The organism is Streptomyces sp. NPDC001231 (assembly GCF_042896885.1).
In the GTDB taxonomy this organism is placed as follows: Bacteria; Actinomycetota; Actinomycetes; order Streptomycetales; family Streptomycetaceae; genus Streptomyces.
On the sequence record NZ_JBIAXS010000007.1, the window covers coordinates 109,958 to 165,519 of the forward strand.

The 55,562-nt window shown below is 72.9% G+C and carries 54 protein-coding genes and 1 riboswitch (2 of these 55 running past the window's edge); of the genes, 29 read left to right on the plus strand and 25 right to left on the minus strand.

Features of this window, described 5'->3' with window-relative positions; translation table 11 throughout:
* A protein-coding gene (locus ACFY3J_RS10940; RefSeq protein ID WP_390840737.1) for a flavin reductase family protein crosses the window boundary here: on the minus strand, window positions 1-377 show its 5' portion. It extends 142 nt beyond the left edge of the window; only the first 377 of its 519 coding nucleotides appear in the window; its start codon is at window positions 375-377; its stop codon lies beyond the left edge, outside the window.
* A 417-nt stretch (window positions 378-794) separates the two neighbouring features.
* Between ACFY3J_RS10940 and cdgB the strand changes: the two genes are divergently transcribed.
* Together cdgB and ACFY3J_RS10950 are read left to right on the plus strand one after the other, a co-directional pair.
* Entirely contained in the window at window positions 795-2,453 is a 1,659-nt protein-coding gene (gene cdgB, locus ACFY3J_RS10945) for a diguanylate cyclase CdgB (protein ID WP_390840738.1), read from the plus strand.
* Window positions 2,454-2,570: 117 nt separating this feature from the next.
* Window positions 2,571-3,479 carry a carbohydrate-binding protein gene (locus tag ACFY3J_RS10950; RefSeq protein ID WP_390840739.1) on the plus strand — a complete coding sequence of 303 codons (909 nt, stop codon included), beginning with the start codon at window positions 2,571-2,573 and terminating at the stop codon, window positions 3,477-3,479.
* Window positions 3,480-3,482: 3 nt separating this feature from the next.
* On the opposite strand, the gene ACFY3J_RS10955 is transcribed toward ACFY3J_RS10950, so the two are convergent.
* The 3 genes from ACFY3J_RS10955 to ACFY3J_RS10965 all read right to left on the minus strand — a co-directional run bounded on the left by ACFY3J_RS10955 (window position 3,483) and on the right by ACFY3J_RS10965 (window position 6,622).
* Window positions 3,483-4,415: a 1-phosphofructokinase family hexose kinase gene (locus tag ACFY3J_RS10955; RefSeq protein WP_384177908.1), complete on the minus strand. Its 933-nt coding sequence runs from the start codon at window positions 4,413-4,415 to the stop codon at window positions 3,483-3,485.
* Window positions 4,416-4,535: 120 nt separating this feature from the next.
* Entirely contained in the window at window positions 4,536-5,678 is a 1,143-nt protein-coding gene (gene nagA, locus ACFY3J_RS10960) for an N-acetylglucosamine-6-phosphate deacetylase (RefSeq protein ID WP_384177604.1), read from the minus strand.
* Window positions 5,678-6,622 (minus strand): ROK family protein, encoded by a 945-nt coding sequence (locus tag ACFY3J_RS10965; RefSeq protein ID WP_390840740.1) that lies wholly within the window; start codon window positions 6,620-6,622, stop codon window positions 5,678-5,680. The genes nagA and ACFY3J_RS10965 overlap by 1 nt, the downstream gene beginning before the upstream one ends.
* Before the next feature lie 175 nt (window positions 6,623-6,797).
* Between ACFY3J_RS10965 and ACFY3J_RS10970 the strand changes: the two genes are divergently transcribed.
* Both ACFY3J_RS10970 and otsB read left to right on the plus strand, forming a co-directional pair.
* Window positions 6,798-7,040 (plus strand): DUF3263 domain-containing protein, encoded by a 243-nt coding sequence (locus ACFY3J_RS10970; protein WP_384177608.1) that lies wholly within the window; start codon window positions 6,798-6,800, stop codon window positions 7,038-7,040.
* A gap of 53 nt (window positions 7,041-7,093) precedes the next feature.
* Window positions 7,094-7,969: a trehalose-phosphatase gene (gene otsB, locus ACFY3J_RS10975; protein ID WP_384177610.1), complete on the plus strand. Its 876-nt coding sequence runs from the start codon at window positions 7,094-7,096 to the stop codon at window positions 7,967-7,969.
* Between the two features lie 126 nt (window positions 7,970-8,095).
* Here otsB and ACFY3J_RS10980 read toward each other — a convergent pair whose 3' ends face one another.
* A complete protein-coding gene (locus ACFY3J_RS10980; RefSeq protein ID WP_390840741.1) occupies window positions 8,096-9,526 on the minus strand; it encodes a trehalose-6-phosphate synthase in 1,431 nt (476 codons plus the stop codon).
* A gap of 83 nt (window positions 9,527-9,609) precedes the next feature.
* On the minus strand, window positions 9,610-10,581 hold the full coding sequence (locus tag ACFY3J_RS10985; protein ID WP_384177614.1) for a glucosyl-3-phosphoglycerate synthase: 972 nt from the start codon (window positions 10,579-10,581) through the stop codon (window positions 9,610-9,612).
* A gap of 130 nt (window positions 10,582-10,711) precedes the next feature.
* A riboswitch (SAM riboswitch) is annotated at window positions 10,712-10,881 on the plus strand.
* Window positions 10,882-10,899: 18 nt separating this feature from the next.
* Here ACFY3J_RS10985 and thrC point away from each other — a divergent pair.
* The 6 genes from thrC (at window position 10,900) to ACFY3J_RS11015 (ending at window position 18,179) form a co-directional block, all read left to right on the plus strand.
* Complete coding sequence (thrC, locus tag ACFY3J_RS10990; RefSeq protein ID WP_390840742.1) at window positions 10,900-12,183, plus strand: threonine synthase; 1,284 nt, start codon at window positions 10,900-10,902, stop codon at window positions 12,181-12,183.
* Window positions 12,180-12,455 carry a MoaD/ThiS family protein gene (locus ACFY3J_RS10995; protein WP_384177618.1) on the plus strand — a complete coding sequence of 92 codons (276 nt, stop codon included), beginning with the start codon at window positions 12,180-12,182 and terminating at the stop codon, window positions 12,453-12,455. The genes thrC and ACFY3J_RS10995 overlap by 4 nt, the downstream gene beginning before the upstream one ends.
* 430 nt (window positions 12,456-12,885) lie before the next feature.
* On the plus strand, window positions 12,886-13,089 hold the full coding sequence (locus ACFY3J_RS11000; protein WP_009189266.1) for a cold-shock protein: 204 nt from the start codon (window positions 12,886-12,888) through the stop codon (window positions 13,087-13,089).
* 381 nt (window positions 13,090-13,470) lie between these two features.
* The gene (gene groL / locus ACFY3J_RS11005; protein ID WP_365436971.1) at window positions 13,471-15,093 is read left to right on the plus strand and encodes a chaperonin GroEL; all 1,623 of its coding nucleotides are present in this window, start codon (window positions 13,471-13,473) and stop codon (window positions 15,091-15,093) included.
* A gap of 200 nt (window positions 15,094-15,293) precedes the next feature.
* Window positions 15,294-16,436: an NADH:flavin oxidoreductase gene (locus ACFY3J_RS11010; RefSeq protein ID WP_384177621.1), complete on the plus strand. Its 1,143-nt coding sequence runs from the start codon at window positions 15,294-15,296 to the stop codon at window positions 16,434-16,436.
* A 267-nt stretch (window positions 16,437-16,703) separates the two neighbouring features.
* Window positions 16,704-18,179, plus strand: a complete 1,476-nt coding sequence (locus ACFY3J_RS11015; RefSeq protein WP_390840743.1) for an MFS transporter — start codon at window positions 16,704-16,706, stop codon at window positions 18,177-18,179.
* 3 nt (window positions 18,180-18,182) lie between these two features.
* Here ACFY3J_RS11015 and ACFY3J_RS11020 read toward each other — a convergent pair whose 3' ends face one another.
* The 7 genes from ACFY3J_RS11020 to ACFY3J_RS11050 form a co-directional block, all read right to left on the minus strand.
* Window positions 18,183-18,767, minus strand: coding sequence for a hypothetical protein (locus ACFY3J_RS11020; RefSeq protein WP_390840744.1), 585 nt, complete (start codon window positions 18,765-18,767; stop codon window positions 18,183-18,185).
* A gap of 88 nt (window positions 18,768-18,855) precedes the next feature.
* Window positions 18,856-19,791, minus strand: coding sequence for an N-acetylmuramic acid 6-phosphate etherase (murQ, locus tag ACFY3J_RS11025; protein WP_384177627.1), 936 nt, complete (start codon window positions 19,789-19,791; stop codon window positions 18,856-18,858).
* Window positions 19,792-19,878: 87 nt separating this feature from the next.
* On the minus strand, window positions 19,879-20,823 hold the full coding sequence (locus tag ACFY3J_RS11030) for a MurR/RpiR family transcriptional regulator (RefSeq protein WP_365416784.1): 945 nt from the start codon (window positions 20,821-20,823) through the stop codon (window positions 19,879-19,881).
* 135 nt (window positions 20,824-20,958) lie between these two features.
* Window positions 20,959-21,726, minus strand: a complete 768-nt coding sequence (locus ACFY3J_RS11035) for a hypothetical protein (protein ID WP_384177629.1) — start codon at window positions 21,724-21,726, stop codon at window positions 20,959-20,961.
* Window positions 21,723-22,736, minus strand: coding sequence for an ABC transporter ATP-binding protein (locus ACFY3J_RS11040; RefSeq protein WP_384177631.1), 1,014 nt, complete (start codon window positions 22,734-22,736; stop codon window positions 21,723-21,725). Before ACFY3J_RS11040 ends, ACFY3J_RS11035 begins: the two co-directional genes overlap by 4 nt.
* Entirely contained in the window at window positions 22,733-22,951 is a 219-nt protein-coding gene (locus ACFY3J_RS11045) for a PLD nuclease N-terminal domain-containing protein (protein ID WP_384177633.1), read from the minus strand. The genes ACFY3J_RS11040 and ACFY3J_RS11045 overlap by 4 nt, the downstream gene beginning before the upstream one ends.
* 37 nt (window positions 22,952-22,988) lie before the next feature.
* Complete coding sequence (locus tag ACFY3J_RS11050; protein WP_384177635.1) at window positions 22,989-23,615, minus strand: DUF3887 domain-containing protein; 627 nt, start codon at window positions 23,613-23,615, stop codon at window positions 22,989-22,991.
* A 195-nt stretch (window positions 23,616-23,810) separates the two neighbouring features.
* On the opposite strand from ACFY3J_RS11050, the gene ACFY3J_RS11055 reads away from it, so the two are divergent.
* Window positions 23,811-24,194, plus strand: coding sequence for a hypothetical protein (locus ACFY3J_RS11055; protein WP_141360150.1), 384 nt, complete (start codon window positions 23,811-23,813; stop codon window positions 24,192-24,194).
* 25 nt (window positions 24,195-24,219) lie between these two features.
* Complete coding sequence (locus ACFY3J_RS11060; RefSeq protein WP_225074587.1) at window positions 24,220-24,498, plus strand: DUF4031 domain-containing protein; 279 nt, start codon at window positions 24,220-24,222, stop codon at window positions 24,496-24,498.
* Here ACFY3J_RS11060 and ACFY3J_RS11065 read toward each other — a convergent pair.
* Together ACFY3J_RS11065 and ACFY3J_RS11070 are read right to left on the minus strand one after the other, a co-directional pair.
* Window positions 24,480-25,547, minus strand: a complete 1,068-nt coding sequence (locus ACFY3J_RS11065) for a GNAT family N-acetyltransferase (protein ID WP_390840745.1) — start codon at window positions 25,545-25,547, stop codon at window positions 24,480-24,482. The two genes, ACFY3J_RS11060 and ACFY3J_RS11065, sit on opposite strands and share 19 nt — an antisense overlap.
* 27 nt (window positions 25,548-25,574) lie before the next feature.
* Complete coding sequence (locus ACFY3J_RS11070) at window positions 25,575-26,219, minus strand: hypothetical protein (RefSeq protein WP_384177640.1); 645 nt, start codon at window positions 26,217-26,219, stop codon at window positions 25,575-25,577.
* Window positions 26,220-26,310: 91 nt separating this feature from the next.
* Between ACFY3J_RS11070 and ACFY3J_RS11075 the strand changes: the two genes are divergently transcribed.
* The 3 genes from ACFY3J_RS11075 to ACFY3J_RS11085 all read left to right on the plus strand — a co-directional run bounded on the left by ACFY3J_RS11075 (window position 26,311) and on the right by ACFY3J_RS11085 (window position 29,616).
* Window positions 26,311-26,991 (plus strand): maleylpyruvate isomerase family mycothiol-dependent enzyme, encoded by a 681-nt coding sequence (locus ACFY3J_RS11075; RefSeq protein ID WP_384177642.1) that lies wholly within the window; start codon window positions 26,311-26,313, stop codon window positions 26,989-26,991.
* An 88-nt stretch (window positions 26,992-27,079) separates the two neighbouring features.
* The gene (locus ACFY3J_RS11080) at window positions 27,080-27,802 is read left to right on the plus strand and encodes a copper homeostasis protein CutC (protein WP_384177644.1); all 723 of its coding nucleotides are present in this window, start codon (window positions 27,080-27,082) and stop codon (window positions 27,800-27,802) included.
* 86 nt (window positions 27,803-27,888) lie between these two features.
* Window positions 27,889-29,616 (plus strand): type II CAAX prenyl endopeptidase Rce1 family protein, encoded by a 1,728-nt coding sequence (locus ACFY3J_RS11085; RefSeq protein WP_390840746.1) that lies wholly within the window; start codon window positions 27,889-27,891, stop codon window positions 29,614-29,616.
* Here the strand turns inward: ACFY3J_RS11085 and ACFY3J_RS11090 are convergent.
* Window positions 29,604-31,643 carry a HelD family protein gene (locus tag ACFY3J_RS11090; protein WP_390840747.1) on the minus strand — a complete coding sequence of 680 codons (2,040 nt, stop codon included), beginning with the start codon at window positions 31,641-31,643 and terminating at the stop codon, window positions 29,604-29,606. The two genes, ACFY3J_RS11085 and ACFY3J_RS11090, sit on opposite strands and share 13 nt — an antisense overlap.
* Here ACFY3J_RS11090 and ACFY3J_RS11095 point away from each other — a divergent pair.
* The 3 genes from ACFY3J_RS11095 to ACFY3J_RS11105 all read left to right on the plus strand — a co-directional run bounded on the left by ACFY3J_RS11095 (window position 31,642) and on the right by ACFY3J_RS11105 (window position 33,451).
* Window positions 31,642-31,866 carry a hypothetical protein gene (locus ACFY3J_RS11095; RefSeq protein ID WP_390840748.1) on the plus strand — a complete coding sequence of 75 codons (225 nt, stop codon included), beginning with the start codon at window positions 31,642-31,644 and terminating at the stop codon, window positions 31,864-31,866. The genes ACFY3J_RS11090 and ACFY3J_RS11095 overlap by 2 nt on opposite strands.
* A gap of 191 nt (window positions 31,867-32,057) precedes the next feature.
* Window positions 32,058-32,243 carry a hypothetical protein gene (locus ACFY3J_RS11100; protein WP_225074592.1) on the plus strand — a complete coding sequence of 62 codons (186 nt, stop codon included), beginning with the start codon at window positions 32,058-32,060 and terminating at the stop codon, window positions 32,241-32,243.
* A gap of 17 nt (window positions 32,244-32,260) precedes the next feature.
* Window positions 32,261-33,451 carry a glycosyltransferase 87 family protein gene (locus ACFY3J_RS11105; RefSeq protein WP_390840749.1) on the plus strand — a complete coding sequence of 397 codons (1,191 nt, stop codon included), beginning with the start codon at window positions 32,261-32,263 and terminating at the stop codon, window positions 33,449-33,451.
* Here the strand turns inward: ACFY3J_RS11105 and ACFY3J_RS11110 are convergent.
* Both ACFY3J_RS11110 and ACFY3J_RS11115 read right to left on the minus strand, forming a co-directional pair.
* Window positions 33,406-35,052: a DNA repair helicase XPB gene (locus ACFY3J_RS11110; RefSeq protein WP_384177652.1), complete on the minus strand. Its 1,647-nt coding sequence runs from the start codon at window positions 35,050-35,052 to the stop codon at window positions 33,406-33,408. The two genes, ACFY3J_RS11105 and ACFY3J_RS11110, sit on opposite strands and share 46 nt — an antisense overlap.
* A 54-nt stretch (window positions 35,053-35,106) precedes the next feature.
* Window positions 35,107-37,770, minus strand: a complete 2,664-nt coding sequence (locus ACFY3J_RS11115) for a helicase-associated domain-containing protein (RefSeq protein ID WP_390840750.1) — start codon at window positions 37,768-37,770, stop codon at window positions 35,107-35,109.
* A 118-nt stretch (window positions 37,771-37,888) separates the two neighbouring features.
* Between ACFY3J_RS11115 and ACFY3J_RS11120 the strand changes: the two genes are divergently transcribed.
* Both ACFY3J_RS11120 and ACFY3J_RS11125 read left to right on the plus strand, forming a co-directional pair.
* Window positions 37,889-38,878 (plus strand): hypothetical protein, encoded by a 990-nt coding sequence (locus ACFY3J_RS11120; RefSeq protein ID WP_384177656.1) that lies wholly within the window; start codon window positions 37,889-37,891, stop codon window positions 38,876-38,878.
* 89 nt (window positions 38,879-38,967) lie between these two features.
* On the plus strand, window positions 38,968-39,615 hold the full coding sequence (locus ACFY3J_RS11125; RefSeq protein ID WP_390840751.1) for an HAD family hydrolase: 648 nt from the start codon (window positions 38,968-38,970) through the stop codon (window positions 39,613-39,615).
* Here ACFY3J_RS11125 and ACFY3J_RS11130 read toward each other — a convergent pair.
* The gene (locus ACFY3J_RS11130) at window positions 39,591-39,842 is read right to left on the minus strand and encodes a hypothetical protein (protein WP_361412653.1); all 252 of its coding nucleotides are present in this window, start codon (window positions 39,840-39,842) and stop codon (window positions 39,591-39,593) included. The genes ACFY3J_RS11125 and ACFY3J_RS11130 overlap by 25 nt on opposite strands.
* Window positions 39,843-40,481: 639 nt before the next feature.
* Between ACFY3J_RS11130 and ACFY3J_RS11135 the strand changes: the two genes are divergently transcribed.
* Together ACFY3J_RS11135 and ACFY3J_RS11140 are read left to right on the plus strand one after the other, a co-directional pair.
* Complete coding sequence (locus ACFY3J_RS11135; protein ID WP_384177660.1) at window positions 40,482-41,270, plus strand: BTAD domain-containing putative transcriptional regulator; 789 nt, start codon at window positions 40,482-40,484, stop codon at window positions 41,268-41,270.
* Between the two features lie 516 nt (window positions 41,271-41,786).
* Window positions 41,787-42,170 carry a cold-shock protein gene (locus ACFY3J_RS11140; RefSeq protein ID WP_384177662.1) on the plus strand — a complete coding sequence of 128 codons (384 nt, stop codon included), beginning with the start codon at window positions 41,787-41,789 and terminating at the stop codon, window positions 42,168-42,170.
* A gap of 83 nt (window positions 42,171-42,253) precedes the next feature.
* On the opposite strand, the gene ACFY3J_RS11145 is transcribed toward ACFY3J_RS11140, so the two are convergent.
* The 4 genes from ACFY3J_RS11145 to ACFY3J_RS11160 all read right to left on the minus strand — a co-directional run bounded on the left by ACFY3J_RS11145 (window position 42,254) and on the right by ACFY3J_RS11160 (window position 45,819).
* Window positions 42,254-43,108: a 1,4-dihydroxy-6-naphthoate synthase gene (locus tag ACFY3J_RS11145; protein WP_384177664.1), complete on the minus strand. Its 855-nt coding sequence runs from the start codon at window positions 43,106-43,108 to the stop codon at window positions 42,254-42,256.
* Window positions 43,105-43,863, minus strand: coding sequence for a futalosine hydrolase (locus tag ACFY3J_RS11150; protein ID WP_390840752.1), 759 nt, complete (start codon window positions 43,861-43,863; stop codon window positions 43,105-43,107). The genes ACFY3J_RS11145 and ACFY3J_RS11150 overlap by 4 nt, the downstream gene beginning before the upstream one ends.
* On the minus strand, window positions 43,833-44,306 hold the full coding sequence (locus ACFY3J_RS11155; protein WP_384177668.1) for a DUF2771 domain-containing protein: 474 nt from the start codon (window positions 44,304-44,306) through the stop codon (window positions 43,833-43,835). The genes ACFY3J_RS11150 and ACFY3J_RS11155 overlap by 31 nt, the downstream gene beginning before the upstream one ends.
* 79 nt (window positions 44,307-44,385) lie before the next feature.
* On the minus strand, window positions 44,386-45,819 hold the full coding sequence (locus ACFY3J_RS11160) for an MFS transporter (RefSeq protein WP_384177670.1): 1,434 nt from the start codon (window positions 45,817-45,819) through the stop codon (window positions 44,386-44,388).
* A gap of 1,021 nt (window positions 45,820-46,840) precedes the next feature.
* On the opposite strand from ACFY3J_RS11160, the gene ACFY3J_RS11165 reads away from it, so the two are divergent.
* The 4 genes from ACFY3J_RS11165 to ACFY3J_RS11180 all read left to right on the plus strand — a co-directional run bounded on the left by ACFY3J_RS11165 (window position 46,841) and on the right by ACFY3J_RS11180 (window position 52,998).
* Complete coding sequence (locus ACFY3J_RS11165) at window positions 46,841-47,767, plus strand: DUF3027 domain-containing protein (protein ID WP_384177672.1); 927 nt, start codon at window positions 46,841-46,843, stop codon at window positions 47,765-47,767.
* A gap of 102 nt (window positions 47,768-47,869) precedes the next feature.
* Window positions 47,870-50,998 (plus strand): sacsin N-terminal ATP-binding-like domain-containing protein, encoded by a 3,129-nt coding sequence (locus tag ACFY3J_RS11170; protein WP_390840753.1) that lies wholly within the window; start codon window positions 47,870-47,872, stop codon window positions 50,996-50,998.
* A gap of 119 nt (window positions 50,999-51,117) precedes the next feature.
* Window positions 51,118-51,753: a GntR family transcriptional regulator gene (locus ACFY3J_RS11175; RefSeq protein ID WP_390840754.1), complete on the plus strand. Its 636-nt coding sequence runs from the start codon at window positions 51,118-51,120 to the stop codon at window positions 51,751-51,753.
* A 57-nt stretch (window positions 51,754-51,810) separates the two neighbouring features.
* Entirely contained in the window at window positions 51,811-52,998 is a 1,188-nt protein-coding gene (locus tag ACFY3J_RS11180) for an amidohydrolase (RefSeq protein ID WP_384177676.1), read from the plus strand.
* A 65-nt stretch (window positions 52,999-53,063) separates the two neighbouring features.
* Here the strand turns inward: ACFY3J_RS11180 and ACFY3J_RS11185 are convergent, their stop codons facing one another.
* Window positions 53,064-53,426 (minus strand): ABC transporter permease, encoded by a 363-nt coding sequence (locus ACFY3J_RS11185; protein ID WP_390840789.1) that lies wholly within the window; start codon window positions 53,424-53,426, stop codon window positions 53,064-53,066.
* 42 nt (window positions 53,427-53,468) lie between these two features.
* Window positions 53,469-53,720 carry a hypothetical protein gene (locus ACFY3J_RS11190; RefSeq protein ID WP_390840755.1) on the minus strand — a complete coding sequence of 84 codons (252 nt, stop codon included), beginning with the start codon at window positions 53,718-53,720 and terminating at the stop codon, window positions 53,469-53,471.
* 7 nt (window positions 53,721-53,727) lie between these two features.
* Here ACFY3J_RS11190 and ACFY3J_RS11195 point away from each other — a divergent pair, with 7 nt between their 5' ends.
* The 3 genes from ACFY3J_RS11195 to ACFY3J_RS11205 all read left to right on the plus strand — a co-directional run.
* A complete protein-coding gene (locus ACFY3J_RS11195) occupies window positions 53,728-54,210 on the plus strand; it encodes a hypothetical protein (RefSeq protein ID WP_390840756.1) in 483 nt (160 codons plus the stop codon).
* Window positions 54,114-54,740: an amidohydrolase family protein gene (locus ACFY3J_RS11200; protein ID WP_390840757.1), complete on the plus strand. Its 627-nt coding sequence runs from the start codon at window positions 54,114-54,116 to the stop codon at window positions 54,738-54,740. Before ACFY3J_RS11195 ends, ACFY3J_RS11200 begins: the two co-directional genes overlap by 97 nt.
* A gap of 183 nt (window positions 54,741-54,923) precedes the next feature.
* Window positions 54,924-55,562, plus strand: partial view of a calcium-binding protein gene (locus ACFY3J_RS11205; RefSeq protein ID WP_384177682.1) — the 5' portion only. 120 nt of this gene lie beyond the right edge of the window; the window shows 639 of its 759 coding nt (coding positions 1-639); it begins with the start codon at window positions 54,924-54,926; the stop codon falls past the right edge of the window.

Below are 55,562 nucleotides of genomic sequence, written 5' to 3' on the forward strand. Positions count from 1 at the left end.
GCCAGGGCGTCGGTCAGCAGGGGGGCGCCGGAGACCTCGCCGCGGGTGTGGGGGAGGTCCCTGAACAGCAGGCGGTCGCTGACCCGGCCCTTCATGGCGAAGCGGCCGGCGACCGCGTGCTGGCTGTCGGCGAGGACCGAGACCGCCCACAAGGGCTGTTCGGCGAGCAGATCGTCCATGCGGGAGCCCTCGCGCAGGCTGACCAGGGCCAGCGGCGGGTCCAGGGACACCGACATGAACGCCGTCGCCGTCATGCCCGCGTCCTCGCCGGCCGGAGCCCGCGGGTCGTCCGGGTCGAGCGGCGGCTCCTGCGCGGTCACCAGGACCACACCGGCGGCCAGCCTGGACATCGCGGCACGGAACTCCTCGTTGGTCACCCCCTCAGCATGCCCGGGTCGGGGTTCCCCCTGCCCGAGCGGAGCCCGGAGCTCGGCGGAGGCGGTGGGGGAGGAGGGCGGCACGGAGGAAGTCTTCAACACACACGGAACGCTAACCACCGGTCCGCGGCCGCCGCATCGGGCCTCCGCCCGAACCCGGACCTAGGACCAGCGGACGAGCATGTCGTGCATCATGTCCCCACGGCCGCGTGGCCCGCGTTCATCAAACGCACAGGGGAAAGACAGAAACCGCACTCAATTGTTCACGTTCATCTGTGACTTGAGTCACAAGAGCGGTGAATTGTTGACCCTGTGTACCGAGTGGGCTTCGCGCTGTGATTCAGTGGCGGAGAATGCGCAGACGAACGCCGAACAGCACCCTTGATTCGCTGGCGAGGTCTCGGGGGGAGGGCGAGCATGGAAACCGACTCGGAGCCGTACGTCCGCCTGGCGTCCCTGCGGCAACTGCACCAGGTCATGGCGGACATGAACACCGCGAGGAGCCTGGCGGACACACTGCAGACCGTCGCCGACGGCGTGGTGAAGGGCCTCGGCTACGAGCTGGCCTGCGTCAACCTCGTGCGTGCCGACGGCGACCTCGTGGTCGCCGCCTTCGCCGGGAACTCCGCCGCCGAGGCGCTGGTCACCGGCCGCGTCGGCTCCCGGGAGTCCTGGGACCGCCGGCTGGCCATGGGTGAGCAGTGGGGCGGCCTGGTCTTCATACCCCACACCGAGGGCTGGGTCCTCGACGACGACGACGTCCCGACGTGGTACACCGACGGGCCCGCGCCGCGCTTCGAGGACGAGTGGCACCCCGCCGACCGGCTCTTCGCGCCCATGGACGTCCCCGGCGGGTCCGGCGGCTCCTCCGGCGAACTGCTCGGCGTGATCTCCGTGGACCGCCCGCGCAACGGCCGCCGGCCCGGCGCCTGGGGCCGTGAGGCCCTCCAGATGTACGCCTTCCAGGCAGCCATCGCGATCAGCAACGCCCGGCTGCGCTCCAACATGCAGCGCGCCCTCATACGCCTGGAGCGCGAGCAGCAGGCCCTGCGGGCCAGCGAGGAGAGTTTCCGCCAGGCCTTCGAGTACGCACCCTCCGGCATGGCCATCGCCGAGATGGGCGGCGACCAGCACGGCCGGATCCTGCGTACCAACGACGCCCTGTGCCGCCTGCTGGGCCGCCCCGCCTCCGCCATGCGCCGCTACTCCTTCTCCGACCTCGTCCACCCCGAGGACATAGGCACCCTGCTGCGGACCTCGGCCGAGGGCGGCCGGGCGGAGCTGCGCCTGGGCCGCCGCGACGGCTCGTACGTGTGGGTGTCGCTGCGCAACTCCGTCGTCGCGGACGCCGCCGACGGGCCCCGCTTCCTGCTCACCCACGTCGAGGACATAGAGGAGCGCAAGCGCCGCGAGCTCCAGCTCGCCCACCGCGCCTCCCACGACTCCCTCACCGGACTGCCGAACTCCGCCGAGCTGCGCGCCCGCCTGTCCGCCCGGCTGTGCCGGCGGCCCCAGGCCGGGCACGCGGGCGACGCCGAGTCGCAGGACACCGCCTACGGCCACCCCGGCTACGACGTCGGCGACGACGGCTTCGACTTCCGGCCGGGCACCCGGGCCTACGACGCCTACGACCACCACGTGCACACCGTCGCCCTCGAGGGCGACCACGACGACGGCACCAAGGGGCTCGCGGTCCTCTTCTGCGACCTCGACGGCTTCAAGTCGATCAACGACCGGTTCGGGCACAACGCGGGCGACGCGGTGCTCATCGAGGTGGCCCGGCGGCTGAGCAACGGCGTGCGCGACGGCGACACCGTGGCCCGGCTCGGCGGCGACGAGTTCGTGATCCTCGCCGACGGACTCGGCCGGGCCGACGCCCAGGACCTCGCCGTACGGCTGCGCAACGAGATCATCCAGCCGATCCGCGCCGAGGGCCGGGCCGTCCGGGTCGGGGCGAGTTTCGGCATCGGGTGGGCCCACTGCGGCATGACGGCGGACGAAGTGCTGAAATCAGCCGACGAACGGATGTACGTCGAGAAACGATCTCGTCCCAAACAGCATCGCCGTGCCGGATGATCCGCAGGTCAGCCAGCCTATGCGGCAGGAGTCACCCGTTTGGGCCCCGCGAAGCGGGTAGGCTCGCCTTTCCCACGACGTACCGCACCACCCGCACCTGTTGAGGAGTACCAAGGGATGACGCCCGGCAACAGCGGCGCGAGCACGCCCGAGGACGACGACCCGTTCGGCTACCTGTACGCCGACGGCCAGGCCAACGGAGCCCAGCCGCCCTCCGGCGGTTACGGCTACCCGAACTCGGTCAACCGTGTCCGCGCGGTCGGTCAGCGGCAGTACGGCCAGGTCCCGCAGCAGCAAGGCGCGTACGGCCAGCCGAGCGCCCATTACGCCGCACCCGAGTCCCTCCCCGGCGGCGCCCCGACTCGCCAGCAGCCACAGGGGGGTGGCGGCCGTGGCCGCGGCCCGAACACCAAGGGCCTGCTGATCGGCGCCATCGCGGTGGTCGCCGCGGTCGTCATCGGCATCGGCGTGGCGATGATCGGCGACGACTCGGGCAAGAAGGACGACAACCAGGCCGGCGGTACGCCCCCGACGGCCACGCAGAGCACCGAGCCGAGCCCGTCGGCGAGCAGCAGCGCACCGAGCGACGGCGAGTTGCCGAAGACCGACGCCGAGGCGCTGCAGCTGGGAGGCGGCGCCACCAAAGCCTCGGACATCAAGGGCGCCCAGGCGACGGGCGGCGTCTATGTGACGAACTTCAATAACGTCGGCGCCTCGGCCACCTGGACCGTCGACGGCATCCCCGAGGACGGCAAGTACACCGTGTTCATCGGTTACGGCGTCCCGGGCAAGGACGGCACCGCCACTCTGACGGTCAACGGCGCCGTGTCCAGCAGGCCGATCAACCTGAACAACTGGGCGCAAGCAGCTGAGGGCGACTACGAGAAGGGCTGGACGAAGACCTACAACTGGATCCAGCTCAACAAGGGCACGAACACCATCAAGATCTCGTGCGAGCAGGGTAACCAGTGTGATGCGAACCTTGACCAGCTGTGGCTGGCCAAGGGCTGGGTCAAGTCGGGCTGACGCTCACGCCGCGGTGGCCTCTCCGGTCACCGACACCCGCCCCAGCAGTTCCTCGTAGGCCGCGCGGTCGAACTCGCCGGCCACGGGGCACAGGACCGTCGCCGCCGACAGGGCGACCGCGCGGCTCAGGCGGTCCGGCCAGGGGAGTTGCTCCACCAGACCCGCCAGCAGGCCCGCGACCGCGGAGTCGCCGGCGCCGGTCGGGTTGCCCCGGACGCGGGACGGCGGGGCGGCCCGCCACAGGCCGTCGGAGGTGTGCGCGAGCAGGCCCTCCGCGCCCAGCGAGGCGACCACCGCGCGGGCGCCGCGGCGGCGGGCGTCCTGGGTGGCGCGCAGTGGCTCGTGGGATCCGGTGAGTTCGGCCAGCTCGTCGGCGTTCGGCTTGACGATGTCGGGGCGGGCGGCCACGGCCCGGCGCAGCGCCTCGCCACTGGTGTCCAGCAGCACCGGCACGTTCGCGGCGCGCGCGGCGCGCACCAGACCGGCGTACGCGCCCACCGGCAGCCCGCGCGGCAGGCTGCCGCACAGCGCCACCGCCGACACCGAGCCGAGCAGGTCCCCGTAGACGTCCTGGAAGGCGGACCACTCGGCCGGGGTGACGACCGGGCCGGGCTCGTTGAGCTGGGTGGTGTCGCCGCTGCGCTCGTCCACCACGGCTATCGTGCGCCGGGTCGCGCCGGCGACCGGGACCAGCGCGTCCACCACGCCCGGCGCCTCCGACGCGAGCCGGTCGCGCACCTCGCGCCCGGTGGCCCCGCCCGCGAAGCCGGTGACCGTCACCTCGTGACCGAGGGCCGCCAGCACGCGGGCCACGTTGACGCCCTTGCCGCCGGGCCGCTCGGTCACCTCGGACACCCGGTGGGAGGCGTGCTGCCGCAGGGACGACACCCGATAGGTGAGGTCGAGAGCGGTGTTCAGCGTGACCGTGAGGATCACCGGGCCGACCTCCCCCGAGTAAGCGCGTCCGCCGCGAAGTTCCGGAGACTCGATCATGCCAAAGACCAGGCCCACCGCCCACCCCTCGGACCGGCCACCGCGGCCGGACGGGCGGACGGATCAGCCCAGTTGGGGCTCAACCACCCATGCGCCGCGGCGCATCACGCCCTTCAGGGCGAAGTCCTCGTCGAGCAGGACGAGATCGGCGTCCTTGCCGGGTTCCAGGGAGCCCACCCGGTCGTCCATCCCGAGCAGCCGGGCCGGGTTGGCGGACAGCGCGGCGACCACGTCCGTGACCGGCAGCCGGTCGACCGTGACCGCCCGCCGGAACGCCCGGTCCAGGGTCAGGGTCGAGCCCGCGATCGAGCCGCCCTCCACCAGCCGCGCCACCCCGCCCTCGACCTCGACCTGGAGCGGGCCGAGCAGGTAGCGGCCGTCGCCGATCCCGGCGGCGTCCATGGCGTCGGTGATGAACGCGACCCGCCCGGCGCCCGCGTGGTGGAACGCCATCTCCAGGGCGGCGGGGTGCAGATGGACGCCGTCGTTGATCAGCTCGACCGTGATCCGCTCGTCCTCCAGCAGGGCCGCGATCGGACCGGGGGCGCGGTGGCCGAGCGGCGGCATCGCGTTGAACAGGTGGGTGGCGACGGTGGCTCCGGCGTCGATCGCCTCCACCGTCTGCTCGTACGTCGCGTCCGTGTGCCCGATCGCCGCGATCACGCCGTGCTCCGCGAGCAGCCGTACGGAGTCGATGCCGCCGGGCAGTTCGGTGGCCAGGGTCATCATTGTGGCGCGGCCGCGGGCGGCGTCGATCAGCTTGCGCACCTCGGCGGGGTCCGGGTCGCGCAACAGCTCCTCGGAGTGCGCTCCCTTGCGGCACGGCGAGATGAACGGCCCCTCGAAGTGGACGCCCGCGATCTCGCCCTGCTCGGCGAGTTCCGACAGCAGCCCCGCCTGCTTGACGAGGAGGTCCATGTCGTCGGTGACGGTCGAGGCGACCAGGGTGGTGGTGCCGTGCTCCCGGTGGGTGCGGACGGCGGTCAGCACGTCGTCGGCGGTGCCGGAGAAGGAGGCGCCGCCTCCGCCGTGGTTGTGGATGTCGACGAAGCCGGGGACCAGCCAGTGCCCGCGTACGTCGAGGGTCTCGGCGTCCTCCCGGGCGGTGTCGGCGATCCGCGTGCCGTCGACGATCACACGGCCGCCGTCCACGATCCCGGTGGGCAACACCACCCGGGCTCCGGTCAGAACCTTGCTGGGGGCCATCAGGTGGCTACCTCCGGAAAAGTCGTAGAAGTGTTGAGCAGGTCCCAGGCCAGGAGCCCCGCGCCCAGGCATCCGGCGGTGTCCCCGAGGGCCGCGGGGACGATCGACGGCAGCTTCTGGAAGGTGACGCGCCGCTGGACCGCCTCCCGCAGCGGCGCGAACAGCGTCTCGCCCGCCTCGGCGAGCCCGCCGCCGATGATCAGCGTGCGCGGGTCCAGCAGGGTGAGCGCGGTGACCAGCCCGTCGGCGAGCGCGTCCACCGCCTCCTGCCAGACCGCCCGCGCCCGCGCGTCCCCGGACTCCACGGCCTTGGCGCAGTCCGCCGCGTCCGCGTCCGGGTCCCCGCACGCCTCGGCCCACGCCTGGCTGACCGCCGACGCGGAGGCGAACCGCTCCAGACAGCCGCGCTGCCCGCACGGACAGGCCAGGCCGCCGGGGCGTACGACGATGTGGCCGATCTCGCCCGCGAAGCCGTGCGCGCCCGCCTCCACCCGGCCGTCGATGCCGATGGCGCCCGCGATCCCGGTGCCCAACGGCACGAAGAGGAACCGGTCGGCGCCCTTGCCCGCCCCGATCCGGCCCTCGGCCAGCCCGCCGGTGCGCACGTCGTGGCCCAGGGCCACGGGGGCGCCGAGCCGCTCGGCGAGCAGATCGCGCAGGGGTACGTCACGCCAGCCGAGGTTGGCCGCGTAGGCGGCGACGCCTCGCGCCTCGTCGACGATTCCGGGGACGGCGACACCGGCCGCGGCCGCCTCCTCCCCGAGGTGCCGGACGCCGTGCGCCCGCAGCTCGGCGGCGAAGCCGAGGATGCCCTCGACGACGGCGTCCGGTCCGCGCTCACGGCCGGTCGCCCTGCGGGCCCGGTGCAGCAGGGAGCCGTCGGCGGCGACCAGGGCGGCCTTCATCCCGGTGCCGCCCACATCGAGGGCGATGACGTGTTTCACGTGGAACAGTGTGGACCCGTCGACCGGGAGAGGTCTAGTCCACTTGCTTGGTGCAGACCAATTGTGTCCACATGGTGACGCCGGTACGGCCGGGCCGGCGCGGCGGCGCCGGCCCAGCTGTGACAGTGGGGTCCGACGAGGGCCGCTGTCGGTGGGGGAGGCTACGGTGCCTGGTATGGACGACGACGAGGAGCAGGGGCTCGGCCGCAGGGAGCGGGGCATCCTCGCCCTGGAGCGCCGAGGCTTCACCGGCCCCGGCGCGAAGGAGCGCGCGATACGCGAGGAACTGGGCCTCTCGCCCGTCCGCTACTACCAGCTCCTCAACGCCCTCCTCGACGACACCCGCGCCCTCGCCCACGACCCGGTCACGGTGAACCGGCTGCGCCGGGTGCGCGAGGCCCGGCGCGCCGAGCGGTGAGACCCGCCCGGAACGGAGGAGTGCCCCGGGCCGTGGAGGGATAGGTTCGCCCCATGGGAAGCCAGGACAGTCACGCCACCGACTCGACCGCCCCCGTCTCCTCCCTCCCGACGCCCGCCACCCCGGCGGGCCGGGACGGGCTCGCCGCGATCCTCGCCCGGCCGGAGCAGGCGCTGATCGCGCTCGACTTCGACGGGACGCTCGCCCCGATCGTCCCCGACCCCGACCAGGCCCGCGCCCACCCCGACGCCGTGCCCGCGCTCTCCGCGCTCGCCCCGAAGGTGGCCGCCGTCGCGGTGGTCACCGGCCGCCCGCCCGGCGTCGCGGTGCGCCACGGCGGGTTCGCGGGCGTACCCGGCCTGGAACACCTGGTCGTCCTCGGCCACTACGGCGCCGAGCGCTGGGACGCCGCCACGGGCACGGTCACCGCCCCGCCCCCGCACCCCGGTGTCGCCGCGGTCCGCGCCGAACTGCCCGGCCTCCTCGACCGGATCGGCGCCCGGCACGGCACCTGGATCGAGGAGAAGGGCCGCTCGGTCGCCGTCCACACCCGTCGCGCGGACGACCCGCAGGCCGCGTTCGAGGCGCTGCGCGAGCCCCTGGCCGGCCTGGCCGGCCGCCACGGGCTGATCGTCGAGCCCGGCCGTATGGTCCTCGAACTGCGTCCCCCGGGCATGGACAAGGGCGTCGCCCTCCTGGACTGCGCCCGCGCCCTGGGCGCCACGTCGGTCCTGTACGCGGGCGACGACCTGGGCGACCTGCCGGCCTTCGCCGCGGTCGGCGAACTCCGCTCGGACGGGGTCCCGGGCGTCCTGGTCTGCAGTGGCAGCACGGAGGTCACGGAGGTGTCGGAGAAGGCCGACCTGGTGGTGGACGGCCCGGCCGGGGTGGTGGCACTGCTGAGGAACCTGGCGGACCACCTCGCCTAGGCCCAATACCGATGACTTATGTAGCACTTCGAGGCTCTGACGTGCGGAAACGCCTTCGCCCGGAGCGTCAGTAGCCGCTTAAGTCACTGGCATTGCGCCTAGGCCCTCTCGTCCGGATCAGGCCCCTCAGCCGCCCAGCTCCTCCAGCTGGTCCAGGAACCACTGAGCGGGCGGCAGCGCGGTCGCGGCGGCGGCCAGCCGCTTCGTCCGCTCCGCCCGCTCGTGCTCCGGCATGCTCAGCGCCCGGTGCAGCGCCCCGGCCGTCCCGACCACGTCGTACGGATTGACGACGACCGCGTCCTCCCCCAGCTCCGCGTACGCCCCCGCCTCCCGCGACAGCACCAGCGCACACCCCGAGTCGGAGACGACCGGCACCTCCTTGGCGACCAGGTTCATCCCGTCCCGGATGGGGTTGACCAGTGCCACGTCGGCGATCCGGTACGCCGCGAGCGACCGCGCGAAGTCGTCCTCCACGTGCAGCAGGACCGGGGTCCAACCGGGCGTCCCGTACCGCGCGTTGATCTCCTCGGCCACCCGCCGCACCTGCTCCGTGTACTCCCGGTACACCGCGAGGTCCTGCCGCGAGGGGTAGGCGAACGCCACGTGCACCACCCGCTCGCGCCACTCCGGGCGGTCCTCCAGCAGCTGCCGGTACGCGTGCAGCCCCCGCACGATGTTCTTGGACAGCTCGGTCCGGTCCACCCGCACGATCGTCCGGCGCGGGTGCCCGTCCGGTCCGGTGCCGATCTCCCCGCGCAGCGCCGCCATCCGCTCCTCGACGTCGGCACGGTGCGACCGCTCCCGCAGGAACTCCGCGTCCGCGCCCAGCCCGTGCACCCCGATCCGGGTGCCCCCGAGCCCGCCGACGAGCGCGTCGCAGCACCCGGCGAACGCGTCCGCCCACCGCTGGGTGAGGAAGCCCAGCCGGTCCGCGCCCAGCATCCCGCGCAGCACCTGCTCGGCGATGTCGTCGGGGAGGATCCGGAAGTAGTCCGCCGGCGCCCATGGCGTGTGCGAGAAGTGTCCGATGCGCACATCGGGCCGGAAGTCGCGCAGCATCCCCGGCACGAGCGTCAGGTGGTAGTCCTGCACCACCACGGCCGCCCCCTCGGTCGCCTCCTCCGCCAGCGCCTCGGCGAAGGCCAGGTTGTAGGCCTCGTAGGACTTCCAGCGGCGCCGGAACTCCGCGTCGAAGACCGGCTCCAGCGGCGTCTGGTACAGCATGTGGTGGACGAACCACAGCACCGAGTTGGCGATGCCGTTGTAGGCGTCGGAGAAGACCTTCGCGTCGATGTCGAGCATCCGCACCTGCTGCCCGCCGGTCGCCTCCGACGGCAGCCGGCGCCCGCCCTCGAAGCGGCCCGCCGCCTCCCGGTCGGCGTCGCTCAGCGCGGCGCACACCCACACCGCGTCCGCCTCCGGGCCGATCGCGGAGAGCCCGGACACCAGCCCTCCGCCTCCGCGCCGGGAGTGGAGCGAGCCGTTCTCGCGCACCTCGTACGAAACCGGGCCGCGATTGGACGCGACCAGTACCTCGGCACCGTGCGTAGAAGCCATACGCCTCAACCTAGCCCGGCCCCGAAACGCTCAAACGTACGGTTCCGCTTCGTAGCCGGCGGAAGACGGGCGGTACCGGTGTTTCACGCCACCTGCCGGGCCGCGTACTCCGCGATCTCGGCCATCGGCGGACGCTCCTCCGTGTCCACGTGGTACGTCCGCGGCTCGAAGCCGTTCTCGCCGCGGACGAACTGGGTGAGGCAGGGGCGCACGAGGTGGCCCCGGGCCAGGCGCAGCTGGGCGGTGCGGTAGATCGCGGCGGCCATCCGGCCGAGCGCCTGTCCGTCCTGGTGCCGGTGCCTGCGCACCCCGACGTCGACCTGGGCGAGCGCGTCCAGGCCCACCAGGTGCAGCGCGTCCACCAGCATGCCCAGCTCGACGCCGTAGCCGACCGGGAAGGGCAGTTGTTCGAGGAGTGAGCGGCGGGCCGCGTACTCGCCGCCGAGCGGCTGCACGAAGCCGGCCAGCTGCGGCCAGTGCATGTTGAGCAGCGGGCGCGCCATCAGCTCGGTGACCCGCCCGCCCTGCCCGGCCGCGGCGGGTCCGGAGGTGTGCCCGCCGGGCACGGAGAAGGGCCGGTCGTACATCGCCTTGACCAGGTCGACGTCGCGTTCGGTGAGCAGCGGGCCCACGATGCCGGTGACGAAGTCGGAGGAGAACTCCCGCAGATCGGCGTCGACGAAGCAGATGACGTCCCCGCGGGTGACGAGCAGGGAGCGCCACAGGACCTCGCCCTTGCCCGGCACGGCCGGCAGGCGCGGCAGGATCTCGTCGCGGCGCACCACCCGGGCGCCCGCGGCGGCGGCCACCTCGAAGGTGCGGTCGGTGGAGCCGGAGTCGACGACGACGATCTCGTCGACGAGCGGGGCCCGCTCCACGAGGTCGCGGCGGATCACCGCGACGATGTCGCCGACCGTCGCCTCCTCGTTCAGCGCGGGCAGCACCACGGAGACCGACTGGCCGGTGCGCTGCTTCGCCGCCAGGATCTGGTGGAGCGACCGGTCGGCCACGGACCAGGAGCGGGTGGCCAGCCAGCGCTCGACTTCTTCCAGCACGGTCAGCGGCTCCTCACTGTTGTCTCGCGCTTCGGACGACTGACTCAACCGTCCTGGCCTTCCGTTACAGTCTGAACAACGCGGACGACCATCCCATGCCGGGGGTCACCTCCGCGTCACAACCGAATACAGCTCATCCAGAGGGGCAGAGGGACACGGCCCGATGAAGCCCCGGCAACCCTCCAGCCGGTTCTCGTATCGACTGCTGTGCGAGCACAGCCGATCGTCTTCGCGAGGCTCCCGGCTAGGGAAGGTGCCAAATCCGTCTCACGGCGAGATGCGTCGTGAGGAAGATGAGGAGAAAGGGCCTCGCCTCACATGGCTGTGCAGACCGTTGTAAGCAGCACCGACTCCACTGTGGACCTCGGCCCCGCCGCGGCGCTGAGCTGCCGCGAGTGCGGTCACCGCGTCCCCCTCGGCCCGGTCTTCGCCTGCGAGGAGTGTTTCGGCCCGCTGGAGATCGCCTACGACTTCTCGGCCTACGACACCGAGGAGCTGCGCAAGAGGATCGAAGCGGGCCCCGCGAACATCTGGCGCTACGCGCCGCTGCTGCCCGTCCCCGCGGACGTCGCCGGCAAGCCGAACCTGAACCCGGGCTGGACCAAGCTCGTCCGGGCCGACCGTCTCGCCCGCGAACTGGGGGTGACCGGCGGGCTGTACGTGAAGGACGACTCCGGCAACCCGACGCACTCCTTCAAGGACCGCGTGGTCGCCCAGGCGCTGGAGGCGGCCCGCGCCTTCGGCTTCACCACTCTCTCCTGCTCCTCGACCGGCAACCTGGCCGGCGCCGTCGGCGCCGCGGCCGCCCGCGCCGGACTGCGCTCCTGCGTGTTCATCCCGCACGACCTGGAGCAGGGCAAGGTCGTGATGGCCGCGATCTACGGCGGCGAACTCGTCGGCATCGAGGGCAACTACGACGACGTGAACCGTTTCTGCTCCGAGCTGATCGGCGATCCGGCCGGCGAGGGCTGGGGCTTCGTCAACGTCAACCTGCGGCCGTACTACGCCGAGGGTTCCAAGACGCTGGCGTACGAGATCTGCGAGCAGCTCGGCTGGCGGCTGCCGGACCAGATCGTCGTCCCGATCGCCTCGGGCTCCCAGCTCACCAAGGTCGACAAGGGCCTGCGGGAACTGATCGAGCTGGGGCTGGTCGAGGACAAGCCGTACAAGATCTTCGGCGCCCAGGCCGAGGGCTGCTCGCCGGTGTCCACCGCCTTCAAGGCCGGTCACGACATCGTGCGGCCGCAGAAGCCGAACACGATCGCCAAGTCCCTGGCCATCGGCAACCCGGCCGACGGCCCGTACGTCCTGGACATCGCGCGCCGCACCGGCGGTGCGGTGGAGGACGTGACCGACGAGCAGGTCGTCGACGCCATCAAGCTGCTGGCGCGGACCGAGGGCATCTTCGCCGAGACGGCGGGCGGTGTGACGGTCGGCGTGACGAAGAAGCTGGTCGAGGACGGTGTCCTCGATCCGACGAAGACCACCGTCGTCCTCAACACCGGCGACGGGCTGAAGACGCTGGACGCGGTGGCCGGCACCGGCCTGACCGCGACGATCCGTCCGACCCTGGACTCCTTCCGAGAGGCTGGCCTGGCATGAGCGTGACCGTTCGTATCCCCACCATCCTGCGCACCTACACCGGCGGCCGGGCCGAGGTGAGCGCCGAGGGCGCGACCCTGTCCGAGGTCATCTCGGACCTGGAGAAGAACCACACGGGCATCGCGGCACGGGTCCTGGACGACCAGGGCAAGCTGCGCCGCTTCGTCAACGTGTACGTCAACGACGACGACGTCCGGTTCGAGCAGGGCCTCGAGACGGTCACCCCGGACGGCGCGGGCGTCTCGATCATCCCGGCGGTCGCCGGCGGCTGATCATTACCTTCGGTAATCCTGGTCACGCAGAGTTCGTCGAATTGCCCCCTCCGCGAGAGAAGCGGAGGGGGCAATTCTGTGTGGTTGAGCGCGGTAGAGTTGGGGAACGCGCCCCCGAACTTCGAATCCGGGGCCACGGATTCTTGCCGCGGGCCCGGCAAGAAGTAGCCAAAGTCTGCGGGCCTTTTGCGGCATTTGCCTTGTTTGCGGGGCCCGACTTGCCCTGAATTCACGCGAATTCTCCCTATATTCCGGACCGCGTACGTCCAGATTTCTCGTCCGATTGACCTGTTGCAGACGGCAGTTGGACAGATACATTCAGCCGCGGTCGACGCGTTCCGGCGCACGCCCCCGATCCACGGGGGGTGAGGTCTGACCCGGGTCCGCGAAGTGTGGATCTGTGCAAGGGCCAGTAATAGGGGAGTTAGGCATGGCTCAGGGCACCGTCAAGTGGTTCAACGCGGAGAAGGGGTACGGCTTCATCGCGGTCGACGGTGGTGCGGACGTTTTCGTCCACTACAGCGCGATCCAGATGGACGGCTACCGCTCGCTGGAAGAGGGTCAGCGGGTCGAGTTCGAGATCTCGCAGGGCCAGAAGGGTCCGCAGGCCGACATGGTCCGCGTCACGGCCTGAATCGCGCGACCACCGCAAGCGACGTTCTTCTACAGAAGGGCCCGCACCTCCGCTGCCGGGGTGCGGGCCCTTCGCTGTGTCGGCGCACCTCACCGTCGGCGGTCGGCACGCCCGGGTCCGCGCACCGCGCGCTCGCACGGCCCGGCACACCCGTGTTCGCGCCCGGCTGAGTGCCCCGCCGACGCCCCGAAGGCGCTTGCACTCGGAGGGGTCGAGTGCTAATCATTGGCGTTAGCACTCTGAAGGTGAGAGTGACAACGAAGGACCGGGTCGGTGAGGCCACGGGCCGGGTGGGGCAAGGAACCTCCGGTCGGGGCCGTCCGTCGCGGGCGCGGGCGCGGTCCGAAGTAATCACCCCCAGTCCTGGGAGGACCACTTCACATGGCCAAGATCATCGCGTTCGACGAGGAGGCGCGGCGAGGCCTCGAGCGCGGCATGAACCAGCTCGCGGACGCCGTCAAGGTGACCCTCGGCCCCAAGGGCCGCAACGTCGTCCTCGAGAAGAAGTGGGGTGCCCCCACGATCACCAACGACGGTGTCTCCATCGCCAAGGAGATCGAGCTCGAGGACCCGTACGAGAAGATCGGCGCCGAGCTGGTCAAGGAAGTCGCCAAGAAGACGGACGACGTCGCCGGTGACGGTACGACCACCGCGACCGTTCTCGCCCAGGCCCTGGTCAAGGAAGGCCTGCGCAACGTCGCCGCCGGTGCCAACCCGATGGCCCTGAAGCGCGGTATCGAGAAGGCCGTCGAGGCCGTCTCCGCCGCCCTGCTCGACCAGGCCAAGGAGGTCGAGACCAAGGAGCAGATCGCCTCCACCGCCTCCATCTCCGCCGCCGACACCCAGATCGGCGAGCTCATCGCCGAGGCCATGGACAAGGTCGGCAAGGAAGGCGTCATCACCGTCGAGGAGTCGCAGACCTTCGGTCTGGAGCTCGAGCTCACCGAGGGCATGCGCTTCGACAAGGGCTACATCTCCGCCTACTTCGCGACCGACATGGAGCGCATGGAGGCGTCGCTCGAGGACCCGTACATCCTCATCGCCAACTCCAAGATCTCCTCGGTCAAGGACCTGCTCCCGCTCCTGGAGAAGGTCATGCAGTCGGGCAAGCCGCTGCTGATCATCGCCGAGGACGTCGAGGGCGAGGCCCTGTCGACCCTGGTCGTCAACAAGATCCGCGGCACCTTCAAGTCCGTCGCCGTCAAGGCCCCGGGCTTCGGTGACCGCCGCAAGGCCATGCTCGGCGACATCGCCATCCTCACGGGCGGCGAGGTCATCTCCGAGGAGGTCGGCCTCAAGCTGGAGAACGCGACCCTGGACCTCCTGGGCCGCGCCCGCAAGGTCGTCATCACCAAGGACGAGACCACCATCGTCGACGGCGCCGGCTCCTCCGACCAGGTCAACGGCCGGGTCAACCAGATCCGCGCCGAGATCGAGAACAGCGACTCGGACTACGACCGCGAGAAGCTGCAGGAGCGCCTGGCGAAGCTCGCCGGCGGTGTCGCGGTCATCAAGGCCGGTGCCGCCACCGAGGTGGAGCTCAAGGAGCGCAAGCACCGCATCGAGGACGCCGTGCGCAACGCCAAGGCGGCCGTCGAGGAGGGCATCGTCGCCGGTGGTGGCGTGGCCCTGCTCCAGACCACCAACGTCTTCGAGAAGCTGGAGCTCGAGGGTGACGAGGCGACCGGCGCGCAGGCCGTGAAGCTCGCCCTGGAGGCCCCGCTCAAGCAGATCGCCGTCAACGCCGGCCTCGAGGGCGGCGTCGTGGTGGAGAAGGTCCGCAACCTCACCCCGGGCCACGGCCTGAACGCCGCGACCGGTGAGTACGTCGACCTGGTCGCCGAGGGCATCATCGACCCGGCGAAGGTGACCCGTTCCGCGCTGCAGAACGCCGCCTCCATCGCCGCGCTGTTCCTCACCACCGAGGCCGTCATCGCCGACAAGCCGGAGAAGGCCGCCGCGCCGGCCGGCGGCGGCATGCCGGGCGGTGACATGGACTTCTGATCCCCTCGAGGATCGGATCCGTCCTTCACGTACCGAGGGCGGCACTCCCTGGAGACAGGGGGTGCCGCCCTCGGGCGTGTTCCGGGTCACAGGAGTGGATCGGCGGAATGCCGTGACAGGCCGGGCAGTTGACGCCGGTGCCCGGCTGACGCGTGTGCGCGCCGGCCGGTACCGACCACGATTCCGAGGAGCCCCCCCACGTGACCTCCACCGCCTCCGAGTCCGCTTCCGGATCCGCCTCCCGCGCGGCCGGGATCCTCTCCCGTCCCGTCACTCTGAACGGCCTCACCGTCCCCAACCGGATCGTGATGGCGCCGATGACCCGGATGTTCTCGCCGGACGGCGTCCCCGGCGAGGACGTGCTGTCGTACTACGCCCGCCGCGCCGCCGCGGGCGTCGGTCTGATCGTCACCGAGGGCACCTACGTGGGGCACGACTCGGCCGGGCAGAGCGACCGCGTGCCGCGCTTCCACGGCGAGGAGCAGCTCGCGGGCTGGGCCAAGGTGGCCGAGGCCGTACACGCGGCGGGCGGCACGATCGTGCCGCAGCTGTGGCACATCGGCATGGTGCGCCGGCCGGGCCAGCAGCCGTTCCCGGACGCGCCCGCGGTGGGCCCCTCCGGGCTGCGCGTCGGCGAGTCCGAGGTCACCGGCAGGGCGATGACGCGGACGGACCTGGACGACGTCATCGGCGCGTTCGCCGAGGCGGCCGCCGCCGCGGAGCGCCTCGGTTTCGACGGTGTGGAGCTGCACGGCGCCCACGGCTATCTGCTCGACCAGTTCCTCTGGGCGGGCACCAACCGCCGTACCGACGCCTACGGCGGCGATCCGGTGGCCCGTACGAAGTTCGCCGCCGAGATCGTGGCGGCGGTGCGCGAGTCCGTCTCGCCCGCCTTCCCGGTCCTCTTCCGCTACTCGCAGTGGAAGCAGGAGGCCTACGACGCCCGCCTGGCGGAGACCCCCGAGGAACTGGAGGCGATCCTGTCGCCGCTCGCGGCGGCCGGAGTGGACGTCTTCCACGCCTCCACGCGCCGCTACTGGCTGCCGGAGTTCGAGGGATCGGACCTCAACCTCGCGGGCTGGACGAAGAAGCTGACGGGCAAGCAGGTCATCACCGTCGGCTCGGTGGGTCTGGACGGCGACTTCATCAAGGCGTTCCAGGGCGAGGGCGCGGAGGTCGGCAGCCTCGACAACCTGCTGGACCGGCTGGAGCGCGACGAGTTCGACCTGGTGGCCGTGGGCCGCGCGCTGCTCCACGACCCCGAGTGGGCGGCGAAGGTGCTCGGCGGCCGCTTCGAGGAGCTGAAGCCGTACGACGCGGCGGCGCTGAAGACGCTGAGCTGAGCTGAGCTGAACCGAGCTGAGCCGGGCCGGGCCCGGGGGCTCGGACCCGGATGTGGGGGCGGTGGCTGCCGGAGGGCGGGCGCCGCCCCTCTGCCTGCCGCCCCTCTGCCTGCCGCCCCTCTGTCTGCCGGGTCTTCGCCTGCCGGGTCCGGGGCGGGTCTTCGTCCGGTGGGTCTTCCTGACGGGATTTCGCTTGCTTAAGTCAATCAATTCCAATTAAAGTTGCCTGAGTCAAGTACACCCGCTCTCCGACGGAGACCTTCCTTCATGTCCGACGCACTCGCCCGGCCCGCCACGGCCGGGCAATCCGCGCCCCGGCCCAACGCCGTCGTGGCCGTACTCGCCTTCGGCGGCATCGTGGTCTCGCTGATGCAGACCCTCGTGATCCCGATCATTCCCGAGCTGCCCCAGCTCCTGCACGCCTCGGCGTCGGACACCGTCTGGGCCGTCACCGCCACGCTGCTCGCCGCGGCCGTGGCCACCCCGGTCATGGGCCGCCTCGGCGACATGTACGGCAAGCGCCGCATGCTCCTGCTGAGCCTGGCCATGCTGGTGGCCGGCTCGGTCACGGCCGCGCTGAGCGACTCCCTCACGCCGTTGATCGTCGGCCGCGCCCTGCAGGGCCTCGCCTCCGGTGTCATCCCGCTCGGCATCAGCATCATGCGCGACGAACTGCCCGCCGAGCGGCTCGGTTCGGCGACCGCGATGATCAGCGCCTCGCTCGGCGTCGGCGGCGCCCTCGGGCTGCCCGCCGCCGCGCTGATCGCCGAGAACCTCGACTGGCACATGCTGTTCTGGGTCTCGGCCGGCCTGGGCGTCGTGGCGGCGGTGCTGGTGCTGGGCTTCGTGCCGGAGTCGGCTGTGCGCACCGGCGGCCGCTTCGACCTTCCCGGCGCGGTCGGTATGGCGGTGGGCCTGGTCTGCCTGCTGCTGGCGATCTCCAAGGGCGCCGACTGGGGCTGGGGCAGCGGCACGACCCTCGGCCTGTTCGCGGCGGCGGTCGTGGTGCTGGTCGCCTGGGGCCTGTTCGAACTGCGCGTCGATGCGCCCCTGGTGGATCTGCGCACCACGGCCCGCCGCCAGGTGCTGGTGACCAACCTCGCCTCGGTGGCCATCGGCTTCGCGATGTTCTCGATGTCCCTGGTCATCCCGCAGTTGCTGCAACTGCCCGCGCAGACCGGCTACGGCCTCGGCAAGTCGCTGCTGGCCTCCGGCCTGGTCATGGCCCCCTCGGGCCTGGTGATGATGGCCGTCGCCCCGGTGTCGGCGATCGTCTCGCGGACCAGGGGCCCCAAGGTGACGCTGATGATCGGCGCGCTGATCGTGGCCGCCGGCTACGGCCTCAACATCGTCCTGATGAGCCAGGTCTGGCACTTCGTCCTGACGTCCTGTGTGATCGGCGCCGGCATCGGCTTCACCTACGGCTCGATGCCCGCGCTCATCATGAGCGCCGTCCCCGCGTCCGAGACGGGCGCGGCGAACAGCCTCAACACCCTGATGCGCTCGATCGGCACGTCGGTCGCCAGCGCGGTGGCGGGCGTGGTCCTGGCCCATATGACCACCGCGTTCGGGTCCTACGCGCTGCCCTCCGAGAACGGCTTCCGCACGGTCCTCGCCATCGGCGGCGGCGCCGCCCTGCTCGGCTTCCTGGTCGCGTGCTTCATCCCGCGCCCGCGCACCGCGGCCCTGGGTGAGCCGTCGGCGGCCGGTGAGCCCACGCCCGCCGGGGCGAAGGTGTCGTAGGCCCTACGGGTTGCCCATGGGCTCGATGTCGGCCCGCGTCGGATGGCCCCAGATCCGCACCACCTCGTAGTCGGTGAACTCGTGCACGAGCCGGTAGGCGGGCGCGGCGCGCGGTGCCCGGCGCTGGGCGGCGATGAACAGCTCGGCCTCGCGCCGGTCCCGGCGCGGGGTCCCGCACAACTGCCACTCCCGCCCGTTCCACAGCTCCGGCAGCCATCGCTGCTGGGGCTGCGGCCGGTCCTCGCGGACGCCGTAGCGGGACGGGGAGGGGGCCGCGGGCTCGGCGGCGCGGCGCGCGTACGCGGCGTACGTCCCGTCGACCTCGGAGCGGCGGGCGGCCCGGCGCCGGGTCTCGCACAGCAGACACAGGTCGGGGGCGCTCTCGTCGACGGGCCCGTTCGGATGCTCGGGGCAGCGGGTGGCGGGCGCGGCCGTCGTGACGGTCTCGTCCAGCAGGTCGAGAGCGCGCCGGAGATCCGCCTTCATCTCGTGCAGCCTGGCGTCGGGCGTGTCCGCGGACAGCGCCTCGCCATGCTCCCCGAGCAGACGCAGAGCCCGTCCTAGGGCGGTGAGCTGGGCGTGGTTCATGGTGTCCTCCAGCGTAGGACGCCCCGGCCGGTGAGGGAGCCCCCGGCCTGCCCGCTCGCTCCCGCCACCGGTCCCGGGCCCGCCGGCCTCAGTCCGTCGCCCGCTCCAGCGCCGTGCGCAGGTGGCCGTCGGACTGTTGCAGGAGGCGGGTCGCCGTGGGGGCGTCGGTGCCGGCCAGGAGGGTGAGGATGGCGGTCTTCACCTCGCCGTCCGCGGCCGTCAGGGCCCGTTCGATCTCGTCGTCCGCCGCGCCCGTGGCCAGGGCGACGATACGGCGGGAGCGGGCGCGGAGCTTGTCGTTGGAGGCCCGTACGTCGACCATCAGGTTTCCGTAGGTCTTGCCCAGGCGGATCATCGTGATCGTCGAGAGCATGTTGAGGACCAGTTTCTGCGCCGTGCCGGCCTTCAGACGGGTGGAGCCGGTGAGGAGTTCGGGGCCGACGACGACCTCGATGCCGTGCTCGGCGGCGGCCGCCAGCGCGCTGTTCGCGTTGCAGGACAGGCCGATGGTCAGGGCGCCCAGAGCGCGGGCGTGCTCCACCGCGCCGATGGCGTAGGGGGTGCGGCCGGAGGCGGAGACGCCCACCACCGTGTCGTCCGGCGTGAGACCGAGGGCGTCGAGCGCTTCGGCCGCCAGCTCCTTCGAGTCCTCCGCGCCCTCGACCGAGGTCACCATGGCCGGCGGGCCGCCCGCGATCAGCCCGACGACCTGGGAGGGGCGCGTGTTGAAGGTCGGCGGGCACTCCGAGGCGTCCAGGACCCCCAGCCGTCCGGCCGTGCCCGCGCCGGCGTAGACCAGCCGGCCGCCGCGCGCCATCCGCTCCGCCACCGCGTCGATCGCGGCGGCGATCTGCGGCAGCCGCTCGGCCACGGCGGCGGGCACGGTGGTGTCCTCGGCGTTCATCAGCCGGGCGATCTCCAGCGTCGGCAGCCGGTCGATCTCCGCCAGCTCGGGGCGGAACGCCTCGGTCGTCAGCGACTCCAACTCGGTGCGCAGCTCGCGGTAGTGGGGCGTGGAGGTCATGAAGGGGCGGCTCTCTTCGTGCGTCGCGGTACGGCTGACCGTGCGGATGCGGGCTTGTTCGGTTCTCGGCTGCGAGTGCTGCGAGTACTACGAGCGATGGGTCCCGCCCCGCGGGCTGTGCCGGTGGGCGAGCGCCTCGTAGGACGCGGCGAGCGCGGGCGCCGCCGTCTCGTACGTCCGCTGTGCCACCCCGACGAACAGGCAGTCCACCACGAGCAGTTGGCTGGTCCGGGAGGACATCGCCGCCGGGCGCAGCTCGCTCTCGCGGGCCGTGGAGGTGGTCAGGACGTGGTCGGCGTACTGCGTGACGGGCGCGGCGGGCCGGCCGGTGATGGCCACGGTGGTCGCGCCGCGCTCGAAGGCCACCCGCAGCGGCTCGATCACGTCCCCGGTCGAACCCGAGTGGGTGATGGCGATCGCCACGTCCCCCGCGCGCAGCTGCACCGCGTTGGTGACGGCGAGGTGCGGGTCGCTGTGCGCGTGCGCCACCAGACCTATGCGCAGCAGCTTCTGCGTGAGGTCCTGGGCGACCAGACCTGAGGCGCCGATGCCGTAGACGTCGGTGCGGCGGGCGGCGGCCAGCGCGGTGACGGCCGCGCCGAGCTGGATGGTGTCCAGGCCGGCGGCGGTGTCGGCCAGGGTCTGCTGTTCGTCGTAGGCGAGTTTGGCGACGACGTCGGCGATGGGGTCGTCCACCGCGATGTCGGTCGTGATGGCGGGCGCGCGCCCCGACTGCTGCTGCGCGGCCAGGCCCGCGAGGGCCAGGCGGAGGTCCCGGTAACCCGGGTAGCCCAGCAGGCGGGCGGTGCGTACGACGGTCGCCTCGCTGGTGCCGGTGAGTTCGGCGAGGCCGGTGACCGTGAGGGCCGCGCAGCCGGCCGGGTCGCCGGCGACGGCCTCGGCGACCCGCTGCATGGAGCGGGTCATCGAGGGCGCGAGCGTGCGTACCTTGGCCGCGAGGGCGGCGGGTGCGGGGGGCGTGAGGCCCGGGGCGCCCACGCCTGCGAAAATTTCCTTCACGTCCTGGGTCACACTGTGAAAGGTATTTTCCGTACGGTCACGTGGTCAAGGCCGCGAGCCGAGGCCCTGCGGACCCGGCTCGGACAGTGGCCGCGACGTGGCCGTCCGAGCGTCGCGCTTCGTGCTCCGCGGTCCGCGGCGCTGACGTCAACGCACCTCCTTGCGCGCGCCCCGCAGGACCGCTGCCACCACGCAGCCGAGCGTGAGGACCACGGCGACGGCCAGGGCCTGCTGCGCGTGGTCGGCCGCCGTGTGCCGCAGGAACGCGTCCGGCGCCTTCGTCAGCTCGGTCGGGAGCCGGCGCGACACCCCCGGCAGCGCCCCGAGCAGCGGGAGCGTGAACAGTACGAGCAGCGCGTACCCGACGGTGCCGAGCGTGCTGCGCGCCAGGGTCGCGGCCAGCGCCGTGACCGCCACGGCGAACACCAGGTACACCGAGCCGGTGAGCGCGGTCCAGCCCATGGCCGCCGTACCGGGATTCCCCAGCAGGACGGCCGTCTCGTACCAGGCGGCGAGCAGCCCGGCCAGGTAGCCGCCCACGGCCCCGGCGGCGCTGACCGCGAACCTCGGCACCAGCAGATCGCCGAAGCGCCGGGCGCGCGTCCGGTAGAAGACCGCCAGGGCGGGCTTGGCGTCGATCGAGCACGCGTACGCCGCCACGACGACGGTCACGATGAGGCCGATCCCGAACGCGTTGTTCACGTACTGGGCCACACCGTCCGCCGGGACCGGGGGCGGAAAGACGATCTTCACTCGCTGGGCCGAGCCGCCGGCGTGGTCCAGCAGCTGCCCGGAGTACCGGGCGAGCAGCGGCCCGGTGAACCCGAAGACCACGAAGACGCCCAGCAGCGCGATCAGCCTCTTGGTACGCAGCAGCCGAAGCCACTCCACCCGCCACAGCGAAAGCTCGTTCACGCCGCACCCGTCCGATCCGCTTCCCGCTGCCCGTGCTCCACGTGCTGTCCGTCCTGACCGTCCTGTCCGTGCCGTCCGCCGGTCAGCGCCAGGAACGCGGCCTCCAGGTCGGCGTCGACCGGATGAAGGCTGATCAGCGCGGCGTCCGCCGCGGCGATCGCCTGCGGCAGCCGGCGCTCACCGACCGCAGCGCTCGACGCTTCGACGCGTACGGACCCGTCGGAGTTCACCGTCACCGAGGTGACCCACTCCTGCCGCCGCAGCAGTTCGGCCAGCCGCTGCTCGCCGCCCGCGCGCAGGCGCAGCTCCCAGGCCGGCCGGAGGAACCGGTCGATCAGGTCGCGGACCGGCCCCTGGAACAGGAGCCTGCCCCGGTCGAGCACGCCCACCGTGTCGGCGACCCGCTGGACGTCCGCCAGGACATGGCTGGAGAAGATCACGGTGCGGGTCCTGCCGAGACCGGCGACCAGGGACAGCACCTCCGCCCGCCCGGACGGGTCGAGCGCGCTGGACGGTTCGTCGAGGATCAGCAGCTCGGGGTCCAGCGCCAACGCCACCGCGAGGCCAAGCCGTTGCTTCATACCGCGGGAGAACCCGCCCGTGCGCCGGTCGGCCGCCTCGGTCAGGCCGACCTCGGCGAGGACGGCCGCGACCGGGTCGGGGACGGTCCCGCCGGTGTCGTGCGCCGGTCCGCCGCGGCGCCGGCGTCCGCCGCGCGCGGCCAGACCGCGGGACTGGCGCACCACCTCCGCCGCGGTGAGCCAGGGTTCGAACTCGGGAGTGTCGGGGCAGACCCCGATCCGTCCCGCGTCGACGGACAACCGGACCTCGCCCGCGTCGAAGCGGCGCAGTCCCGCCACGATGGACAGGAGCGTCGTCTTCCCGGCGCCGTTCGGGCCCACCAGGCCGTAGACACCGCCGCGCGGCACCTCCAGGTCCACGCCGTGCAGCCCCGCCCCGTGCCCGTAGTCGCGCACCAGGTTCGTGGTCGCCACGGCCGGCCCGCTCATCGGTCCTCGCTCCGTCCCGCCACCAGGTAGGCGATCGGGCCCAGGGGGTTCACGAAGAGGCATATCAGCACCCAGGCCCAGCGGGGCAGGTGACGGGTGCTCCGGTGCCGTGCGAGGTCGACGAGGCAGTGGACGAGCAGAGCGAGTTCGGCGACCAGCAGAGGCGCGATCGCGGCCCAGGGGACCGCCGAGGAGTTGAGGCTGGAGGCAATCACGGGACGGACTCTCTGTGGGGGTGTCGGAGCGGCCGGGTCACGGCGTCTCGGGCGGGAGGATGAAGAGTCCGCCGACCTTCTCGTCCGTGTCGAACGCGACCCGGGCCTTCATCTCACCGGCCTCGTAGCGCAGCGGGATGTCCACCACGGTGTGATCGCCGATGCGCCGCACGAACGGTTCGCCCTCGCCGAAGCCCTCGAACGCGCCGACGAGTCCGGCGACGCTCGCCAGCGCGTTGCCCCGCACCTCGTCGGTGAAGGCCGCCAGGACCTCGGCGTTGAAGGACGGCCTGGCGTCGTCCATGCGGCCTTCGAGGACGGCCGTGACGATCTCGAGGGCGCGCTCCGCGGCGTCGGTCATGCGCACTGTCTTGTCCATGGGTTCTCCCGTTCGGGGATCGATGGGCTTGCCGAACCGCTGGAAGGCGGCCTGGCGGGTGACTCCGAGCAGGTCCCCGACCTCCTGCCAGGTGTGGCCCGCGTCCCGGCACTGCTGCACGCAGAGCTTGAGCACCTGTTCCGCCAAGGCGTCGACGTCCTGGGCGCGTCGGATCAGGTCGAGGTAGGCCGGTGGGGCCAACGGGCTGCCCACCGCCGAGGCCAGGGCCGCGGCGTGCTCGGCGAGCCGGGCACTCAGGGAAGCGAGGGGGAGGGGATCGGTCACATGTAAAGGGTGCCTTTACATTCAAGGGCGTGTCAAGGAACCCTTTACAGCCTCGAGGTCTCCGGCCCGGGCTCCCGTGAACAGCCCAGCGGTGCACGGGAGATGGAGAGAGCGGGTCCCCGGCGGCGCAGAGTCCGCCGGCGCGTGATCCGTCACCGGTGTCCGGTCCGTGACTTCGGGGTGACAATGGGGGACATGGAACCCATCAGCCCCCTGGAGCAGGCCCTGCACGCCGCCCGCGCCCTGGTGCTCGCCGATCTGGTCGCCGGCGAGGTCGCCGACGCGGACGTGGTCTCGCTCGTGGAGGACTCCGTCGTCCAGCGCCGCTGGTGGGTGGAGCAGTGGCCGGAAGGCGCGCAGTACGTGGCGGGTCTGGTCGCGCAGGACGTCCAGGACGCGCTGCTGGAGCGGTACGGCCGCTGGCCGCTGTGCCCGGTGTGCGGCTACGGCGACCCGCACGCGCTGGACGTCGAGCCGGAACTCGGGCCGGACCCGCACTGGGTGTGCTCCAAGGCGGGCGTGAAGGTGGCGCCGGTGGGCGCGCTGGCGGAGGCCACGGGCCGGAGCACGACGTCGTGACGGCGCCGCGCCGGGCGGTCGCACCGTGACCCTCTACATCGACCCGCCGTCCTGGCCGGGTCACGGCCGCATGTGGTCCCACCTGGTCAGCGACGTCTCGTACGACGAACTCCACACCTTCGCCGAGGGGTTGGGCGTGCCCCGTCGGGCTTTCGAGCGGGACCACTACGACCTGCCCTCCCACCGGTACGCCGACGCGGTGGCGGCCGGCGCGGTCGAGGTCAGCAGCCGCGAGGTGGTGCGGCTGCTGTACGCGGCGGGGCTGCGCCGCCCCAAGCGCCGTGTTCAGGGCCGCAGTTCGTAGAAGATCTCCTCCTCGCCCTCACGCACGGCGACGAAACCGGCGCGGGTGACGACGCGTTGGGAGGGAACGTTGGCGCGATCCACCGTCGCGACCAGCAGCCGTACGTCGTCCCGGGCCAGCGCCCAGCCCGACAGCTCGCGCAGGGCCTCGGTCGCGTAGCCGTGGCCACGGGCGGACACGGCGAGGTCGTAACCCACCTCGGCGCGCCCCTCCTCGTCGGGCGCTCCGTGGAAGCCCACCCCGCCGACCGCGCACCCGTCTTCCCCGCGCACCAGCACGAACATCCCCCACTCGGGCCGGTGCACCCCGGCCTCGTACGCCTTCACGGTCATCCGGGCGGCGTCCCGCGTGCCCTCGTAGGGCCCGCCCTCGGCCCACGTGAACCCGCCGTCACCGCCGGCGCTCAGATCGCGGGCGGCGGCGGGGGTGACACCCTCCAGGGTGAGCCGCTCGGCGGGTACGGCCGGCGGGTTGCTCCAGCGCCACTCGGTGACCGGCGGCCGACCGGGGAGGTCGCCGCGGCCGGTGGCCCACAGCAGCGTCGGCCAGGGTGCGGAGCCCGGCCGGACGTGCGGGAAGAGCCGGGTCAGCACGTCTTCGCACAGCTGCGCGGGCGGCTCGTAGGTCAGGTGCAGGCCGGTCGCGATGTCATGCGTGTGCAGCAGTACCTCGGCGACTCCCATCGCGGCGAATCCCTCGCGGTTCGCGCCGCGGAAGGGGTACGGGTGGAAGGCCCGGACCTCGCGCGGGGTGGTGCGGACGGCGGCGGCGAGCAGGGCGCCGGTCGTCTCGATCACGTCCAGGACGTCCGCGTTTCCGGTGCCCTCGTCGAGGGTGATCTCGAAGGGGACGTAGGCGCTCTGTGCTCGCCCGGCCAACTGCCCGGCGTACGCGATGAGATCGCCCGCGACGTGCTCCGCCGTCCGCCGGCAGCTCCACTCCAGCCGTCCGGCCCTCACCCCGTCCCAGTCCCGGTCCGTCGCCGTCCTCAGCAGCGCCACGGCGCCCGCGACGGCCTGCTCCACCTGCTCCCTGCCCCATGTACGCATACGGCGCAGGGTAGGCGCGGCGGGGCCTCAGGGCGACAGCATTTCCAGCTCCGAGGTGACGTTGTAGCGGGCCGTCGCCTCCCAGTGCTCCGCCCCGTACGGGGTGCGGAACAGGCGTGGCAGGGCGAGCAGCTGCCGCAGGACGGCGGCACGGCCCTCGCGGAAGGCGTCGTTCGGGACGAAGTGGTACTCCTCACGGACGCCGGCCGCGTAGGCGGCGTACGCCGACGGGGACGCGGCGAGGATCGCCAGATCGGCGTCGCACAGCACCTGGCCGTCGCGGTCGTCGTCGGCCGGATCGTGGGTGACGGTGAGCCGGACCAGCCGGGCGGCTTCGGCCGTCTTGTCGGCGGAGACCCCGGCCTCGGGGAGCGCGCGCTCGGCCACGCGGGCGGACCGCTCCTCGTTCTCGGAGCGCTCGGGCAGGTAGACGGCATCGTGGAACCAGGCGGCCAGCCGCACCACGTCCGGGTCGGCGGCGTATTCATCCAGTACATCGATGTGATCGAGGACCGCGGTCAGGTGGGTGAGCGTGTGGTAGTGCCGCTGCGGCTCCTGCCAGCGCTTGAGCAAGTTGTCGGCGTACGGCACCGGGTCGGGACCGCCACCGGGGCCCCGGGCACCCTCCAGGGCACGGGTCCAGCGGGAGCGCAGGGCATCGAGATCGGCCATACGGCCATTGTCCCCACCGCACCCCGGCCGTTCTGCCGTCGGGCCGTCGAGCGGCACTGGTGCCGCCTGTCGGGGCACTAGCGTGGAAGACATGACTTCTGCTGATCTGCACGAGGTACGGGATCCGGAGCTGCCCGGACGGCTGCTCACCATGGAGCGGGACGTGCTGATCCCGTTGCTGCGGGCCCGGCCGGACGCGGACTTCGCGCTGCCGACCGCGGCTTGTCCGGGGTGGACGGTGCGGGATGTGCTCGCGCACTGCTCGGCCGCGCTGACGCGAGTGGTGGAGCGCCGGTTCGAGGAGGGCGTGTTCTCGCCCGAGTCCAACGAGCGGGACATCGCCGAACGGGGCGAGTGGACCAACGCCCGGGTGGTGGACGAGCTGGAGCGCGGGATGACCGAGGCCGGGCCGCTGATCGCCCGGGCGGGCGGGGTGCTGGACGTGCTCGCGCTGGGCGAGTGGGTGCACGCCGGCGACGTGCGCGAGACGCTGGGCGAGCCCGGGGCGTACGCGGGCGACAGGCTGCCGTACGCGCTCGGCCTGCTGGCGTACGTGACCCGCGAGAAGGGGCATCTGCCGCTGCACGCCGACCTCGACGACGTGGACGAGCCGCTGAGGCTCGGGGAGGTGAGCGGGGAGCGGACTCCGGCGCGATACATCGGTGACGGCGCCACCCTCGTACGGCTCTACGCGGGGCGTCCCGTGCCGGTGACTGGGGCGGGGTACGAGCTCGCGGGCACCGGGAAGGCTGAGCTGAACATCTTCGGGTGACCGGTTCCCGGCCGTGGGTGCCCCGACCGGCGTACCCTGATATTGGACTAGACCTGTCCGCTTCAGGGGAAACGAGGGAAGGGCTCCTATGAGCATGCGTGCAGTCCTGGAGGTGATCGCCCTCGACGTCGAGGACGCGGTCGCCGCTCAGGCCGGAGGCGCGGACCGCCTCGAGCTGGTCACCGACATGGCGGCCGACGGGCTCACCCCGTCGGTCCGTCTCGTCGCCGGGATCCGCGCAGCCGTGGACATTCCGCCGCGCGTGATGCTGCGGCTCGCGGACGGATTCGGCGCGGGGGGCGCCCGGGGGCTGGACCGGCTGGTGGGCGTCGCGGGCGAGCTGCGGGCGGCCGGCGCCGAGGAGTTCGTGCTCGGGTTCCTCGATCCGCGGGGCGGGGTCGATCTGGCCGCCGTGGAGCGGGTCGTCGGCGAGCTGGACGGCTGCCGCTGGACCTTCCACCGGGCGATCGACCGCGCCGCCGACCGGGACGCGCTGCGCAAGCGGCTGGACGGGCTGCCGGGGCTCGACACGTATCTGACGGCGGGGGCGGCCTCGGGCGTGGACGAGGGGCTGCCCACGCTGATCGCGGAGACCGCGCGCGGTGGTGAGCCCGGCTACGAGCAACAGATCATGGTCGGCGGCGGCCTGCGGCTGGACCATGTGCCCGCGCTGCTCGCGGAGGGGATCGACGCCTTCCACATCGGCGGTGCGGCCCGCCCCGGCGGCTGGGACGGACCGGTCTCCGTCGCGGCGGTCGCGGAGTGGCGCGCGGTCCTGGACGGGGCGGCGGTTCGGCAGCCCGCGGGCTGAGACACGGTGCCTGGACCGGGTCGGGGTGGGTCCGGGACCGGGGAATTCGTACGCCCGGCCCATTCCGACCGGGCACGATGTCGTTCATGACAACAACGTCCCCCGACCCCACCGTGCTTCCGTATCACCGTATGGCCCGGTACTCACCTCACCACCGCTGGTGGCGGCCGCTGCTCGGCACTGTGGTGCTGGCGTTCGGGTCGGTCCTGGCCACCCTGTTCCTCTACATCCTCACCGAGGGGATCGGCACGGCCGCCGGTTTTCCGGAACTGCCGGACGGTGGCGTCGACTTCGGCCCCGTTCTGGGTACGGGCCTGGACCTGGCGTTCATAGCCATGGACCTGCCGCTGGTCCTGCTGGCCGTGCTCTGGCTGGGCCGGCGTCCGGCCGGCACGGTGGCCTCCGTCACCGGTCGGCCGCGTTGGCGATGGCTGGCCTGGTGCCTGCTGGCCGCCGTACCCCCCATGGTGCTGCTGCCGGTGGTCGCGATCTTCCTGCCGGACGACCAGGGCGACGGCGGAGGGTCCGACGTGTGGGTGGGGTGGCAGACGTTCCTCGCCTCCCTGGCCATGCTGGTTGTCCTCGTGCCGTTGCAGTCGGCGGCGGAGGAGTACGTGTTCCGCGGCTGGCTGCTCCAGGCGACCGGTGCCTTCCTCCGGTCCCCGTGGCTCGTGGTGCTGCCGCAGGCGGTGCTCTTCGCGGCCGCGCACGGCTGGGGCACGCCCTGGGGTTTCGCCGATCTCGTGGTGTTCGGTGCGGTGGCGGGGTTGCTGACCATCCGCACGGGCGGCCTCGAGGCGTCCATCGCCCTGCACGCGTTGAACAACCTGCTGGCCTTCGGGCTGTCCGCCGCGTACGTGGACGGACTGGCGTCCGACGAGACGGCGGCGGACGCCCCCTGGCAACTGGCCCTCGTCGACATGGCCTCGGTGCTGCTCTTCGCCGCGATCGTGCTGTGGCTGGCACGGCGACGCCGCCCGCAGCACCTGTCCGCCCCGGCCCCCGAGCCGATCCCGCCCCACCTCCTGCCGTACGCATCGCCCCAGGGCGCGCATTGGCCGTACGCGCAGGTGCCGGGGCCGTACGGGCCGTACCCGCAGCAGGCGCCGGGTGCGTACGGGCCGTACCCGCGGCCGCAGGGCATGTACGGGCCGTACCCGCAGCCGCTTGGGTCGCATGGGGCGTACCCGCCGCCGGGCGCACAGGGGGCGTACGCTCCGCCGCCGGGCGCGGCTTGGCCGTACGCGTCACCGCGGGGCAGCGATGGGCCGTACGCGCCGCCGCCCTCGAACGGGGCCGTCCCCGGCCCGGCCGCCACGCCGTTTGGCCCTGACGCGTCCGAACCTGCCGCATCCGGCGCCGATGCGCCCAGTCCCGCCGCACTCGGGTCCACCGCGTCCAGCCCCGTCCTGCCCGGCGACGCACCCAGCCCGGCCGCGCCCGGCGACCTGCCCGGTCCCGATGGGGCCGGCCGTGCCGCGCCCGGTGACCTGCCTGGCCCCGATGGGGCCGGCCGTGCCGTGCCCGGCACCGGGTCCGGCTCCGCCGCGTCCAGTTCGGTCGCGCTCGGCGACGGGCCCAGTCCCGTCGTGCCGCGCCCGGCTGGGCCCGGTGACGCACCGGGCCTTGATGGGGCCGGCCGTGCCGCGCCCGGTGACCTGCCTGGCCCCGATGGGGCCGGCCGTGCCGTGCCCGGCACCGGGTCCGGCTCCGCCGCGTCCAGTTCGGCCGCGCCCGGCGACGTACCCAGCCCCGCTGCGCCCGCCCCAGCCGACCCGCCCTCTCAGCAGCCCGGCGGGACTCAGGACAGCTGAACCGGCAGTGGGGCCGTGTGGGTCACGATCAGGCCCGAGACCGCTCGGGTCAGGGCCACGTACAGGCGGCGCAGGCCGGTGCGTTCGTCGGGTTCGCCGTCGACGACGGCCTGGGGCTCGTCGAGGACGACGTAGTCGTACTCCAGGCCCTTGGCGAGTGAGGCGGGGACCAGGGTGAGGCGGGTCTCGGCCGTCGTCTCCTCGCCGGGGGCGAGGTACGGCAGGCCGGCCGCCGTCAGCGCCTCGGCCACGGCCGGGACGCGGGCGTCGGCGGCGATCAGGCCGACCGAGCCCTCGTTGCGCAGCAACTCCTCGCACGCGGAGACCACTTCGGCGTCCCCCGCGGTCGTACGGATCTCGAAGAAGCCGGGGTTCTCGCGTACCGACGCGACCGGGGTGAGCCCGGGGGCGATGTGCGGCAGCAGCCGGGAGGCGTACGTGATCACGTCCGTCGGGACGCGGAAACCCGCCGTCAGCTCCTCGATCAGGCCGTCGGACTTGCCGAGGTGGGCCAGGGCCTCCTCCCAGGTGCGGGTGGCCCACGGCGTGGTGCCCTGGGCCAGGTCGCCGAGGACGGTCGCCGAGCCGGTGGTGCAGCGCCGGCCGACCGCCCGGTACTGCATGGGGGAGAGGTCCTGCGCCTCGTCCAGGACGACATGCCCGAGGGAGTGGGTCCGCTCCACCAGGTCGGCGGCCTCGTCGACCAGTACGGCGTCGGCGGCCGACCACTTGGCCGACTTCACCGACCGTACGGGCCTGGCCCACAGGAGCGTCTTGCGCTCCTCCTCGGTGAGGATCCCGTCCGCGTGCTCCGCGAGGAAGTCCGCGTCCGTCAGCAGCCGCAGCACCAGTTTCGCCGGGTCGACCGGGGGCCAGACCGCCTTGACGGTCGCCTTGACCGCCGCGTTGCGGGCCACCGCGTCCTGCACGCGGTCGTCGGGGGCCTCGCCCGCCCGTTCCATCTGCACCAGCACGGCGTGCGCGATCCGCTGCGGCAGGGCCTCGCGGGCGGCGCCGTAGCGGATGCCGCGGTCCAGCAACTCCCGGACGATGTCCTCCAGTTCGTACGCCGGGACGCGCCAGCGCCGCGAGCCGCGCACCACCACGACCGGTTCGGTGGGCATGGTCACGTGGGAGTACAGCGCCCTGCGGAGCACCTCCGCCATCCGTGCGTCGCCCTTGACGATCGCGGTGGCCGCGTCGTCCGCGCCCCGCACCTCCACATGCGCCACCAGATCGTCGACGGTGGCCTGCTGGACGGTCAACTCGCCGAGTGCGGGCAGCACTTGCTCGATGTAGTGCAGGAAGGACCGGTTCGGTCCGATCACGAGGGTGCCGGTGCGGGCGAGCCGCTCGCGGTGGGCGTAGAGGAGGTAGGCGACCCGGTGCAGGCCCACGGCGGTCTTTCCGGTGCCGGGTCCGCCCTGGACGCAGACGGTGCCGGACATCCCGGACCGCACGATCTCGTCCTGCTCGGGCTGGATGGTCGCCACGATGTCGCGCATCGGGCCCACACGCGGGCGTTCGATCTCCTGCTGGAGCAGCTTGCTGGTGGTGGCGGCCCCCGACGGCTCAGCCGGGTCGGACAGGTGCTCGTCCTCGTACGCCGTGAGGTCGCCGCCGGTGTAGCCGAAGCGGCGGCGCAGCGCGACGTCCATCGGGTCCTTCCTGGCGGCCCGGTAGAACGGCTGCGAGACCGGTGCGCGCCAGTCGATGACCATGGGGTCGCCCTCGCCGTCGTGCACGTGCCGGCGCCCGATGTAGAAGCGTTCGCCCTCGGCGCCCTCCGCCCTGTCCGCGCCCGGGGCGTGCAGGTAGTCGAGCCGCCCGAAGAACAGCGGGGTGTCGCTGAGGTCGGCCAGCGCCTTGATGCGCTCCTCGATCTGGCGGGCGAGGACTTCGGCGTTGACCCAGTTCGCGGTGACGTCCCGGATGTCGAGCGACTCCACGTCCTCGCGCATGGCGCGCAGTGCGGCGCGGGAGGCGGACAGGTGGGCGCGCTCGCGGGCGAGGGGGTCGGCGGGCATGTGCGAAGCCGAGGGCGACGAGGGCGACGAGGACGACGAGGACGACGAGGGCGACGAGGACGACAGGGACGACAAGGGGGTGCCTCCGGAAGGCCTTCGGGGCGGGCGGGCGCCGTGGGGTGGTGCCGTGTGGCTGCGCCGCGCGGCGGCGGGATCTGCCGACCGGTTTCCGTCCGGACGGCGGCGCTCCGTGAGGGGAGGCGGGCAAGAGGGTGGATTCTAGGGCGCGGCTACGCGCGGAGGCCAACCGGTTTTCCCCGCTCCGGGCCCGCCCAGGTGCCGTGATCGCCTTCCCCGGGGGATTCGCGTCCGCCGGACGCAGGGGCAGAGGTCCCTCCAGAGGGGTACCCGGAGGCAGGAAGGCCCGGTCCCCAGACCGATGCCGGTCCTATGCCCCCGATCCACCATGGAGACATGAGCGCAGCAACCATCCACCCGGCTCCCGCCGCTCGCCCGGCCGGCGCCACGGCTGTCCAGGACGGCCCCCGTCATCACGTTCTGGGCGACGCCCTGCACGCCGTCAAGGTGTTCGCGGGCGCCCTGTTCGACGTGGTCGTCCTCGGCGAGTACGGCGAGGAGGCGGGCGTACGCCACAAGTGAGCAACTAGGGTCGGTCCGTGACAGCACGGAAGGTGATAGTCCGGTCACCAGCCGCACTCGCCCTGGCCCTCCTCGTCGTCTCCCTCGCCGCCCTCGCGGTCCTGTTCGCGGTGCAGCGGGTGCAGATGCCCGACGCGGTGGTCTACCAGGCCGAGGGCGCGGCGGTCGTCCACGGCCGCGACCTCTACGGCTTCACGGTCACGCAGGGACGGCTGCCGGCCACGTACCCGCCGTTCGCGGCCCTGCTGTTCGTGCCGACGGTGTGGCTTCCCGCCGCGGCCCTGAAGGCGGCGTTCTTCGCGGGCAACGCGCTCCTGCTCGCCTGGCTCGTCCACCTCTCCGCGCGGCTCGCCGGGCGCCGGGCCGGACTTGCGACGGTGTGCGCCGCGACGGCGTCGGCCGTCTGGCTCGAACCGGTCTTCCAGACGTTCGTGTACGGGCAGATCAACCTCGCGATCGTCTGCCTGGTCCTGTGGGACCTGACCCGGCCGCCCGGGGCCCGCGGCAAGGGTGTCCTGATCGGCGTCGCGACCGGCATCAAGCTCACCCCGGGCCTCTTCATCGTGTACCTGCTGCTGCGGGGGCGGCGCCGCGAGGCGGCCGCGGCGGTGGCCGGGTTCGCCGGGACGGTCGCCGTCGGGGCACTCGTGCTGCCCGCGGCCGGCGTCGACTACTGGACGCGCCGCCTGTTCGAGACCAACCGGGTGGGCAAGCCGTGGATCATCGCCAACCAGTCGCTCCAGGGCCTGGTCGCCCGGCTGCTGGGGGAGCCGTCGCCCGGACTCGCCTGGATGCTGCCCGCCGTCGCGGTCGCCGTCGCCGGCCTGTGGCTCGCGTGCCGGGTGCGGCGGGAGCGGTGGGGCGTGCTGCTGACCGGCCTGACCGCGCTGCTCGTCTCACCGATCAGCTGGTCCCACCACTGGGTGTGGTGCGTCCCGCTGATCGCCGTACTCCTGGCCGAGGGCCGCCGCGTCTGGGCGGCGGTCACCGTGGTCCTGTTCACGGCCCGCACCCTGTGGATGGTCCCCAACAAGGACATGGAGCTGCACCTGTCCTGGTGGCAGCAGCCCCTGGCCTCGCCCTACCCCCTGCTGGGGCTGGCCCTGCTCATGGCGGTGGCGCTGGAATTCCGCAGACGGCGGTCCGGCGGGACCCGGGAGGGTCAGGCCTCCTCCGCCAGCAGTTCGTCGGCGTCCATGATCCGGTAGGCGTAGCCCTGTTCGGCCAGGAAGCGCTGGCGGTGGGCGGCGAAGTCCTGGTCGATCGTGTCGCGGGCGACCACGGAGTAGAAGTGCGCCTGGTGGCCGTCGGCCTTCGGGCGCAGCACCCGCCCGAGGCGCTGGGCCTCCTCCTGGCGGGAGCCGAAGGTGCCCGAGACCTGGATGGCGACCGTGGCCTCCGGCAGGTCGATGGAGAAGTTCGCCACCTTCGACACCACCAGCACGCTGATCTCGCCCTCGCGGAAGGCGTCGAAGAGCTTCTCGCGCTGCGCGTTGGACGTCTCGCCCTTGATCACCGGCGCGTTCAGGTGCTCGCCCAGCTCGTCGAGCTGGTCGATGTACTGGCCGATGACGAGGATCTGCTGCCCGGCGAAACGGCGGACGATCGCCTCCGTGACCTTCCGCTTGGTCGCGGTGGTCGCGCAGAAGCGGTACTTCTCCTCCGTCTCGGCCGTCGCGTACGCCAGCCGTTCGGAGTCGGTCAGGTTCACCCGGACCTCGACGCAGTCCGCGGGCGCGATGTGGCCCTGCGCCTCGATCTCCTTCCAGGGCGCGTCGAACCGCTTGGGGCCGATCAGGGAGAACACGTCCGACTCGCGGCCGTCCTCGCGCACCAGGGTCGCGGTCAGTCCCAGCCGCCGCCGGGCCTGGAGGTCCGCGGTGAACTTGAAGACCGGCGCGGGCAGCAGGTGCACCTCGTCGTAGACGATCAGTCCCCAGTCCCGGGAGTCGAACAGCTCCAGGTGGGGGTAGATCCCCTTCCGCCGGGTCGTCAGCACCTGGTAGGTGGCGATGGTGACCGGGCGGACCTCCTTCCTGGTCCCGCTGTACTCCCCGATCTCGTCCTCGGTCAGCGAGGTCCGCTTCACCAGCTCGTGCTTCCACTGCCGGGCCGAGACGGTGTTCGTGACGAGGATCAGCGTCGTGGACTTCGCCTGCGCCATGGAGCCGGCGCCGACCAGCGTCTTGCCGGCCCCGCAGGGCAGGACGACGACACCGCTCCCGCCGTGCCAGAAGTTCTCCACGGCCTGCTTCTGGTAGGGCCGCAGCGCCCAGCCGTCCTCGCGCAGCTCGATCGGGTGCGCCTCGCCGTCGACGTACCCGGCGAGGTCCTCGGCGGGCCAGCCCAGCTTCAGCAGGGTCTGCTTGATCTGCCCGCGCTCGGAGGGGTGCACGGCCACCGTGTCCGGGTCGATGCGGGCGCCGACCAGCGGAGCGATCCGCTTGGACTTCAGCACCTCCTCCAGGACCGGCCGGTCGGTGGTGGTCAGGACCAGACCGTGCGCCGGGTGCTTGCTGAGGGTCAGCCGTCCGTAGCGGTCCATCGTCTCGGCGATGTCGACGAGCAGCGCGTGCGGCACGGGGTAGCGGCTGTACTGCACGAGGGCGTCGACGACCTGCTCGGCGTCGTGCCCGGCGGCGCGCGCGTTCCACAGGCCGAGTGGGGTGACCCGGTAGGTGTGGATGTGCTCGGGCGCCCGCTCCAGCTCGGCGAACGGCGCGATGACCCGACGGCAGTCGTCGGCCTGCTCGTGGTCGACTTCGAGAAGCAGGGTCTTGTCCGACTGGACGATCAGGGGACCATTCACGCGCAGCGCCCTTTCCGTGTGGTCAAACCTCCAGTGTGCCCTATCCGAGGCGGATCAGGGCTGGTCGTCCGCGAGCTCGGCGACCCCCGTGACCCGGTGCAGGGGGTAGGTGCGGACCTCGTCCGCGGTGTGGTCGTACGCGGTGACGAAGCCGCCCTCGACGCGGATCGGCGCGATGACGCGCTGGCTGGCGGCGCCCTCCGCGTTGACGTAGCCGATCCACAGGGCCTCGCCGGTGAGGACGGCCGCCTGCATGGTGGCGAGGGTCTCGGCGGAGCCGGTGCGGGGCAGCTCGCCGTCCTCCCGCGTGGCCCCGGACGGCTTGCGCGGGGCGGTGGAGGCCAGGTCGCCCGCCCGGATCGCGCGGATCGCGGCGGACAGCAGCGTGGCGTCCGGGGCGGGCGGGCCCTCCGGGACCGGGTCGGGGGCGGTGCGCGGCGGGGTGCGGTGGGAGTGCGCGCGGGTGATCAGGACGTCGCCCGCCGCGGATTCGGCGGCCGGTGCGTAGCCCATCGCGCGCAGGCCCTCCAGGAGCGTGGCCGGGTCGGCCTGCGCGGCCAGCACGGTCGGCGCGAGGCGGCGCAGGCGCAGCCCGGCGGACCGCTTGTCGGCGAGGATCTCGTTCAGCAGCGCGTCGTCGTCGCAGCGCAGGTACGCCGAGGCCGCGCCGACCCGCAGATGGCCGTGCCGGCGGGCCACATCGTCGATCAGGTACGCCAGCGGCTGCGGCACCGGCGTACGGGAGTGCGCGGTGAGGAAGGCGTGCAGGTCGGAGGCGGTGCGGCCGGCGTCAAGGGCGCGGCGTACGGAGGCGGGGGTGAACCGGTAGACGGTCGCGCCGCCCTTGGACTCCACGTCCGCGAGCACGCCCAGCGTCTCGGCGAGCGGACGCCGCAGGGGCCCGGGCGCGACCGCGGTCAGGTCCGCCTGGAGCAGGACGTGGTCCAGGGGCTCGGGCAGGAGCGGGGCGAGGACGCGGGCCGCGGCGGCTTGTTCGTCGGCGGATGCGGCGGAGGCGGGGGCCGTGGGAGGGAGGGAGGGGACCGGCGTGGTCGGGGGCTGGAGTGCCGGGGTGCCGGGGGTTCCTTCCGGCAGGTGGTGCTTGTGGACGGGCAGCTTGTCCCCCGGGCTCGCGGGCGCGGCCACGGCCGCGTCCGCCTCAGCGCGTGCGGCGGGACCGCGCCCGGCCTCGCCCGCGGGGGTCTTCCCGGGCGCGGGCTCCGCCTCCGCGGGAGCCGGTGCGGACAGCAGCGCGCGCCCGTGTGCGGACAGCGCGCCCCGGCCGGTGACGCCGAGCAGTTCCGCCTCGGACAGCGTCCACCGGGCGAGGCGGCCGCGCAGGTCGTCCTCCTGCCGCGGTCCGCGCGGCGGGTGCTCCCAGCGCAGCCGGGCCAGCACCGACTCGGCGGCCGGTGCGGCGCCCTGCGGCAGCCCCGCGAGCAGGGTGAGCACCCGGTGCCGTACCTCCGGCGCCGCCGAGCGGTCGAGGCCGGGGCCGAGCGCCGACAGGGCCCGGTCCTTGGCGTCCCGTCCGCCGATCAGACCCGCGGTCCGCGTGGCCGCCAGCCAGGCCGTCGCGAGGTGGGCCCAGCGTTCGGCGGCGGGCCGCTCCAGCCACTCGTCGTGGGCCGGGGTCGCCGCGTACCGCTCGTCGTCCTCGCCGTCGGAGGCGAGCAGACCGGCCGCGTAGGCGAGTTCGACCCAGAAGGCGGCCACCGGTTCGGGCACGTCGAGGGCGACGGCGGTGCGCTTGAGGTCGCGCACGCTCAGACCGCCCGCGCGCAGCACGTTCGGGCCGCCCTCGTCCCAGTCCCGCAGCAGTTCCTCCACGGTGGCCAGGGCGGTGTACGCCTGCCCGGCCGCCGTCGCGTCCACAACCTGTGGACGGTGGGTCGCGGCGGCCTCCACGGCCGGCGGCACCGGCTCGGGCGCGCGGTGGGCGCGGCCCCCGCGCAGATGCAGGGCCGCCTCGCGGGGGAGGACGACGGTTCCGGGCGCCGTGGGCAGCAGCAGCCCACGGTCCAGCAGCCGGCGCAGACGCGGCGCCGGGTCGGGGGTGACCTGGCCGTAGGGCGGCCCCCACACCAGGCGCTCCAGCACCTCGAGGGAGTCGGCGGGCAGCCCGGCGAGCAGCGCGGACATCCGCTCGCGGTCGGTGAACAGGTCGGTGAGCGAGGCGACGGCGGAGACGGAGTCGTGGGTCGAGGGCAGTCCGGCGGTCGTCACGATCTCCTGGATGCGCCCCGGCGACATGCCCGCCGTGGCCTCCCGCACCGTCGGTCCGAGCCCGGTCGGGGACGGGTGCTGGGGCGACGGCGCGAGCAGCTCGCGTGCCGTGCGCACCAGGCGCAGCCGGTCGTCGCCGCCCCAGACGAGGGCCTGTTCGCGCAGGGTGCCCAGGGCGCGGGGCAGCGCGGCGGCGACGACGGGATCGCGGGCGTCGGACGCCATCAGGCCGAGCAGTTCGCCGTACGTGGCCGGGTCGCCGGCCACCGCGAGGGCCTGGGCCGTCTGCTGGGCGAACCGGTCCAGCCGCTCCAGGGCGCGGACCACCGAGGCGCGGGTCCCGGCGCGGGTGGCGAGCTGGGTGAGGTCGGTCGGGACCGGGGTGATGAGGTCGGGGCGGCTGCGCAGGAGCGCGGCCAGGGAGGCGTCGTCGCGCGCGCGGAGCGCTTCCGCGAGCGAACGCGGGGCCGCCGGCTTCTCATCGCTGCTCATCCGATTCACGGTACCGGGTGAGTGTCGCGCCCGGCCCCGTACAGCGGCACCGGGCACCGCGCGGGAGGCGGTACCGTCGTCCAACGGGGTCATCGGCCAGCCACCCCGGAGGGGCTTCGTGGGGATCGAGAGCGATCAGGTCGTCTACGAGTATCTGAGCCGCGTCGGGGACGTCGCTCAGCAACGCCAGCTGTCCTCGGCCACGCGGATGCGTCTGGTCGCGGAGCTGCGCAACGAGATCGACCGGCGCCGCGCCAAGGCCGCCGTGGACAGTCCCGCCGCCGTCCGCCGCATCATCGACGGGCTCGGCAGCCCCGACGACGTCGTCGCGGCCGCGGGCGGCTCCGGCGGGGGCGGATCGCGGGCGGCGGCCCCGGCCGTGCCCGCGCAGCGTGAACCGGAGGCCGAGCAGGCACGCCCGAAGGGGCTGCGCAAGGTCGTACCGCGGCCGCGCGCGTCGCAGCGGCCGGCGGGCCCCGTGCCGTCCGACGGTCCGTCCCCGCCGCATCTGGCGAGCGCCGACGAGCTCGGCGGCCCGGTGGCCGGCTCCGAATGGTGGCGCCTGGAGCATGGCCCGTCGGGGATGGGTGACGACGTGCCCGGCTTCATGGGCGGGGTGGAGATCCCGGAGTTGCTCAAGCCCCCGCCGGCGAAGGAATCAGCCAATGCGGAGCCCGCGCCCGAGGCGGCCGGTGCCGCCGAACCGGTGGAGGCGGCCGAGCCGGAGGCGCCCGCCGGGCGCCGGCGTTTCGCGCTGCCCCCGTTGATGGCGGGCCGGAGCAATCCGCTGCTGCTGCTCGCGGCCGGACTGCTGGTGGTCGGCGCGGTCCTGGGCAACTGGTACGCGCTGCTGCTCGGCTGGGTCATCGCCTACGCCTCCCGCCGGCTGACCCCCACGGAGTCCAAGTGGGCCGTCGTCGGCATGCCCGGCCTGGCGCTCGCCGCCGGGGTGGTCTGGCTGTGGGGTCGTACCGACGACCGCTGGGGCACGCCCATCGCCGAGGGCCACATGAACGACGCGGTCTCCCAGACCTGGCCGTGGGTGGTGCGGGCCGCGGCCGTGCTGTCGGCGTTTTTCCTGGTGTGGCGCTCGCAGCGGCGGGCGTAGTCGGGCTCGGCGCCACAGGCACCGGAGATGGGTGTACGTCACACGGGTCCGGGGTCTCGCGGCCCCGCCCCCTGGGCACAATGGCCCGTATGACCTCTCGCCCGCTGACCGTCGGCTTCGACCTCGACATGACCCTCATCGACTCCCGCCCCGGCATCCGCGCCTGCTACCTGGAGCTTTCCGAGCGGACGGGAACGTACATCGACGCCGACCTGGCGGTCACGCGGCTCGGTCCGCCGCTCGCGGAAGAACTGGTCAACTGGTTCCCGGCCGAGCGCGTGGAGGCGGCGGGGGATCTGTACCGGGAGCTGTACCCGGCGATCGCCGTCTCCGCCACGCCCGCGCTGACCGGCGCCCGCGAGGCGATCGAGGCCGTGCGGCAGGACGGCGGCCGGGCGATCGTCGTCACCGCCAAGTACGAGCCGAACGCCAAGCTGCACCTGGAGCACCTGGGCATAGAGCCGGACGCGGTGATCGGCGACCTGTGGGCCGAGCGGAAGGCCGAGGCGCTGCGCGAGTACGGCGCCCGGGTGTACGTCGGCGATCACGTCGGGGACGTACGGGGCGCCCGCGCGGCCGGCGCCCTGTCGGTGGCGGTGGCCACCGGACCGTGCGACGAGGGGGAACTGCGGGCGGCGGGCGCGGATGTCGTGCTCGCGGATCTGATCGCGTTCCCGGACTGGCTCGCGGCCAACCGCACGCTTTTCAGCCGCTACCGTGAGTCGCCGCGCGCCTGACGGCGGCCCGCCGCGATCGATCGGAGCACGCCCGCACCGGCGATCAGGAAGCCGACGCCCATGAGCATGCTCAGTCCGAACATGTAGGTCGGGAAGGGCTTCGCGCCGAGGAACAGCGGCGCCACCGTCACCGCGGTGGCCAGCGCACCGACGAAGAACACGATGGCACCTGCACGGACCAGCCGGTCGCCGGCTGTGGCGGAATTCGTTCGGGTATTGTCACGCACGCCACCAAGGATAGTTCCTGGTGCGCGGGCACCGAGAGCCCCCGGATGATCATGGAGCGGGCGTCGGCAGGGCGATCGGCGACGGTGGACGACCCCGGCATATTCGAACCGGACCGGAATTTCGTTGCAAGACGGAATGATTCCGCAATCGCTCCGGACAAATCTCTCTTTCGTGATATGCGCACGCTGAACGTCTACTTGCCTTGGTGGAAAATTACCCGGCGGTTCCATTGATGGCCGGACGATCACCTGCCATAGTGGCGCGCGATGCGCTGCGAAATTCGGCCAGTCTCGGTGGGGTAATGACGAGGGGGCCGACCTCGCGCCGGCGCGAAGCGGGAGGGCCGTTGACCGCGGTCTTGAGAATGCCTCCCTCATGTGGTTAACAATTAAACAACACTCATTTCGCGCACGCTCCGTCGGGAAGGGGGGATCCAGCGGTGCACTTGCCCTGTCGGCGGGATCGGCGGGATCGGCGGGATCGGCGGGATCGGCGGGCCTGACGGCATCGCGCACGACTTGCGTTCAAATCAAGCCAAGAGGCGTAGCAGCTCGCCTCGCGGCCGGATGAGAGATGAGACACGGGGACTTATGCTTTTCAGGATTCTTGGCCCACTCCAGGTCCAGGGAAACGTCGAGATGGCATCGCCGGTGCGGCGTGCGATTCTGACCGCCTTCCTGCTTCGGCCCGGACAGCCCATAGGGATCACCGAACTGGCCGAAAGATTATGGGACGACCCGCCGACTTCGGCCGCGGCGAACATTCGGAGCCATCTCACCGCCCTGCGCCGGGACCTCGACGAGGCACGGCCGGGTCTGAGCTGCCGGGTGCGGACCTACCGGGGCGGCCAGAGCGGCTACGGGCTGGCGGTCACGCCCGACGAGTTCGACCTGGCGCAGTTCACGCTGGCCGCACGGCGTGGCCGGAATCTGCTGCTGCGCGGTGAGTCGGAGCCGGCGGCCGAGGTCCTGGAGGGAGCCCTGGCCTGGTGGCGCGGCCCGTTCGGCCAGGACCTGCCGCCGACGCGGTGGTTCAACGCCCACGTCGCGGGCGTCAACAACGCGCGCTTCGACGCCTACCAGGACCTGTTCACCAGCTGCATACTCGCCCGCCGCACGGAGACCCTCTCCTACCGGATCGAGAGCATCATCGCCGAAGCGCCCTACCGCCAGCGGCTGTGGGAGCTCCTGGCCGCGGTGCACTGCATCGACGGGGACGCCGCGAGCGCCCTCAGCGCGATCAAGCGCTGCCAGACCCTGTTCGCCGAGGACCTGGGCCTCGACCTGCCGCCCAACGTCGAGGCGATGCGGGCGGCGGCCCTCAGCTGGAACAGCGAGGACGCACTCCGCCTGGTGGCGGCCCCCACGCTGGTCGCCGACAACGGCCAGCGGACGGACCCCGCGGGCCACGGTTCCGCGCTGTCGTAGCGCGTCCGGGCGACGCCCGCGGTGGCCGGCCGGCGCACTCGTGTCCGGCCACCGGTGCCGGTGGATCCCGCGGGCGGCGAACCGTTTCGGACACCGGAGGCCCCTTCTCGCTGCCGCACCGTCAGGACACCCTGCGCGGGGCGGGCATCGAGGTGTCCGGGGACCGCGGCCGGGAGGGCGCGGTCAAGCCGCCGACGGCGGTGTGTTCCGAGGCGGTTCTCCACGCCCGGCCGGTGGCGCGGGGTGCCGCCGCGTGGGCCGTCCGGGTGTCGTCACCGTCCGCGAATACGGGTTGCCGCAGCCGCCCCCTCATGTGCTGAGATATCCCCTGTCTCCCTCGCCCCCGAGCGAGCGTGCCCACGCCGATCGGCCAGGTTCGGCCGACTGGAGTGGGCGGGCTTGACGGCGGGTAAAGAGCTGGGGAGGCTTCGGGACAACGGCAGGCACGAGCGAGCGCTAGATAGCCTGACCTGCGGCAACTGTGGTTCGGCTGACCGGTGAGATGGGGTGCGTGCTTTGCCTACCGGCAAGGTCAAATGGTTCAACGCTGAGAAGGGCTTCGGCTTCCTCTCCCGCGACGACGGCGGCGACGTGTTCGTCCATTCCTCGGTGCTTCCCGCCGGAGTGGACACCCTCAAGCCGGGGCAGCGGGTGGAGTTCGGGGTGGTCGCCGGCCAGCGCGGCGACCAGGCCCTCTCCGTGACGCTCCTGGAGCCGACCCCGTCGGTCGCCGCCGCCCAGCGCAAGAAGCCGGACGAGCTGGCGTCCATCGTGCAGGACCTGACCACCCTCCTGGAGGGCGTCGCGCAGACCCTGGAGCGCGGCCGCTACCCCGACAAGACGTCCGGCAAGAACGTCGCCGGACTGCTGCGCGCGGTCGCCGACCAACTGGACGTATGACCCGGCGGAGCCGACAGGGCTAGTGCTGTGACCGGAAAGGTTTGCCGGGCGTCGCGAGCCGGTGGACCTTTCCGGTCACAGCACTAGGGAAAAGCGAGCGCGTCCGGGCCGAGGGGCGGTACGAGCCCCTCGGCCGCCGCACGCGTGAGCAGCCCGCGGACCGCCGCGTAGCCGTCCTCGCCGAGGCCGGCGGTGAACTCGTTGACGTACAGCCCGATGTGCTGGTCGGCGACGGCCGGATCCATCTCCTGGGCGTGCTCCATGACGTACGGCCGCGAGGCCTCGGGGTCGTCCCAGGCCGCGCGCACCGACGCACGGATCGAGTCGGCGAGCCGCGTCAGCGCCCGCTCACCCAGCGACCGCCTGGCGATGATCGCGCCGAGCGGGATCGGCAGCCCGGTGGTGCGCTCCCAGTGCTCGCCCATGTCGGCGAGCTTGTGCAGGCCGTAGTTGCGGTAGGTGAACCGCGCCTCGTGGATCACCAGACCGGCGTCGACCTTCCCGTCCCGCACGGCCGGCATGATCTCGTGGAACGGCATGACCACGATCTCGCCCACCCCGCCGGGGACGACGTCCGCGGCCCACAGGCGGAACAGCAGGTACGCCGTCGACTTCTCGCTCGGTACCGCGACCGTACGGCCCGTCAGGTCGGCGTCCGGCTCCCTGGTGAGCACCAGGGGCCCGCAGCCCCGGCCCAGCGCGCCGCCGCACGGCAGCAGCGCGTACTCGCCGAGGACGTACGGCAGCACCGCGTAGGACACCTTCAGCACGTCCAGCTCGCCGCGCTCGGCCATGCCGTTGGTGACGTCGATGTCCGCGAAGGTGACGTCGAGCGCGGGCGCGTCCGGGACGCGGCCGTGGGCGAGCGCGTCGAAGACGAAGGTGTCGTTGGGGCAGGGGGAGTAGGCGATCCGCAGTCGGCTGCTGTCAGGGCTCATGCAATCTTCCAACTCGTGAGGACGGGCGCGAGCTTCCCGAAGCCCTCGGTCAGGGCGGTCAGGGCGTCGCCGATGCGCCAGGCGGCGCGGTCGCGCGGGCCGACGGGGTTGGAGACCGCGCGCACCTCCAGCACCGGGACGCGGTGCGCGGCGGCCGCCTCGGCGACGCCGAAGCCCTCCATGGCCTCGGCGAGGGCCCGGGGGTGGCGGGCGCGCAGGGCGTCGGCGCGGGCGGCGGTGCCGGTCACCGTGGAGACGGTCAGCACCGTGCCGGTACGGGCCGAGGCGGCGGCCGCGATCGCCCGTACGAGCGCTTCGGGCGGACGGTGGGTGACGGTGCCGAAGCCGAGTTCGGTCACCGGCAGGAATCCGTCGCCGGTCTCGGCGCCCAGGTCGGCGGCGGTGATCCCGTCGGCGACGACGAGCGAGCCGACGGGCGCGTGGGGCGCGAAGCCGCCGGCGATACCGGCCGAGACGACCAGATCGTAGGGGGCGCCGGCGAGCGCGGCGACGGCCAGGGCGGAGGCGGTGGTCGCGGCGGCGAGGGCGGGGCCGACGCCGGCGGCGATCAGGTCGACGGCGGGGGGGCCGGGGACCCGGTGGAGGGTCGCTCCGGGCAGCGCCGACAGCGGCTCTTCACATACGGGCCCGGCGAACGCCCGTGCCACCGCGTCCCGTTCGGCGGGGACGGCGGTGGCGACGAGGACGCGTGGCGCGGACGTGGTCAGGAGCCCTTCGTCAGCTGGAAGGACCACAGACCCCGCACGTCCTTCTCGCCCTCCTTGATGGAGACCCGCGTCGAGTTGCCGCTGGCGCCGTACTGGGCGTTGAAGAAGACGCTGCCCGGGATCGTGCGGTAGGTCTTTGTACTGGAGTCGGTCAGCGGCTGACCGTTCATCAGGATGGTCCAGCCCGTGTCCGCGATCTTCGGGTCGACCCCGAAGCGCACGGTCTCGTCCGGGTCGACCTTGATCGTCTTGATGTCCTTGGACATGAGGCACTTGGCCAGGTCCGCGGTCTTGATCGCGTTGCCGTCGTTGTAGCAGTTGGCTTCCGAGCTCACGGAAGAGCTGCCGACGGTGATCGTGGACAGAGGGGTCGGCTTGGAACAGGCCGACAGGACGAGCAGTCCGGCGGAAACGGCGCCGGCAGCGGCGACGGCGCGGCGGCGTCGCACGGCGGAATGCAGCGTGGTCATGGGCGAAGGCTATCGGGCGCGCCCGCCTGCCCGCCCACGCGGGGGTGCGGGCGTGGCAGATGGCCGTGAGGCGCGGGCCTCACGCCACCCGGGGCCGCGTGGTGCCCCCGCGCCGGGCCGAGGCCAGCAGACCGCGGACGGTGGGCAGCCAGCCGGCGGCCACGAGCCCGGCGCCCACCGACAGGCCCAGCACGCCGTTGAGCGGCAGCACGATGCCGATCGCGCCGCCGAGCACCCAGGCCACCTGGAGCAGTGTCTCGGAGCGGGCGAACGCCGACGTCCGCACCGGCTCGGGCACGTCCCGCTGGATCAGGGCGTCCAGGGACAGCTTGGCCAGCGCCTGCCCGAAGCCGGCGATCGCGGCCAGGCAGGCCACCAGGAAGGCGCCGAAGAAGACCGCGGCCGTGACCGCCGCGCCCAGCACGATGGCGACGACGGTGACGATGATGATCTCCGGTGCCCGCGACCGCAGCCAGGCGCCGACCGCCGTGCCCAGCGCGTTGCCCGCGCCCGCCGAGACGCCCACGATGCCCAGCGAGAGCGCCGCGCTCTCGCCGGTCAGCGGGTGCTCCCGGAGCAGGAAGGCGAGGAAGAAGATCAGGAACCCGGACAGGCAGCGCAGCGCGGCGTTCGCGGCGAGGGCGTGCGTGACGGCCGTGCCGACGGTGCGCAGGCCGGGACGCTTCAGCGGCTTGCGGCGGGGGCCGCGCAGGTGCTGTTCGTCCGCGGCCAGCAGCGCCCGGTCCTCGCCCTTGGCCGAGTCGACCTTCGGCGGCAGGGCGAACGACAGGAACGTTCCCGCGACGAAGATCACGAAGGCGCCGTAGAGCGGCCAGTGCGAGCCGAGGGCCTGGAGGCCCGCGCCGATGGGCGCGGCCACGCCGGTGGCGAGCAGCCCGCCGAGGGTCACCCGCGAGTTCGCCTTCACCAGGGAGAACCGGGGCGGCAGCAGCCGGGGTACGACGGCGCTCCTGACCACGCCGTACGCCTTGGAGGCGACCAGAACGCCGAGCGCCGCCGGGTACAGCTCCAGGCTGCCGCTGGCGACGGCGCCCGCGATGATCAGCGCGAGCAGCGCCCGGGCCAGCATCGCGGCGGCCATCGCGGCGCGGCGGCCGTGCGGGAGGCGGTCGAGGAGGGGGCCGATCACGGGGGCGAGGACCGTGAAGGGGGCCATGGTGATGGCGAGGTACAGCGCGACCCGGCCGCGGGCCTCGTCGGTGGGGACGGAGAAGAAGACGGTGGAGGCGAGCGCCACCGTGATCATGACGTCGCCCGCGCCGTTCACCGCGTGCAGTTCGATCAGCCGGCCGAGCCCGGACTCGCCGGCGCCGTGGGCGTTGGTCGCCCTGCGGATGCCGCGGACCGTTCCGGTCACGGGCAGATGCAGGGCACGCCCGACCGCGCGGACGGACCCGCCGAACCGGCCCGAACCGCGGCCCCGGCTGCTCCCCTTGACCCCCTTGTCCCCACCGAAGCCGGTGGTTCCCGGGGGCGTCCTCGCGGCTGCCACCCCGTCATACTGCCCCGGAAACGGCACCGGTAGCGCCATGGCGGCACGGATGCGACCAACCAGACACCCCTAAGGCACCCACCCGGCCCCGGCAGTCCCCACCCCCGACACCTTGACGCGACCGCGCTTGCGGGGGCGGGGTGTTCTCGGGCCCCGGACTTGGTCGCGCTTGCGGCGGCGGCGGGGTCCTCGGCCCCGACTCGGCCGCGTTCGCGGCGGCGGGGTGATCCCGGGCGCCGGGTTCGGTCGTGTTCGCGGGGGCGGGGTGGTCCCGTGCCCCTGGGCTCGGCGGTGTTCCTGACAACGGGGCGGCCCCGGCCGCCCCGGGCCTGGTTGTGCTTGCGGCGGTGGGGTGGTGTCGGGCGCCGGGTTCGGTCGTGTTCGCGGTTGCGGGGCCGCGACGTTGCTTCGCCGCTCGCCGGTTCCACGGCGCCGTTGCCGCGACCGCCTGCTCGACCGCAGGCCTCTGTGGCACGGGCCGGTCGAGGCTCCGGAGGCTCTGCCAGGTCGACTGTGGTGTGCGGCCGCGGCCGCGGCGGCCTGGGCCGGTGGTTCGCCTCGGTCGCGCCGTGCAGCCGGCTCGGCGGATGGTCCGGCTGCGGCTGCCCCCGGCGTGCTCGGTGCTGGGCCCGGTCGCGGCCGGGCTCCGGGTGGGCCCGGTGCGGGGTGCCGTGGTCTCTGCGGCGGCCGGGCTCCGGGCGTGGTCGGGAACGGGGTCGTGGCTCTGCTGGTGGGTTTGTCGCGGCGTGGGGCGGTGTTGGCGTGGGTGGAAAGTTCTGGTGCGGCGCGGTGAAGACAACGTCGGTGTAGGCCGAGCGGCGACGAGAAGGTAGCGTGCGTAGCGCGTCGTGGCGAACGTTCTCGACCGCGCGCCTTACGGGCATACCGCAGAATGGATGACGTAGGTGCGCCCGAGCGCGATCGGGCGTGGACGTCGACGCGGTCCCAGGGTCCGCTCCGTCCGCCCCGCCGCCTTCAGGCCGGCGCACCCGAAAGACGGCGTAGGAGAGAAGCGATACCTGTGAGCGCAGCGACCACGCGAAGCCGCACCCCCGACCGCCTGTGCGCCGAGGCCGTCGACCTCGCCCGGGCCGCAGCCGAGGAGGCGGCCGCGCCCGGTGTCGTCGGCGAGCACGCGGGAGTGCTCTCCGAGGGCGACCGGCTCGTCACGCACTTCTTCGAGTGCAAGGAGTTCGGATACCGGGGCTGGCGCTGGGCCGTCACCGTGGCCCGCGCCTCGCGCGCCAGGATCGTCACCCTGGACGAGGTCGTCCTGCTGCCCGGCCCGGACGCGCTGCTCGCACCCGAGTGGGTGCCGTGGAGCGAGCGCCTGCGCCCGGGCGACATGGGCCCCGGCGACCTGCTGCCCACCGACGCCGAGGACCTGCGCCTGGAGCCCGGCTACTCCGGCGAGGACGAGCCCGTCCCGAACGCCGCCGTCTCCCAGGAGATGGCCGATCTGGCGGAGGCGGAGGACGCCGAGGTCACGGCGGGCCCGCCGAGGAACCTGCCCACCGTCCCGTCCCGCGGCTCGATCTCCGCGCTCGCCCAGGAACTGGGCATGCGCCGCGCCCGCGTCCTGTCCCGCTACGGCCTGCACGTCGCCGCCGACCGCTGGGAGGAGGGCTTCGGCGCGAAGACCCCGATGGCCCAGGCGGCCCCGGCGGCCTGCGTGAGCTGCGGCTTCCTGGTGCCGATCGGCGGTTCGCTGGGCCAGGCCTTCGGTGTGTGCGCCAACGAGTTCTCCCCGGCCGACGGCCGTGTGGTCTCCCTGACGTACGGCTGCGGCGGCCACTCCGAGGCCGCGGTGATGCCCAAGCCCCCGCAGCCGGCCCCGCCGGTGATCGACGAGACGCGGGTGGACCCCTTCCCGCTGCGTCCGGCACAGGACTCCGGCTCGGTGCCGGTGACCGGGGACGACGAGACCGCCGAGCTGGGGCACTCCTAGGACCTGCCCCGTGACCGGTCCGGACCGGTCCGTCCGTCCGCCGGGCGAATGGCCTCTCCCACGCGCGGTACCTTCGTCGTCACGCCGATGAGGAGAGTGAACGTGAGCATGTTGGTGCAGCCGTCCGCCGGAGGCGATCCGTTCGGGACCGCGCGCCTGCGTCGCGGTGTGCTGGACGCCTGGGCCACCAGCCCGGCCCGGTTCCGCGAGGACGCCAACGCGGAGGAAGACCTCGTCCTCGGCGGCTACCGGGACCGGCTCGTCGTCGAGCTGGCGCAGAACGCCGCCGACGCCGCCGCCCGCGCGGGCGTGCCCGGCCGGCTGCGGCTCACCCTGCGCGACGACGTGCTGCTCGCCGCCAACACCGGCGCCCCGCTCGACGCGGCCGGTGTGGAGTCGCTGGCCACGCTCCGGGCCTCCGCCAAGCGCGACGCCCGAGACAGCGCCGTCGGCCGCTTCGGCGTCGGCTTCGCCGCCGTCCTCGCCGTCACCGACGAGCCCGCCGTCGTCGGCCGGCACGGCGGTGTCCGGTGGTCGCTGGCCGAGGCCCGCGCGCTGGCGGAGGACACCGCCCGGCACAGCCCCGGCCTCGGCGACGAGATCCGCCGCCGCGAAGGACACGTACCGCTGCTGCGGCTGCCGTTCGCCGCCGAGGGCACCGCGCCCGACCCCTACGACACGGTCGTCATCCTGCGGCTGCGCGACGCGGCCGCCGCCGACCTCGCCGAACGCCTCCTGCACGCCGTCGACGACGCCCTGCTCCTCGCCCTGCCCGGGCTCGAGGAGGTCGTCATCGAGATCGGCGACGCCGCGCCGCGCACCCTGCGCCGTAGCGCCGACGGCGCCCTGACCGTCGTGGAGGACACCCGCGAGGGCACGACCCGCTGGCGTACCGCGGGCGCGCACGGCCCGCTCACCCCGGAACTCCTCGCCGACCGCCCGGTGGAGGAACGCCTGCGCCCGCACTGGTCGGTCACCTGGGCCGTCCCCGTGGACGCCGACGGCACCCCGGCCGGCCCCCGCACCAGCCCCGTCGTCCACGCCCCCACCCCCAGCGACGAACCCCTCGGCGTGCCGGCCCTGCTCATCGCCTCGTTCCCGCTGGACAGCACCCGCCGCCACACCGCGCCCGGCCCGCTCACCGACTTCCTCGTGCAGCGCGCGGCCGACGCCTACGCCGAACTCCTCTCCGACTGGCGGCCGGTGACCGAGGGCCTCATCGGTCTCGTGCCCGGCCCGCTGGGCAAGGGCGAACTGGACGGCGCGCTGCGGCAGGCCATCCTCGACCGGCTGCCGCGCACCTCCTTCCTGCCGCCCGCGGCCGTGGCCGCCGCCCACCAGGACCACGACTCCGACCTGCCCGAATCCCTCCGCCCCCGGGACGCCGAGGTGGTCGAGGGCGCGGGCGCCGACACCGTGCGCGTGCTCGCCGAGGTGCTGCCCACCCTGCTGCCCGCCGGACTCGAACGGCGGGTGGAGCTGCGCACGCTGGGCGTGGCCCGCCTGCCGCTGACCGACGCCGTCGACCGGCTGGCCGGCCTGGAGAAGGAGCCCGGCTGGTGGCGGCGGCTGTACGACAGCCTCGCGGGCGTCGACCCCGACCGCCTCTCCGGGCTGCCCGTGCCGCTGGCCGACAGCCGTACGACCATCGGGCCCCGGCAGGTCCTGCTGCCCGTGGCCGGTGCCGCGCTCACCGACCCGGAGGTGCTGGCCCGGCTCGGTCTGAAGGTCGCGCACCCGGACGCCGTGCATCCCCTCCTGGAGAAGCTCGGCGCCCTGCCCGCGACGCCGCGGGCCGTGCTCACGACCCCGCAGGTGCGGGCCGCCGTCGCCGCCTCCCTCGACGAGGACACCGGCGGATGGGACGAGGACACCCCGGACGCCGAGGAACTCGCCGACACCGTCCTCGCACTGGTCAGGGAGGCCGGACTCGAACCCGGCGACGAGCCCTGGCTCGGCGCGCTCGCCCTGCCCGACGAGGACGGCGAACTCGCCCCGGCCGGCGAACTCGTCCTCCCCGGCGGCCCGTTCGCCCGTCTCATGCGCGAGGGCGAACTCCCGGCCGTGGACGCCGAGCTGGCCGGGAAGTGGGGTGAGCAGCCGCTCGCCGCGTGCGGTGTGCTCGCGAACTTCGCCCTGGTGCGGGCCACGGACGTCGTCCTCGACCCGGACGAACTCGATCCGCGTGACGGGGACTTCCCCGAGCCGGACGACCCCGGGCTGCTCGACGCGGTCGACGTGTGGTGCGAGGACCTGCTCGACCGGTTCCCGGACACCCCCGTGCCGCCGGTCGCCACCGAGATCGTCGCCGTGCGAGACCTGGACCTCGTCGACGACGACCAGTGGCCCCGGGCCCTCGCGCTGCTCGCCCGGCCGCCGCTGCGGGACGCGCTCACCCAGCCGGTGCGGATCCTGCTGCCCGACGGCACCCACGAGATCGTCCGGCCGTACACCGCCTGGTGGCTGCGCGGGCACCCGGTGCTCGGCGGGCGCCGCCCGGCCGGTCTGCGCGCCGCCGGGTCCGATCCGCTGCTGCGCGGCCTGTACGAGGAGGCCGACGCCGCCGGCTTCGACGACGAGCAGGTGCTGCGGGCACTCGGCGTGCGCACGAGCGTCGCCGCCCTGCTGGAGGAACCGGGCGGCGCCGCGGAGCTGCTGGAACGGCTCGCCGACCCCGAGCGTCCCGTGACCTCCGCCCAACTGCACGCCCTGTACGGTGCGCTGGCCGAACTCGATCCGGACCAGGTGACCCTGCCGGACGAGGTGCGGGCCGTGATCGACGGCCGGGTGGAGGTCGTGGAGGCCGCCGACGCCGTGGTGTGCGACTCCCCGGACCTGCTGCCGTTCACCGGGGGTGTCCCGTTGCTGCCCGTACGGCCCGCGCTGGCCGCCGAGTTGGCCGAACTGTTCCAGGTGCGGCGGCTGAGCGAGTCCGTCACCGGCGGGATCGACTCCGAGGGCACCGAGCACGACGTACCGGAGCCGGTGCGGGTGCTGCTCGGCCCGCGCACCCCGCGCACCTACGTCGAGCACGAGGAACTGGTCGTCGACGGAACCGAGCTGGACTGGCGGCTGACCTCCGACGGCGTCCTGCACGCCGCCACCCTGGAGGGCGTGGCCGCAGGCCTCGCCTGGGCGTCGGGCCAGTGGCCGCGCCGCTTCGAGGTCGCGGCACTCCTGGAGGACCCGTCCCGGACGGAGGAACTGGCCCGGGACCGCTGGTTCGACTGAGAAGCCTCCGCCGTGCGGCCGCGCCGTGACACAGCGGCCGACTCCCCGCGGCGGGTTGCGCCACCTCGAACCCAGACCCGTATACCAAATGGCCGCGCTTCCCGTGGGACACTGGGGGCATGGCAGGGTCTGGGGAGTTCCGGCCGGAGTCCGAGCGGGTCACGCGGCAACTCCGGGACGACATTCTCGATGGTGTTCGCAAGCCCGGGAGCAAGCTCGTGGAGCGCGAGCTGGCGGCGCAGATGGGCGTGAGCAGGGTGCCCGTTCGCGACGCTCGGCGCGTGCTCGTCGCCGAGGGTCTGGTCACGCCGAGGCCACGGACCTGGGCGGTCGTCCGGGAGTTCGTCTCGGACATCGCGGATCTGAACGAGGTCCGCGGGGCCCTGGAGGCGCTGACCTTCCGGCTCGCCGCTCAACGGCGCCACCGCGCCGGCCTCGACCGGCTCCGCTCCAACCTGCAGGAAGAGCTGAAGGCCGCCTGTGCGGGGGACGGCGTTCGCGCCCGGCGTGCGGCGGCGGACTTTCATGAGACCGTCACATCGATGGCCGCCAACGAGCTGCTGAGCGAGCTGGAGAGCACCTTCCGCAGCCGGATGCGGTGGCTGCTGGGACAGCACGACGACCTCATGGCGATCGCGCGGGAGCACGAGGCCCTTTATGCCGCGATCGCGGACCGGAACGTCGCGCTCGTCGACGAACTGGTCGCCAAGCACCTGGAGAACAGCCGGCACGCGATGGTCGCCCATCACCAGTGATCCCCGCGGCCGGGCGGCCAAGGGTCCAGCCCTCGCGTTTCGGTATACCATTTCTGAATGGCTGATCTGATACTGACCAATGTCCGACCCTGGGGCATGAAGGCTGTCGACATCGTCGTCTCCGGCGGGGAGGTCCGCGATCTGGTACCCGCCGGTGCCGCGAGCGAGCCCGGCGAGCGGGTGGACGGCGGCGGACTGCTCGCCCTGCCCGGCTTCATCAACGCACACGCCCACGTGGACAAGAGCTGGTGGGGCCGGCCATGGGTGTCCTACGGCGGCGAGCCGACCACGCTGGGCCGGATCGCGCACGAACGAGCCGAGCGGGACGCGCTCGGCATTCCCAGCGCGGCCAACAGCCTCACGGTGCTGAGGGAGTTCCTGCGGCACGGCGTCACCGCGGTGCGCAGCCACGTCGACGTCGACCTCGGAGTCGGCCTGCGGGGGATCGACGCCGTCCGCGAGGCGGTGGACGCACTCGGCGGCGCGATCGAGGTGGAGATCGTCGCGTTCCCGCAGGACGGGGTGGTCCGCCGCCCCGGTGTCCTGGACCTGCTGGATCAGGCGGCGGCGAACGGTGCGACCAGTATCGGCGGACTCGATCCGGCGGCGATCGACCGCGATCCGGTGAAGCAGCTCGACGGGCTGTTCGACATCGCCGAGCGGCGCGGGGTCGGTATCGACATCCACCTGCACGACGGGGGCGCGTTGGGCGCCTTCCAGTTCGAGCTCATCGCCGACCGCACTCGCCGCGCGGGGCTGCGGGGGAAGGTCAACATCTCCCACGGCTTCGCCCTCGGGGAGCTGCCGCCGGAGCGGCAGGCCGATCTGCTCGACGAGCTGGCCGAGGCCGGCATCTCCTGGTCGACGGTCGCCCCGGTGCGCGTCGCGCCACTGCCCTGGCGCGGGATGCGGGACCGCGGGATGCCGGTGGGGCTGGGCACCGACGGGATCCGCGACCTGTGGTCGCCGTTCGGCGACGGTGATCTGCTGCGCGTGGCCCTGGATTTCGCGCGGCTGCACGGCATGCGGACCGACGAGGACCTCGCCCACGCGGTGGAACTCGCCACCACCCGCGCGGCGGGCTTCGTGCGCCGAGGCATCCACGACCTCGCGGCGGGCGCACCCGCGGACATCGTGCTGATCGATGCCGAGAACGTGCAGGACGCCCTGATGCGGGCGCCTCGCCGTGAACTCGTCATGTCCGGTGGGCGAGTGGTGGTCCAGGGCGGCGAGCTGCTGGTCTAGGACGGCAGGCCCAGACGTATTGCCCTGAGAGGTTCCCACCCCTCAGGGCAATGACGTGCGCGGGCTCAGTGGCGTACGAGGGCCGGCACGACGCCCATGATGACGTTCGGGATGATCTGCCGCAGGATGATGCTCCGGTGCGAGGCCCCGTAGGCCTGCGCGGCCTCGACGAACTCCTGCTCCCTGATCGAGAGCACCTGGCCGCGCACGACTCGGGCCAGGTAGGCCCAGCCGAAGAAGCCGAGGATGATCACCAGCGAGGCGATCGGTACCAGGCTTCCCGAGTCGAGGGCGGTGCCACGCAGCCGGGACTGCATGATCGGGGTCAGCGACAGCACCAGCAGCAGGTGGGGGGAGGCCAGGAACAGGTCCGTCACCCGGCTGATCACCATGTCGATCTTGCCGCCGAAGTATCCGGCGGACGGCAGGCGCCGCGGGCCGCCCGCGCCCGGCGGCGGCTCCCACCTCGCTCAGCCGCCGAGCACGGTGCCCAGGACCACCGACACCACCGTGGACAGCAGCGCGATGGTCAGGGAGATCCTCGCGCCGTAGGCCATCCGGGCGAAGATGTCGCGCCCGAGCCTCGGTTCGAGGCCGAGCCAGTGCTCGCTGGAGGGGAAGCGGTAGTACGGCAGCGGCAGGCCCGGCGCGTAGGAGGAGTCCAGGAAGTCCGGCCCCGTCCGGGAGGTGAACGGGTCCGATCCTTCGAGGGCCACCAACATGTAACTGGTGATGCCGTGCAGGGCGAGCTGGACCAGCGCGTACTCGCGTACCGCGCGGCGTTGCGCGGCGTCGAACACCGCCCGGGGCGCGGCGTTCGACGAGGAGGCCGGCCGGCGTGGTCTGGTCGAGGCGCTGCGTTTCCTGGACCACACCGCTCGGCTCGGCGATCCCCTGGTGACCGGGGTGCTGCTGCCGTGCCGGATCGAGACCCTGCTCCCCGAACTGCTCGGCGACGTCGCCCGGGCCGCGCGCGAGCGCGGCGCGCTGGTGCGCCTGCACGCTCTGCAAGGCATGTCGGAGCGTGACTACATCCAGCGAGCCTATGGCCGTACTCCGCTGCAACTGATCGCCGACTCCGGGCTGTTGTCCGACCGGCTGATCGTCCTCACGGGGTGGTGCTGGATGTGCACCCCGAGGTGCTCGGCAGGGACACCGGAGATGTCTCGGTGCTGGCCGACGCGGGCGTCTCGATCGTGCACTGTCCGCTGACGAACGCCCGATATGCCCACAACCTGCACACGTTCGCCGGCTACCGGGCGCGGGGGGTGAACCTCTGCCTGGGCACCGACTCCTTCCCACCGGACCTGATCCGGGGAATCGACGTGGGTACCCAGGTGGCCAAGCTCCAGGCCGGTGACCTGGGCCAGGGGCACCTCACCGGCTACTTCGACGCGCTGTGGACCGGTGGGGCGACCGCGCTGCACCGCCCGGATCTCGGCCGGCTGGCCGCGGGGGCCACGGCCGACCTTTCGGCGTGCGCTCTGGACGACTTCCGTACGGGTGTCACCGAGGATCCGCTGCGCACCCTGGTGCTCAACGGCACCGCCCGCGACGCGGTCCTGACGATGGTCGCGGGCAGGGTGGTCATGCGCGACGGCTCGATCCCCGGGGTCGATCTCACCGAACTGAGGCGAACCGGCCGGCAGTTGTTCGACATGATGCGCGCGGCCTACCCGGAGCGCGACCATCGCCGGCGCACGGTGGGGGAACTCTTTCCGCCGGTGTTCCCGCGGAGTTGAGCGGCACGGCACCGCCGGTTCGACCGGCTTCCACACATCCCCCGCATATCCCTCATCAGTCGTACAACCTTTCACTTCCGTCCCCGGTCATGTCAGTGGAGTCAGCAGACTCCTCAGGCGTGGACCGGGCGTGCGGCGGTGTCGAGCCGTGGCCGTCCGGCCTCTCGAACGTGGGGACAACACATGCGTATTCGTGCCTCTGTCGCCGTCGTGACCGGCGCACTGGCCCTGTCCGCCCTCGCCGTCCCGGCAGCGCAGGCCGACGGCGGTCTCGGCGACACCAGGATCACCAAGGTCGTCGTCGACGGCGACAACAAGGTGGCCATCTCGACATCCGGGCTGAAGACGATCAAGGTCAGTGTCACGGCGACGGACAACTCGGGCATCAAGCGGGCCGACTCGTTCACGCTGGAGGGGCCTGGCTACGGCTTCGCCACGACCGGCAAGCCCACCTGCGCCGTCGTCAACGCCACCACCTCGACCTGCACCGCCTCGGTGAAGGTCGACCCGAAGGTCGACTTCCTCAGCAACAACAACGCGGGCCGCTGGTACGTCGACGCGTGGATCGACGCCAACGACGGCGACTACGTCTGGAGGGAGAAGGCCGGTTCCTTCCTCTTCCAGCGCGCCTCCAAGCTCACGGCCGACGCCGCGCCGGAGCCGGTGAAGAAGGGCAAGACCATCACCGTCACCGGCACGCTCACCCGGGCCAACTGGGAGACGCTGAAGTACGGCGGCTACGCCTCCCAGCCGGTGAAGCTGCAGTTCCGCAAGAAGGGCTCCAGCACCTACAAGACGCTGAAGACCATCAAGACGGACTCC

Coding starts and splice junctions, on each gene's coding strand:
- cdgB (WP_390840738.1), top strand. CDS start 795: ATGGAAACCGACTCGGAGCCGTACGTCCGCCTGGCGTCCCTGCGGCAA.
- ACFY3J_RS10950 (WP_390840739.1), top strand. CDS start 2,571: ATGACGCCCGGCAACAGCGGCGCGAGCACGCCCGAGGACGACGACCCG.
- nagA (WP_384177604.1), bottom strand. CDS start 5,678: ATGGCCCCCAGCAAGGTTCTGACCGGAGCCCGGGTGGTGTTGCCCACC.
- ACFY3J_RS10970 (WP_384177608.1), top strand. CDS start 6,798: ATGGACGACGACGAGGAGCAGGGGCTCGGCCGCAGGGAGCGGGGCATC.
- otsB (WP_384177610.1), top strand. CDS start 7,094: ATGGGAAGCCAGGACAGTCACGCCACCGACTCGACCGCCCCCGTCTCC.
- ACFY3J_RS10980 (WP_390840741.1), bottom strand. CDS start 9,526: ATGGCTTCTACGCACGGTGCCGAGGTACTGGTCGCGTCCAATCGCGGC.
- thrC (WP_390840742.1), top strand. CDS start 10,900: ATGGCTGTGCAGACCGTTGTAAGCAGCACCGACTCCACTGTGGACCTC.
- ACFY3J_RS10995 (WP_384177618.1), top strand. CDS start 12,180: ATGAGCGTGACCGTTCGTATCCCCACCATCCTGCGCACCTACACCGGC.
- ACFY3J_RS11000 (WP_009189266.1), top strand. CDS start 12,886: ATGGCTCAGGGCACCGTCAAGTGGTTCAACGCGGAGAAGGGGTACGGC.
- groL (WP_365436971.1), top strand. CDS start 13,471: ATGGCCAAGATCATCGCGTTCGACGAGGAGGCGCGGCGAGGCCTCGAG.
- ACFY3J_RS11015 (WP_390840743.1), top strand. CDS start 16,704: ATGTCCGACGCACTCGCCCGGCCCGCCACGGCCGGGCAATCCGCGCCC.
- ACFY3J_RS11020 (WP_390840744.1), bottom strand. CDS start 18,767: ATGAACCACGCCCAGCTCACCGCCCTAGGACGGGCTCTGCGTCTGCTC.
- murQ (WP_384177627.1), bottom strand. CDS start 19,791: ATGACCTCCACGCCCCACTACCGCGAGCTGCGCACCGAGTTGGAGTCG.
- ACFY3J_RS11040 (WP_384177631.1), bottom strand. CDS start 22,736: ATGAGCGGGCCGGCCGTGGCGACCACGAACCTGGTGCGCGACTACGGG.
- ACFY3J_RS11055 (WP_141360150.1), top strand. CDS start 23,811: ATGGAACCCATCAGCCCCCTGGAGCAGGCCCTGCACGCCGCCCGCGCC.
- ACFY3J_RS11065 (WP_390840745.1), bottom strand. CDS start 25,547: ATGCGTACATGGGGCAGGGAGCAGGTGGAGCAGGCCGTCGCGGGCGCC.
- ACFY3J_RS11070 (WP_384177640.1), bottom strand. CDS start 26,219: ATGGCCGATCTCGATGCCCTGCGCTCCCGCTGGACCCGTGCCCTGGAG.
- ACFY3J_RS11075 (WP_384177642.1), top strand. CDS start 26,311: ATGACTTCTGCTGATCTGCACGAGGTACGGGATCCGGAGCTGCCCGGA.
- ACFY3J_RS11080 (WP_384177644.1), top strand. CDS start 27,080: ATGAGCATGCGTGCAGTCCTGGAGGTGATCGCCCTCGACGTCGAGGAC.
- ACFY3J_RS11085 (WP_390840746.1), top strand. CDS start 27,889: ATGACAACAACGTCCCCCGACCCCACCGTGCTTCCGTATCACCGTATG.
- ACFY3J_RS11095 (WP_390840748.1), top strand. CDS start 31,642: ATGTGCGAAGCCGAGGGCGACGAGGGCGACGAGGACGACGAGGACGAC.
- ACFY3J_RS11090 (WP_390840747.1), bottom strand. CDS start 31,643: ATGCCCGCCGACCCCCTCGCCCGCGAGCGCGCCCACCTGTCCGCCTCC.
- ACFY3J_RS11100 (WP_225074592.1), top strand. CDS start 32,058: ATGAGCGCAGCAACCATCCACCCGGCTCCCGCCGCTCGCCCGGCCGGC.
- ACFY3J_RS11115 (WP_390840750.1), bottom strand. CDS start 37,770: ATGAGCAGCGATGAGAAGCCGGCGGCCCCGCGTTCGCTCGCGGAAGCG.
- ACFY3J_RS11125 (WP_390840751.1), top strand. CDS start 38,968: ATGACCTCTCGCCCGCTGACCGTCGGCTTCGACCTCGACATGACCCTC.
- ACFY3J_RS11135 (WP_384177660.1), top strand. CDS start 40,482: ATGGCATCGCCGGTGCGGCGTGCGATTCTGACCGCCTTCCTGCTTCGG.
- ACFY3J_RS11145 (WP_384177664.1), bottom strand. CDS start 43,108: ATGAGCCCTGACAGCAGCCGACTGCGGATCGCCTACTCCCCCTGCCCC.
- ACFY3J_RS11155 (WP_384177668.1), bottom strand. CDS start 44,306: ATGACCACGCTGCATTCCGCCGTGCGACGCCGCCGCGCCGTCGCCGCT.
- ACFY3J_RS11175 (WP_390840754.1), top strand. CDS start 51,118: ATGGCAGGGTCTGGGGAGTTCCGGCCGGAGTCCGAGCGGGTCACGCGG.
- ACFY3J_RS11180 (WP_384177676.1), top strand. CDS start 51,811: ATGGCTGATCTGATACTGACCAATGTCCGACCCTGGGGCATGAAGGCT.
- ACFY3J_RS11190 (WP_390840755.1), bottom strand. CDS start 53,720: ATGTTGGTGGCCCTCGAAGGATCGGACCCGTTCACCTCCCGGACGGGG.